The sequence below is a fragment of the Actinomadura napierensis genome (assembly GCF_039529375.1).
Lineage (GTDB): Bacteria > Actinomycetota > Actinomycetes > Streptosporangiales > Streptosporangiaceae > Spirillospora > Spirillospora napierensis.
Window position 1 is genome coordinate 1 of record NZ_BAAAMR010000041.1, and the last position, 54,277, is coordinate 54,277.

Annotated in this window: 58 protein-coding genes and 1 tRNA gene (1 of these 59 cut by a window edge); 32 read left to right on the top strand and 27 right to left on the bottom strand. The window is 72.6% G+C overall.

What is annotated here, in order from left to right; translation table 11 throughout:
- Positions 1–513: 513 nt before the first annotated feature.
- The 7 genes from ABD296_RS22780 (at position 514) to htpX (ending at position 7,807) form a co-directional block, all read left to right on the top strand.
- Complete coding sequence (locus ABD296_RS22780) at positions 514–984, top strand: 4Fe-4S binding protein (RefSeq protein ID WP_344270435.1); 471 nt, start codon at positions 514–516, stop codon at positions 982–984.
- Positions 981–1,514, top strand: a complete 534-nt coding sequence (locus ABD296_RS22785; RefSeq protein ID WP_344270438.1) for an NADH-quinone oxidoreductase subunit J family protein — start codon at positions 981–983, stop codon at positions 1,512–1,514. Before ABD296_RS22780 ends, ABD296_RS22785 begins: the two co-directional genes overlap by 4 nt.
- Positions 1,514–1,897, top strand: a complete 384-nt coding sequence (nuoK, locus tag ABD296_RS22790; RefSeq protein ID WP_344270441.1) for an NADH-quinone oxidoreductase subunit NuoK — start codon at positions 1,514–1,516, stop codon at positions 1,895–1,897. Before ABD296_RS22785 ends, nuoK begins: the two co-directional genes overlap by 1 nt.
- Positions 1,894–3,855, top strand: a complete 1,962-nt coding sequence (locus ABD296_RS22795; protein ID WP_344270443.1) for an NADH-quinone oxidoreductase subunit 5 family protein — start codon at positions 1,894–1,896, stop codon at positions 3,853–3,855. Before nuoK ends, ABD296_RS22795 begins: the two co-directional genes overlap by 4 nt.
- Positions 3,852–5,375, top strand: coding sequence for a complex I subunit 4 family protein (locus ABD296_RS22800; RefSeq protein WP_344270445.1), 1,524 nt, complete (start codon positions 3,852–3,854; stop codon positions 5,373–5,375). Before ABD296_RS22795 ends, ABD296_RS22800 begins: the two co-directional genes overlap by 4 nt.
- Positions 5,375–6,865 carry an NADH-quinone oxidoreductase subunit N gene (locus ABD296_RS22805; RefSeq protein WP_344270447.1) on the top strand — a complete coding sequence of 497 codons (1,491 nt, stop codon included), beginning with the start codon at positions 5,375–5,377 and terminating at the stop codon, positions 6,863–6,865. The genes ABD296_RS22800 and ABD296_RS22805 overlap by 1 nt, the downstream gene beginning before the upstream one ends.
- Positions 6,866–6,952: 87 nt before the next feature.
- Complete coding sequence (gene htpX, locus ABD296_RS22810; RefSeq protein WP_344270654.1) at positions 6,953–7,807, top strand: zinc metalloprotease HtpX; 855 nt, start codon at positions 6,953–6,955, stop codon at positions 7,805–7,807.
- Here htpX and map read toward each other — a convergent pair.
- Both map and ABD296_RS22820 read right to left on the bottom strand, forming a co-directional pair.
- Complete coding sequence (gene map, locus ABD296_RS22815) at positions 7,804–8,571, bottom strand: type I methionyl aminopeptidase (protein WP_344270449.1); 768 nt, start codon at positions 8,569–8,571, stop codon at positions 7,804–7,806. The two genes, htpX and map, sit on opposite strands and share 4 nt — an antisense overlap.
- A 134-nt stretch (positions 8,572–8,705) precedes the next feature.
- Positions 8,706–9,194, bottom strand: coding sequence for a YajQ family cyclic di-GMP-binding protein (locus ABD296_RS22820; protein WP_344270452.1), 489 nt, complete (start codon positions 9,192–9,194; stop codon positions 8,706–8,708).
- Positions 9,195–9,345: 151 nt separating this feature from the next.
- On the opposite strand from ABD296_RS22820, the gene ABD296_RS22825 reads away from it, so the two are divergent.
- Positions 9,346–9,427, top strand: a tRNA-Tyr gene (locus ABD296_RS22825).
- Between the two features lie 331 nt (positions 9,428–9,758).
- Here ABD296_RS22825 and ABD296_RS22830 read toward each other — a convergent pair.
- Positions 9,759–9,983, bottom strand: a complete 225-nt coding sequence (locus tag ABD296_RS22830; protein ID WP_344270455.1) for a hypothetical protein — start codon at positions 9,981–9,983, stop codon at positions 9,759–9,761.
- Positions 9,984–11,604: 1,621 nt separating this feature from the next.
- On the opposite strand from ABD296_RS22830, the gene ABD296_RS22835 reads away from it, so the two are divergent.
- The 5 genes from ABD296_RS22835 (at position 11,605) to ABD296_RS22855 (ending at position 16,290) form a co-directional block, all read left to right on the top strand.
- Positions 11,605–11,958 carry an HflX-like GTP-binding protein gene (locus ABD296_RS22835; protein WP_344270458.1) on the top strand — a complete coding sequence of 118 codons (354 nt, stop codon included), beginning with the start codon at positions 11,605–11,607 and terminating at the stop codon, positions 11,956–11,958.
- An 896-nt stretch (positions 11,959–12,854) separates the two neighbouring features.
- Entirely contained in the window at positions 12,855–13,256 is a 402-nt protein-coding gene (locus ABD296_RS22840; RefSeq protein WP_344270460.1) for a D-alanyl-D-alanine carboxypeptidase family protein, read from the top strand.
- Positions 13,253–14,359, top strand: a complete 1,107-nt coding sequence (alr, locus tag ABD296_RS22845) for an alanine racemase (RefSeq protein WP_344270462.1) — start codon at positions 13,253–13,255, stop codon at positions 14,357–14,359. Before ABD296_RS22840 ends, alr begins: the two co-directional genes overlap by 4 nt.
- Before the next feature lie 85 nt (positions 14,360–14,444).
- Positions 14,445–15,128: a response regulator transcription factor gene (locus ABD296_RS22850; protein WP_344270465.1), complete on the top strand. Its 684-nt coding sequence runs from the start codon at positions 14,445–14,447 to the stop codon at positions 15,126–15,128.
- Positions 15,121–16,290 (top strand): sensor histidine kinase, encoded by a 1,170-nt coding sequence (locus tag ABD296_RS22855; protein WP_344270468.1) that lies wholly within the window; start codon positions 15,121–15,123, stop codon positions 16,288–16,290. Before ABD296_RS22850 ends, ABD296_RS22855 begins: the two co-directional genes overlap by 8 nt.
- A gap of 55 nt (positions 16,291–16,345) precedes the next feature.
- Here the strand turns inward: ABD296_RS22855 and ABD296_RS22860 are convergent, their stop codons facing one another.
- From ABD296_RS22860 to ABD296_RS22875, 4 genes are all read right to left on the bottom strand, one after another.
- Positions 16,346–17,227 (bottom strand): crotonase/enoyl-CoA hydratase family protein, encoded by an 882-nt coding sequence (locus tag ABD296_RS22860; RefSeq protein WP_344270471.1) that lies wholly within the window; start codon positions 17,225–17,227, stop codon positions 16,346–16,348.
- A gap of 267 nt (positions 17,228–17,494) precedes the next feature.
- Positions 17,495–17,920, bottom strand: a complete 426-nt coding sequence (locus tag ABD296_RS22865) for a TIGR03667 family PPOX class F420-dependent oxidoreductase (protein WP_344270475.1) — start codon at positions 17,918–17,920, stop codon at positions 17,495–17,497.
- A gap of 86 nt (positions 17,921–18,006) precedes the next feature.
- Positions 18,007–18,372, bottom strand: a complete 366-nt coding sequence (locus ABD296_RS22870; protein WP_344270478.1) for a hypothetical protein — start codon at positions 18,370–18,372, stop codon at positions 18,007–18,009.
- A 50-nt stretch (positions 18,373–18,422) separates the two neighbouring features.
- Positions 18,423–18,737 carry a hypothetical protein gene (locus ABD296_RS22875; RefSeq protein WP_344270481.1) on the bottom strand — a complete coding sequence of 105 codons (315 nt, stop codon included), beginning with the start codon at positions 18,735–18,737 and terminating at the stop codon, positions 18,423–18,425.
- A gap of 86 nt (positions 18,738–18,823) precedes the next feature.
- Here ABD296_RS22875 and ABD296_RS22880 point away from each other — a divergent pair, with 86 nt between their 5' ends.
- The gene (locus ABD296_RS22880; RefSeq protein ID WP_344270484.1) at positions 18,824–19,939 is read left to right on the top strand and encodes a WD40/YVTN/BNR-like repeat-containing protein; all 1,116 of its coding nucleotides are present in this window, start codon (positions 18,824–18,826) and stop codon (positions 19,937–19,939) included.
- Positions 19,936–20,229, top strand: coding sequence for a ubiquitin family protein (locus ABD296_RS22885; RefSeq protein ID WP_344270487.1), 294 nt, complete (start codon positions 19,936–19,938; stop codon positions 20,227–20,229). The genes ABD296_RS22880 and ABD296_RS22885 overlap by 4 nt, the downstream gene beginning before the upstream one ends.
- On the opposite strand, the gene ABD296_RS22890 is transcribed toward ABD296_RS22885, so the two are convergent.
- The gene (locus ABD296_RS22890; RefSeq protein WP_344270490.1) at positions 20,226–20,879 is read right to left on the bottom strand and encodes a hypothetical protein; all 654 of its coding nucleotides are present in this window, start codon (positions 20,877–20,879) and stop codon (positions 20,226–20,228) included. The two genes, ABD296_RS22885 and ABD296_RS22890, sit on opposite strands and share 4 nt — an antisense overlap.
- Before the next feature lie 196 nt (positions 20,880–21,075).
- Between ABD296_RS22890 and ABD296_RS22895 the strand changes: the two genes are divergently transcribed.
- Positions 21,076–21,456: a BlaI/MecI/CopY family transcriptional regulator gene (locus tag ABD296_RS22895; RefSeq protein ID WP_344270493.1), complete on the top strand. Its 381-nt coding sequence runs from the start codon at positions 21,076–21,078 to the stop codon at positions 21,454–21,456.
- A complete protein-coding gene (locus ABD296_RS22900; protein WP_344270495.1) occupies positions 21,453–22,361 on the top strand; it encodes a M56 family metallopeptidase in 909 nt (302 codons plus the stop codon). Before ABD296_RS22895 ends, ABD296_RS22900 begins: the two co-directional genes overlap by 4 nt.
- Before the next feature lie 28 nt (positions 22,362–22,389).
- On the opposite strand, the gene ABD296_RS22905 is transcribed toward ABD296_RS22900, so the two are convergent.
- From ABD296_RS22905 to ABD296_RS22915, 3 genes are all read right to left on the bottom strand, one after another.
- Entirely contained in the window at positions 22,390–22,857 is a 468-nt protein-coding gene (locus tag ABD296_RS22905; RefSeq protein ID WP_344270497.1) for a pyridoxamine 5'-phosphate oxidase family protein, read from the bottom strand.
- Between the two features lie 36 nt (positions 22,858–22,893).
- Complete coding sequence (locus ABD296_RS22910; protein WP_344270500.1) at positions 22,894–24,339, bottom strand: MFS transporter; 1,446 nt, start codon at positions 24,337–24,339, stop codon at positions 22,894–22,896.
- A 72-nt stretch (positions 24,340–24,411) separates the two neighbouring features.
- Positions 24,412–24,900, bottom strand: a complete 489-nt coding sequence (locus ABD296_RS22915) for a MarR family winged helix-turn-helix transcriptional regulator (RefSeq protein ID WP_344270503.1) — start codon at positions 24,898–24,900, stop codon at positions 24,412–24,414.
- A 221-nt stretch (positions 24,901–25,121) separates the two neighbouring features.
- On the opposite strand from ABD296_RS22915, the gene trpS reads away from it, so the two are divergent.
- Positions 25,122–26,162: a tryptophan--tRNA ligase gene (gene trpS, locus ABD296_RS22920; protein ID WP_344270506.1), complete on the top strand. Its 1,041-nt coding sequence runs from the start codon at positions 25,122–25,124 to the stop codon at positions 26,160–26,162.
- A gap of 37 nt (positions 26,163–26,199) precedes the next feature.
- Here trpS and ABD296_RS22925 read toward each other — a convergent pair whose 3' ends face one another.
- The 3 genes from ABD296_RS22925 to ABD296_RS22935 form a co-directional block, all read right to left on the bottom strand.
- Positions 26,200–26,841 carry a TetR/AcrR family transcriptional regulator gene (locus ABD296_RS22925; RefSeq protein WP_344270509.1) on the bottom strand — a complete coding sequence of 214 codons (642 nt, stop codon included), beginning with the start codon at positions 26,839–26,841 and terminating at the stop codon, positions 26,200–26,202.
- A 73-nt stretch (positions 26,842–26,914) separates the two neighbouring features.
- The gene (locus ABD296_RS22930; RefSeq protein WP_344270512.1) at positions 26,915–27,724 is read right to left on the bottom strand and encodes a class I SAM-dependent methyltransferase; all 810 of its coding nucleotides are present in this window, start codon (positions 27,722–27,724) and stop codon (positions 26,915–26,917) included.
- Positions 27,725–27,814: 90 nt separating this feature from the next.
- Positions 27,815–28,690 (bottom strand): LysR family transcriptional regulator, encoded by an 876-nt coding sequence (locus tag ABD296_RS22935; RefSeq protein WP_344270515.1) that lies wholly within the window; start codon positions 28,688–28,690, stop codon positions 27,815–27,817.
- A gap of 75 nt (positions 28,691–28,765) precedes the next feature.
- Here ABD296_RS22935 and ABD296_RS22940 point away from each other — a divergent pair, with 75 nt between their 5' ends.
- Positions 28,766–29,482, top strand: a complete 717-nt coding sequence (locus tag ABD296_RS22940) for a CTP synthase C-terminal region-related (seleno)protein (RefSeq protein ID WP_344270518.1) — start codon at positions 28,766–28,768, stop codon at positions 29,480–29,482.
- 34 nt (positions 29,483–29,516) lie between these two features.
- Here the strand turns inward: ABD296_RS22940 and ABD296_RS22945 are convergent, their stop codons facing one another.
- Positions 29,517–30,977: an MFS transporter gene (locus ABD296_RS22945; protein ID WP_344270521.1), complete on the bottom strand. Its 1,461-nt coding sequence runs from the start codon at positions 30,975–30,977 to the stop codon at positions 29,517–29,519.
- A gap of 104 nt (positions 30,978–31,081) precedes the next feature.
- Between ABD296_RS22945 and ABD296_RS22950 the strand changes: the two genes are divergently transcribed.
- Positions 31,082–33,994, top strand: coding sequence for a helix-turn-helix transcriptional regulator (locus tag ABD296_RS22950; RefSeq protein ID WP_344270524.1), 2,913 nt, complete (start codon positions 31,082–31,084; stop codon positions 33,992–33,994).
- Between the two features lie 17 nt (positions 33,995–34,011).
- Here the strand turns inward: ABD296_RS22950 and ABD296_RS22955 are convergent, their stop codons facing one another.
- A complete protein-coding gene (locus tag ABD296_RS22955; RefSeq protein ID WP_344270527.1) occupies positions 34,012–35,205 on the bottom strand; it encodes an FAD-dependent monooxygenase in 1,194 nt (397 codons plus the stop codon).
- Between the two features lie 84 nt (positions 35,206–35,289).
- On the opposite strand from ABD296_RS22955, the gene ABD296_RS22960 reads away from it, so the two are divergent.
- From ABD296_RS22960 to ABD296_RS22970, 3 genes are read left to right on the top strand one after another with little or no spacing between them, the layout of a single operon-like run.
- On the top strand, positions 35,290–35,865 hold the full coding sequence (locus ABD296_RS22960) for a TetR/AcrR family transcriptional regulator (protein ID WP_344270530.1): 576 nt from the start codon (positions 35,290–35,292) through the stop codon (positions 35,863–35,865).
- A gap of 33 nt (positions 35,866–35,898) precedes the next feature.
- Positions 35,899–36,540 carry a TetR/AcrR family transcriptional regulator gene (locus tag ABD296_RS22965; protein ID WP_344270533.1) on the top strand — a complete coding sequence of 214 codons (642 nt, stop codon included), beginning with the start codon at positions 35,899–35,901 and terminating at the stop codon, positions 36,538–36,540.
- Positions 36,527–37,636, top strand: a complete 1,110-nt coding sequence (locus tag ABD296_RS22970) for a winged helix DNA-binding domain-containing protein (protein WP_344270536.1) — start codon at positions 36,527–36,529, stop codon at positions 37,634–37,636. The genes ABD296_RS22965 and ABD296_RS22970 overlap by 14 nt, the downstream gene beginning before the upstream one ends.
- A gap of 81 nt (positions 37,637–37,717) precedes the next feature.
- Here the strand turns inward: ABD296_RS22970 and ABD296_RS22975 are convergent, their stop codons facing one another.
- The gene (locus ABD296_RS22975; protein WP_344270538.1) at positions 37,718–38,206 is read right to left on the bottom strand and encodes a MarR family winged helix-turn-helix transcriptional regulator; all 489 of its coding nucleotides are present in this window, start codon (positions 38,204–38,206) and stop codon (positions 37,718–37,720) included.
- A 107-nt stretch (positions 38,207–38,313) separates the two neighbouring features.
- Between ABD296_RS22975 and ABD296_RS22980 the strand changes: the two genes are divergently transcribed.
- Complete coding sequence (locus tag ABD296_RS22980; protein WP_344270541.1) at positions 38,314–39,075, top strand: dioxygenase family protein; 762 nt, start codon at positions 38,314–38,316, stop codon at positions 39,073–39,075.
- A gap of 77 nt (positions 39,076–39,152) precedes the next feature.
- Here ABD296_RS22980 and ABD296_RS22985 read toward each other — a convergent pair whose 3' ends face one another.
- Positions 39,153–39,989, bottom strand: coding sequence for an NAD-dependent epimerase/dehydratase family protein (locus ABD296_RS22985; protein ID WP_344270544.1), 837 nt, complete (start codon positions 39,987–39,989; stop codon positions 39,153–39,155).
- A 222-nt stretch (positions 39,990–40,211) separates the two neighbouring features.
- On the opposite strand from ABD296_RS22985, the gene ABD296_RS22990 reads away from it, so the two are divergent.
- Positions 40,212–40,724 (top strand): O-acetyl-ADP-ribose deacetylase, encoded by a 513-nt coding sequence (locus tag ABD296_RS22990; RefSeq protein ID WP_344270547.1) that lies wholly within the window; start codon positions 40,212–40,214, stop codon positions 40,722–40,724.
- Here ABD296_RS22990 and ABD296_RS22995 read toward each other — a convergent pair.
- From ABD296_RS22995 to ABD296_RS23005, 3 genes are all read right to left on the bottom strand, one after another.
- Positions 40,721–41,188 carry a universal stress protein gene (locus ABD296_RS22995; RefSeq protein ID WP_344270550.1) on the bottom strand — a complete coding sequence of 156 codons (468 nt, stop codon included), beginning with the start codon at positions 41,186–41,188 and terminating at the stop codon, positions 40,721–40,723. The genes ABD296_RS22990 and ABD296_RS22995 overlap by 4 nt on opposite strands.
- A gap of 63 nt (positions 41,189–41,251) precedes the next feature.
- A complete protein-coding gene (locus ABD296_RS23000) occupies positions 41,252–42,040 on the bottom strand; it encodes a TIGR03084 family metal-binding protein (protein WP_344270553.1) in 789 nt (262 codons plus the stop codon).
- A gap of 55 nt (positions 42,041–42,095) precedes the next feature.
- A complete protein-coding gene (locus ABD296_RS23005) occupies positions 42,096–43,709 on the bottom strand; it encodes an AMP-binding protein (RefSeq protein WP_344270556.1) in 1,614 nt (537 codons plus the stop codon).
- 109 nt (positions 43,710–43,818) lie between these two features.
- On the opposite strand from ABD296_RS23005, the gene ABD296_RS23010 reads away from it, so the two are divergent.
- Positions 43,819–44,634: a class I SAM-dependent methyltransferase gene (locus tag ABD296_RS23010; RefSeq protein ID WP_344270559.1), complete on the top strand. Its 816-nt coding sequence runs from the start codon at positions 43,819–43,821 to the stop codon at positions 44,632–44,634.
- Between the two features lie 2 nt (positions 44,635–44,636).
- On the opposite strand, the gene ABD296_RS23015 is transcribed toward ABD296_RS23010, so the two are convergent.
- Positions 44,637–45,398 (bottom strand): SDR family NAD(P)-dependent oxidoreductase, encoded by a 762-nt coding sequence (locus tag ABD296_RS23015; RefSeq protein WP_344270561.1) that lies wholly within the window; start codon positions 45,396–45,398, stop codon positions 44,637–44,639.
- Positions 45,399–45,532: 134 nt separating this feature from the next.
- On the opposite strand from ABD296_RS23015, the gene mshA reads away from it, so the two are divergent.
- The 4 genes from mshA (at position 45,533) to ABD296_RS23035 (ending at position 48,681) form a co-directional block, all read left to right on the top strand.
- Positions 45,533–46,876, top strand: a complete 1,344-nt coding sequence (gene mshA / locus ABD296_RS23020; RefSeq protein WP_344270563.1) for a D-inositol-3-phosphate glycosyltransferase — start codon at positions 45,533–45,535, stop codon at positions 46,874–46,876.
- Entirely contained in the window at positions 46,873–47,364 is a 492-nt protein-coding gene (locus tag ABD296_RS23025; protein ID WP_344270566.1) for a type III secretion system chaperone family protein, read from the top strand. Before mshA ends, ABD296_RS23025 begins: the two co-directional genes overlap by 4 nt.
- A 28-nt stretch (positions 47,365–47,392) precedes the next feature.
- On the top strand, positions 47,393–48,217 hold the full coding sequence (locus ABD296_RS23030; RefSeq protein WP_344270569.1) for a phosphoglyceromutase: 825 nt from the start codon (positions 47,393–47,395) through the stop codon (positions 48,215–48,217).
- A gap of 74 nt (positions 48,218–48,291) precedes the next feature.
- The gene (locus ABD296_RS23035) at positions 48,292–48,681 is read left to right on the top strand and encodes a VOC family protein (protein WP_344270572.1); all 390 of its coding nucleotides are present in this window, start codon (positions 48,292–48,294) and stop codon (positions 48,679–48,681) included.
- A gap of 3 nt (positions 48,682–48,684) precedes the next feature.
- Here the strand turns inward: ABD296_RS23035 and ABD296_RS23040 are convergent, their stop codons facing one another.
- The 3 genes from ABD296_RS23040 to ABD296_RS23050 all read right to left on the bottom strand — a co-directional run bounded on the left by ABD296_RS23040 (position 48,685) and on the right by ABD296_RS23050 (position 51,421).
- Complete coding sequence (locus ABD296_RS23040; protein ID WP_344270576.1) at positions 48,685–49,911, bottom strand: MFS transporter; 1,227 nt, start codon at positions 49,909–49,911, stop codon at positions 48,685–48,687.
- 7 nt (positions 49,912–49,918) lie between these two features.
- Positions 49,919–50,371, bottom strand: coding sequence for a TetR/AcrR family transcriptional regulator (locus ABD296_RS23045; protein ID WP_344270579.1), 453 nt, complete (start codon positions 50,369–50,371; stop codon positions 49,919–49,921).
- Between the two features lie 171 nt (positions 50,372–50,542).
- The gene (locus ABD296_RS23050) at positions 50,543–51,421 is read right to left on the bottom strand and encodes a LysR family transcriptional regulator (RefSeq protein WP_344270582.1); all 879 of its coding nucleotides are present in this window, start codon (positions 51,419–51,421) and stop codon (positions 50,543–50,545) included.
- A gap of 111 nt (positions 51,422–51,532) precedes the next feature.
- Between ABD296_RS23050 and ABD296_RS23055 the strand changes: the two genes are divergently transcribed.
- Positions 51,533–51,934, top strand: coding sequence for a carboxymuconolactone decarboxylase family protein (locus ABD296_RS23055; protein ID WP_344270585.1), 402 nt, complete (start codon positions 51,533–51,535; stop codon positions 51,932–51,934).
- 24 nt (positions 51,935–51,958) lie between these two features.
- Here the strand turns inward: ABD296_RS23055 and ABD296_RS23060 are convergent, their stop codons facing one another.
- Positions 51,959–52,957 (bottom strand): hypothetical protein, encoded by a 999-nt coding sequence (locus tag ABD296_RS23060; RefSeq protein WP_344270588.1) that lies wholly within the window; start codon positions 52,955–52,957, stop codon positions 51,959–51,961.
- Positions 52,958–53,062: 105 nt separating this feature from the next.
- Here ABD296_RS23060 and ABD296_RS23065 point away from each other — a divergent pair, with 105 nt between their 5' ends.
- Positions 53,063–53,674: a TetR/AcrR family transcriptional regulator gene (locus ABD296_RS23065; RefSeq protein ID WP_344270591.1), complete on the top strand. Its 612-nt coding sequence runs from the start codon at positions 53,063–53,065 to the stop codon at positions 53,672–53,674.
- Positions 53,675–53,720: 46 nt separating this feature from the next.
- Here the strand turns inward: ABD296_RS23065 and phoU are convergent, their stop codons facing one another.
- Positions 53,721–54,277, bottom strand: the 3' portion of a protein-coding gene (gene phoU, locus ABD296_RS23070) for a phosphate signaling complex protein PhoU (protein WP_344270594.1). 106 nt of this gene lie beyond the right edge of the window; 557 of the gene's 663 nt are visible here — the last part of the coding sequence; the start codon falls outside the window, past its right edge; its stop codon occupies positions 53,721–53,723.

Here is a 54,277-nt window from a genome sequence, read left to right on the forward strand (position 1 = left end):
CGGCGGACGCGGTGCGGCGGTCGGACGGGGCGCGGCGGCCGGGCGGGGCGGAGCGGGCGGGCGCGGAGCAGCGGCCGGGCGCGGCGGGATCGAGGTACCGCGCGGCGGCGTGAAACCGTCCGGCACCGTGGTCTCGTGCAGGGGCGTGCCGCCCGGAGGCGTCGTTCCGCGCGAGGACGTCCCATGCGGCGGTGTGCCGTTCGGAGGCGTGTCGGCGGACGGCGGGCCCGCGGCAGGCGTGGCGCGCTGCGGGCGGGCATGGTCGGGGAGGGGGTCGTACTGTCCGTCCGCATAGTGGCTCACGTGTCCTCCTTGCCCGCAGGCGTACAGGAGCGTGGGCCGCGGGTGCCCACGTATCGTCCGACGAACGCGGAACCCGCCGCGTTCCACCGCGGCGTTTCGTACGCAATCATGTGTCGCGTGGGACGGCTACCAGGAGGCGGGCTGGCCAAGGGGCTGGCCGTCACGTTGCGGACTATGACGCGGCGCTCCATAACGCGTCAATACCCCGAGGTGCAGCCGGATCTGCCCCCGCGCAGCCGGGGGGTGATCGCGCTGTTCGAGGAGAACTGCACCGTCTGCATGCTCTGCGCGCGCGAATGCCCCGACTGGTGCATCTACATCGACTCGCACAAGGAGACCGTCGCCGCCGAGGGCGGCGGCCGGCCGCGGGTCCGCAACGTCCTCGACCGGTTCGCGATCGACTTCGCGCTGTGCATGTACTGCGGCATCTGCATCGAGGTCTGCCCGTTCGACGCGCTGTTCTGGTCGCCGGAGTTCGAGTACGCCGAGTACGACATCGCCGAGCTGACCCACGAGAAGGAGCGGCTGCGGGAGTGGATGTGGACGGTCCCGCCGCCGCAGGCGCACGACCCGGCCGCCGAGCCGCCGAAGGAGATCGGGGCGGCGGAGAAGGCGGCGGCGCGGGCGGCGCGGCGCCCGCCGCCCGGAGGCCCGCCCGGTCCGCCGGGGAGCCGCCGATGAGCGGGCAGGAGATCGTCTTCACGCTGCTCGGGGTGGTGACCGTCGGCTCCGGGATCATGGTCGTGACGACCCGGCGGCTCGTCCACGCGGCCCTGTGGCTGGTGCTGTCGTTCGGCGCGCTTGCGGGCGGCTACCTCGTGCTGACCGCCGAGTTCGTCGCGTGGGTGCAGGTGCTGATCTACGTCGGCGCGGTCGTCGTGCTGCTGCTGTTCGGGATCATGCTGACCCGCGCGCCGATCGGGGACTCCGCCGACCTCGACTCCGGCAACCGGTGGGCCGCCGCGGCCGTCGCCGCCGCCACCGCCGCGGTCCTGGTCACCGTCATGGTCATGGGCTTCCGGGACGAGAAGATGCCGCTGCGCGCGGGCGGCGGATCGGCGAGCGAGCTCGGCGCGAGCGTGTTCCGGACGTGGGTGCTGCCGTTCGAGGTGCTGTCGGTGCTGCTGCTGGCCTCGCTGGTCGGCGCGATCGTCCTGTCCCGCACCGACATCGGGCCCCGGCTCCCCGGCCGGCGGAAGGGTGACGGCTGATGCATCTGGCCTACCCGACCGTCGTCGCGGCGCTGCTGTTCTCCGTCGGCGTCTACGGGGTGCTGGCGCGGCGGAACGCGATCCTCGTCCTGATGTCGGTCGAGCTGATGCTGAACGCGGTGAACCTGAACCTCGTCGCGTTCGACATGTGGTTCCGCGACCGGCTGCACGGCGGGCAGGTGCTGACCCTGTTCACGATCGTGATCGCGGCGGCGGAGGTCGGCCTCGGCCTCGCGATCGTCCTGCTGGTGTACCGGAACCGGCAGATGGTCGACGTGGACCGGCTCCGCTCGCTGTCCGAATCCGACGCGGCGCCGGACGAATCAGATGAATCGGGCGAACCGGAACCTGAGCCGGAGCCGGTCGAGGAGGCGGCGCCGTGATCTGGCTCGCGTCCCTGGTGATCCTGCTGCCGTTCCTCGCCGCGTTCGGCGGAATGCTGTTCGGCCCGTCGCTCGGGCGGCTGCTGGGCGGACGGTCGGCGCTGCGCGACGGACCGGCGCTGATCGCCTGCGCACCCGTCGCGGTGTCGCTCGTGCTGTCGGCGATCGTCGCGTTCGTCGTCTGGCAGGACCCCGGCGAGCGGACGGGCACGCTGGCGGTGATCGACACCGGTTCGGTGCCCATCCGGGTCGGACTGCAGGTGGACGGCCTGTCCGCGGTGGTCGCGCTGATGGTCTGCTGCGTCGCGCTGGCCGTCCAAGTGTACTCGGTCGCCTACATGGACGGCGACCGGCGCTACTCGTCCTACGCCGCGTTCATTTCGCTGTTCACCGCCGCGATGCTGCTCGTGGTGTTCGCCGGCGACCTCCTCGTCCTGTACGCGGGTTGGGAGGTCATGGGCATCTGCTCGTACTTCCTGATCGGCCACCACTGGGAGGAGCGCGCCAACTCCCGCGCGGCCGTCAAGGCGTTCCTGGTGACGCGGCTGGGCGACGTCGGCTTCCTCATCGGGATCATCGTGCTCGGGGTCGGCGCGCGCACGTTCGAGATCCACGACGTCCTCACGCGGGCCTGGACGATGCCGGGCTCGACGCTCACCGTCGCTGCGCTGCTGCTCCTCGCCGGCGTCGCGGGCAAGAGCGCCCAGTTCCCGCTGCACACCTGGCTCCCGGACGCGATGGCGGGCCCCACGCCGATCAGCGCGCTGATCCACGCCGCCACGATGGTCGCGGCCGGCGTCTACGTCGTCGCGCGGCTGTACGGGGTGTTCGTCGCCGCGCCGGGCGCGCTGGCCGTCCTCGGCGTCATCGCGGTGATCTCGATGGTCGGCGCGGCGCTCGCGGCCCTCGCCCAGGACGACCTGAAACGCGTCCTCGCCTACTCGACGATCAGCCAGCTCGCCGTGATGGCGGCCGCGCTCGCGGTCGGCGCGAAGTCCGCCGCGATCTTCCACCTGCTGGCGCACGGCGCGTTCAAGGCGCTGCTGTTCCTGGCCGCCGGATGCGTCATCGTCACGGCGGGATCGAACCTGCTCGCGCACTACGGCGGGCTGCGGCGCGGCATGCCGATCACGTTCTGGTCGATGACGGCGGGGTTCGCGGCGCTGGCGGGCGTCCCGCCGTTCAGCGGCTGGTTCAGCAAGGACTCCGTCATCGAAGCCGCCCAGCACGCCGCCCTCCACGGCCACGACACCACCGAAGCGGGCTGGTTCGCCTACGCCCCGCTGAACTCACCAACGCTCGGCAAGGTCACCGCGATTCATTCTTTCGGGCCCTATGGGGAGCGTCCCCATTGGACGACACTGCCGTCCGGGGTGGCATGGCTGATCTACCTCGGGTTGCTGCTGACGGTCGCGCTGACGGCGGCGTACGCGATGCGGGCCTGGCTGATGGTGTTCTTCGGGGAGCAGCGCGGGACGTACGAGGTCCGCGAGCCGTCGAAGTTCATGTCGTGGACGGTGGCGGCGCTGGCCGTCCCGGCGGCGATCCTCGGGTTCTTCGGGCTCGGGGCGGACGAGCTGCGCCCGCACATCGGCCCGGCGCTGCTCGGCATCGGGCTGCTGATCATCGGCGCGGGCGCGGTGTTCCTGCTCTGGAACCGCGATCCGGCGGCCGATCCGGCGGCGGCCCTCGGGCCGGTGCGGACGATGTTCGCACGCGCGTTCTATGTGGACGAGCTGTACGCGATGGCCGTCGTCAGGCCCGTCCGGGCCCTCGCCCGGTACGTCGTGACGTTCGACCGGCGCGGCGTCGACGCCGCCGTCGTCGGGACGGGACGGGGCGCGCGGCGGCTCGGCGGGCTGCTGCGGATCCCGCAGAACGGCAACCCGCAGACGTACCTGACGGGGCTGCTGGCCGGCGTCGTCGTCATCACGGCCCTGGTGGTGATCTTCCGGTGATCTTCCTGTGGATGATGGCGATCCCGCTGTTCGGGGCGCTGGCGATGCTCGTCCCGGCGGACCGGTTCCTGCGCACCGGGTTCGCCGTACGGGCGTTCGGGACGGGCGTGTCCGCCGCGACACTGCTCGTCGCGGTCTCCGCGATGACCGCGTTCGACTTCGGCGACACCTCGCGCATGCAGCTCCAGGCGAACTGGGCGTGGGCACCGGCGATCGGGCTGCGGTTCCACCTCGGCGCCGACGGGATCTCGCTGCCGCTGGTCGCGCTGACCGCGCTGCTGACGTTCCTGTGCTTCCTGTACACGCTGCGGCACCCGCCGGAGGGCGGGCGGATCCGGCTGCTGACCGCGCTGCTGCTCGTCCTGGAGGTCGGGCTGATCGGCACGTTCGTCGCCCTGGACCTCGTGCTGTTCTTCGTGTTCTTCGAGACCGTGCTGATCCCGATGTACGTGGTGATCATGCTGTGGGGCGGGGCCGGGCGCCGCGCCGCCGCGGCCAAGTTCATCCTGTACACCCTGCTCGGGTCGGGCCTGCTGCTCGCCGGCATGCTGCTGGTCGCCGTCAACGCGGGCACGCTCGACATGATCCAGCTGGCCGCGCGGCACGGCTCCGGCGTCTCCCACGGCGTCCAGATCACCGCGTTCGCGCTTATGGCCCTCGGTTTCGCGGTGAAGGCGCCGATGTGGCCGCTGCACACCTGGCTGCCGGACGCGCACACCGAGGCGCCGACCGTCGGGTCCGTGCTGCTGGCCGGGGTGCTGCTGAAGATGGGCACCTACGGGCTCGTCCGCGTCGCCCTCCCGCTGGCACCGGACGGCGCGCACGTGTGGGCGCCATGGCTCGGCTTGCTCGCCGTGATCGGGATCGTCTACGGCGCGCTCGCCTGCCTCGCCCAGCGCGACCTCAAACGGATGATCGCCTACTCGTCCGTCGGGCACATGGGGTTCGTCCTGCTCGGCATCGCCACCCTCACCCCCGTCGGGATCAACGCGGCGCTGTTCGGCAACGTCGCCCACGGACTGATCACCGGCCTGCTGTTCTTCCTGGCCGGAGCCGTCAAGGACCGCTGGGGCACCACCGACATGGACGCGGTCGGCGGCGGCATGCTCGGCACCGCGCCGCGGCTGGCGTCCGTGCTGACCTTCGCGTCCGTCGCCTCGCTCGGGCTGCCCGGCCTCGCCGGGTTCTGGGGCGAGATGCTGGCGATGCTCGGCGCGTACCGTCCGCACGCCGACCTGCCGCGCGGCGCGTTCGTCACGTTCATGGCGGTCGCCGGGATCGGCGCGCTGCTCACCGCCGGCTACTTCCTGCGCATGCTCGCCAAGATCACCCACGGGCCCGCGCCCGCGCCTGCGGCCACCTCGGGGCCGGCCGCCGCCCCGGGCCCGGCCGCGGTCTCCGCCCAGGAGTACGCCGCCTGGGTCCCGCTGATCGCGCTCACGCTGCTGGTCGGGCTGTGGCCGAAGACCCTGCTGGACGTGACCGCCGCGCCGGTCCGCGCGCTGTTCGGAGGCGGCTGATGATCCAGGGCATCGACTACGCGGCGATCGCGCCGCCGCTGATCCTCGCCGTCGCCGCGCTCGGGCTGCTGCTCGCCGACGCCTTCGACGCGCCGCGCCGCGTCCTCGGCCTCGTCAGCGGCGGGTCCCTCGGCGCCGCGCTGATCGCGGTGATCGTGCTGTCGGCCGGCGACCGGCGCTCCACGTTCTGCCTGCCGTCCTCGTTGCGCGGCGGCGGGCCGCGTTCCTGCTCCTACGTCGCCGACGACTTCACGCTGCTGTTCCAGGGCATCGTGCTCGCCGCCGCCGTGGTCGTCGTGCTGCTGTCCCTCCGGGAGATCGCCGACTCGAAGATCCCGGCGGGGGAGTACCACTTCCTGCTGCTCTGCGCGGTGATCGGCGCTCTGTCGCTGGTCGCCGCCCGCGACCTGATCCTGCTGCTGGTCGCGCTGGAGACGCTGTCGCTGCCGGTATTCGCCCTCGTCGGCCTGCGCCGCTACGACGGCCGGGCGTCCGAGGCCGCGCTCAAGCTCTTCCTCGTCTCCGTCGTCTCCACCGCGGTCATGCTGTTCGGCATCTCGCTGGTGTACGGGGCGACCGGGGCCATGCACCTCGACCGGATCGCGCCCGCGCTCGCCCGCGTCCCGCCCGACCTGGACCCGGTCGCCGCCGTCGGCGTCGTCCTCGTCCTCGCCGGGTTCGCGTTCAAGGTCGCCGCCGTCCCCTTCCACTTCTGGGCGCCGGACGTGTACCAGGGCGCGCCGCTGCCCGTCGCCGCGTTCCTGTCCGTCGTGTCGAAGGCCGCCGGATTCGCCGGCCTCGCGATCGTCCTCGCCCTCGGGCTGCCCGCGTACGGGCACGTCTGGGGTCCGGTGATCGCGGTCCTCGCCGCGATCACCATGACGCTCGGCAACCTCGTCGCGCTCCGCCAGCGGACCGCGATCCGGCTGCTGGCCTGGTCGTCCGTCGCCCAGTCCGGCTACATGCTCGCGCCCCTGTCGGTCGGGTCGCACCGCCTGCCCGAGGCCGTCGCCGCCACGACCGCGTACGTCGCCCTCTACGCCGTCATGAACCTCGGCGCGTTCACCGTCGTCACCGGCTTCGCCCGCCGCGTCCTGGACGGCCCCCGCCCCACCTGGGACTCCCTGGACGACTACCGCGGCCTCGCGCACCGCAGCCCCGCCACCGCGACCGCCCTCGCGTTCTTCCTCATCTGCCTCGCCGGCCTCCCGCCGGGCGTGATGGGGCTGTTCGCGAAGGTCGTCGTGTTCCGCGCCGCCGTCGCCGGCGGCGTCACCTGGCTCGCCGTGATCATGGCGATCAACACCGTCATCGGCCTGTACTACTACCTGGCCTGGGCCGTCCGGCTGTTCACCCCGCCGGCCCGCCCGTTCGCCGACCCCGTGCCCGGATGGCCCGTCCGCGCCGCCCTCGCCGCCACCGCCGCCGGCGCGGTCGTGCTGTCCATCGCGCCCCAGATCGTCCTCCAGACCGTCTCCGCCGCGACCTAACCTGGAATGGTCGCGCCGGTCCCGGGAACGTCGGGGCTGGTCACACCGTTGTCGTTCATGGGCGGACCGGACGGGAGGCGGCGCAGAGTGCGGTTCAACGGCGTCAAGACGGCGGCACTGATCGCCGCGCTGTCGGCGTTGATGCTCGCGATCGGCTGGGCGTTCGGCGGCACCGCCGGGCTCACGATCGCGCTGGTCATCGCCCTCGGCACCAACGGCGTCGCCTACGCCTTCTCCGACCGGATCGCGCTGCGCTCCATGCGCGCCCACCCCGTCGGCGAGATCGACACGCCGGTGCTCCACCGGCTCGTCCGCGAACTGTCGACCACCGCCCGCCAGCCCATGCCGCGGCTGTACGTCTCCGAGACCCGCCAGCCCAACGCGTTCGCCACCGGCCGCAACCCGCGCAACGCCGCCGTCTGCTGCACCCGCGGCATCCTGCGCATGCTGGACGAACGGGAACTGCGCGCCGTCCTCGGCCACGAGCTGTCGCACGTCTACAACCGCGACATCCTGATCTCCTCCGTCGCCGCGGCCATCGCCACCGTGATCACCTACCTGTCGCACCTGGCGATCTTCCTGCCGATCGGCCGCGAGGACGACGACGACGGACCCGGCCTCGTCGGCGCCCTGCTCATGCTGGTGCTCGGCCCCGTCGCCGCCGCCGTCGTGCAGATGGCGATCAGCCGCACCCGCGAGTTCGCCGCCGACTCCGCCGGCGCCCGCCTCACCGGCGACCCGCTCGCCCTCGCGTCCGCGCTCCGCAAGATCGAGGCGGGCACCCAGGCGATGCCGCTGCCGCAGGACCCCGAGCTCGCCACCACCAGCGCCCTGATGATCGCCAACCCGTTCCGCGGCGCCGGCATCGGCAAGCTGTTCTCCACCCACCCGCCGACCGCCGAGCGCATCGCCCGCCTCGAACGCATGGCGGGCCCCCGCTAGAGGGCCGTCAGGACCACCGGCCCGTCCCCGGTGATCGCGATCGTGTGCTCGAAATGGGCGGCCCGGCTCCCGTCCGCCGTCGCGATCGACCACCCGTCGCTCAGCTGCCGCGAACCGTCCGAGCCGCCCTCGTGGAACATCGGCTCGATCGCGATCGTCAGCCCCTCCCGCAGCGGCATCCCCTTGCCCGCCTTGCCCACGTTCGGCACTGGCGGGTCCTCGTGCATCTCCGTCCCGATCCCGTGCCCGCCGCAGCCCCGCGTGATCCCGTAACCCGCCTTGCGCGCCGTCCGCTCCACCGCGTTCGCGATGTCACCCATCCGATTCCCCGGCACGGCCGCCGCAATAGCCCTCTCCAGAGCCCGCTCGGTCACCTCCAACAACCGCCGGCCGGCCTCATCGCCCGCCCCCACAAAGAACGACACCGCCGCATCCCCGCAGTACCCATCGACCCGTGCCCCGCAGTCGACCGACACGAGATCCCCACCCATCAGCACCCGCCCATCAGGTATGCCGTGAACCACCACGTCATTGACCGACACGCAGATGTTCGCCGGATACGGCACGGGCGCCCAACTCGGCTTGTAATGCAGGAACGGCGACGTCGCGCCGTTCTCCCTCAGGATCCGCCCGGCCACCGCGTCCAGCTCCGCCAGCGGCATGCCCGGCTCAGCCGCGTCCCGCGTCCCCGCCAGGATCCGGGCCACGACCCGTCCCGCGTCCCGCATGCGCTCCCACTCCCGTGGGCTTCGGTACGTCACCATGGCAAGTAATTCCACCACCACAGCAAGGCGCCGACCCATCTGGAACCCGATCGAACCGTCGGGGCCCCCGCCGCGTCATAACCCACGAGAGCGCGCCGGCCGCTTCTGCGGGGGAAGCGGCCGGCGCGCTCTTCTCAGCGGTAGTTCACAAACTGCAGGGCGACGTCGAGGTCCTTGCCCTTGAGCAGCGAGATGACCTGCTGCAGGTCGTCCTTCTTCTTCGAGCTCACCCGCAGCTCGTCCCCCTGGACCTGGGCCTTGATCCCCTTCGGCCCCTCGTCCCGGACGATCTTGCCGATCTTCTTGGCGTCCTCCTGGGAGATGCCCTCCTTCAGCCCGACGCCCAGCTTGTAGAGCTTCCCCGACAACCGCGGCTCGCCCGGATCGATCGCCTTCAGCGAGATCCCCCGCTTCACCAGCTTGTCCTTCAGCACGTCGAGCACGGCGTTCGCCCGCTCCTCGGTGTTCGCCTGGATCTCGATGCTCTCCCCGGACCACTTGATCCCCGCGTCCACGTTCCGGAAGTCGAACCGGTTGGCCACCTCCTTGGCGGCCTGGTTGAGAGCGTTGTCGACCTCCTGCCGGTCGAGCTTCGAGACGATGTCAAACGAGCTGTCGGCCATCAGGCACACTTCCCCTCAGCAGCACCTTCGCGGTCCAGAGAGCGTATCGACTCGCGCCGCGCCCCCGCCGCCCCACGCCGCCCGCCTCCGATGTCACGACCACGCCCCGCGTCCGCTATTCTTTCCAGTGCCGTCGCGAGAGCGACGCCACGGCGGGTTGCCCGAGTGGCCAATGGGAGCGGACTGTAAATCCGTCGGCTTAGCCTACGCAGGTTCGAACCCTGCACCCGCCACACCACGTGAAGCGGCCTCTGACCAGCGCAAACAGTCAGAGGCCGTTCGCATATCCAAGATCCCCCAGGTGCAGCGAGACGCCCCCGGATGTCACCGCTCCCGGAATATACGCGGAATGACTCCGGCCGCGTTCCCGCAAGTCGCGCGGGAATGCCGAAGGTCTCCGGCGCGAACCAGAGCCCCACAGCGTAGGTGCGATCAGTCATCGAGCGCATCGCCGATCCGCTGGTTCGCCCGATCACGCTGACCCAGGATGCACTTGGCGTAGACCTGCAACAGCACCTTGACGCTGTGCCCCGCCCGCTCAGCGACCTCGGTAGCCGGCACCCCTCAGCGAGGCCAGGGCCAGCCTTGCGCCTGGACGATCGCGTTCCGCAACTCGTGAGGGTTGAGTGCCTCCACGAGGCGAGCGGCATTGCCGAGCCGGACCATCGCCCACCATGAACCGGTCGCCTTGCCGTACCAGGCCCAGACGCCGGGAAACTCTCGTTCGATCTGCGCGGCGACCGGCCGTCCGCTCAGCCCGTCCGGCAGCACTACCGGAACCGTGCCCATCACGAACCGCCGCCGTCCGGTGATCCGACGAACGGCACCGCCAGCACCCGCGCGATCCGGTCCGCCGCCGTCTCGGTCTCCAGCAGCGGACACAACGGCTCCAACTCCGGCGGAGACTTGCGGGTCGGCCCTAGCCCACACCCACAGCCACCACAAGTCGCCATCGTGGCGGCGGCACAGCACCTCTTGCCGCATTCCCGGATGCATCAACGCCCCACGCGGGTCGTCGGGGTCGGGTTCACCGGCCGGGTTGCTCACCCGCACCGCACCATGCCATCGGCCCATGGTGTCCCACGTCCACTAGACCACGAGATGCCCCAGAGACGCTCATGGCCCCGAGCGTGTGGGGAGCCGCAAGCTGGCTGGAAGGGTGCGGGGCTCCCGCCGGTCCCCGATCTGTCGAGGATGGCGGCGGACGGGTTCTGTCAGGGGCGCCCTTCGGGCGTCACTTCGTGATGGCTTCGCCACCCTTGACAGAACCCGTCCGGCCTAAGTGCAGGTCTCGTCGGGGCAGGGGGGAGGAAGGTGGGGGAAGAACAGCGGCTACGCCGCTGCCAACCCGGACATTGCCGAACTGGCGGCTCGGGAAGCTTGGGCGGAGGCGGGTGCGGCGTGCTGGCGACGCCCTCGGATTGTTAGAGAGATCGGAGGGCTTCTTGCAGGTCAGCGCCGTAGGAGGCCCAGCAGGCGATGGAGCCGTCCGGTTGAAGGGTGCCCATGTACCATTCGCCTTCGATGCTGACGAGACACAGGCCGCGGAACTGAATGATCGTTCCGACCTGGTCGGCTGGCACGGGTTCGTGAGCTGACTGGTCCTCTGCCCACTCCTCGACCAACACGAGTCTTTCCGTAGACGACACTGCGGCACTGTCGTCACCTGACACTGTGCGTACTCGCTCGATCGTCCAGCCTGCGGGAAGCGAGGAGGTCATTCGCACAGCATCGCAGGCGAGGCGGTGCCACGGTCGTAGCGTGCGGACGTCCGGGGGAGCGCACAGCGGTCGGTACAAGATCCGGAGAACACGCGGAATGACGAGTGCCGTCGACGGGCACAAGGAGCGCTTTGCTGCAGGCCAGGTGACATAAGCCGCGTGAATCCATGACGCACTATGAATCCGTCGGCTTAGCCTACGCAGGTTCGGACTCTGCGCCCGCCACATCCAGTTAAACTGCCTCTGACCAGCGCAAACAGTCAGGGGTCGTTCGCATATCCAGGATCCACGCATGCACGCGACGCCCTGGCGGCACTGGGCCTAAGGAGGGGTGCGCGTTGGGCACCGTTTGACCTCGGTCGGTGGGGTGGCCGCAGGCTGTTTGCCGCTGCTGTAAACGGACGGTCGCCGGTTAGTCGACCTCTTGGGTGCAAGCGTGCAGGTCACCTGGAAGTGGTAGCGGCACGCTTGCGGGCTGCCGGCAAGGCGTTCGGCGCGCGCGGTGATCATGTCTACTCTGTCGGTTCATGAGGTATGCGCGGCGGCGCGGGCCGCAGGACGGCCGGTCGTCCCCTTGGCCTGGTGGCTCTCAGCATCAGGCGCCGAGAGCACCGAGGGCTGTCATCGACGGAAGCGGTGTTCTTATCGCTGGCCTCTTCTCGGCAAAACAGAGGGACTACGCCGAAGTCATGAGCGTTCTGGCGAAGGAGGTCGAGCGGTTGGGCGGCCGTGTTGTGGAGCAGTTCGTACAGCGTCGAGGGGTATCGGGCAACAAGAAAGGCCGTGCGCCTGGGGGCAAGGCGAACATGGACCGGCCTTACTCGTCGCGGACACTGATGAGCACAGGAAAGGTGGATGAGATAGCAGCCGTGCGGGTCGAGACGGATGCTAAGGCGGTGGTGTTCGCCAACGAGTTGACCACCAGACAGCGGGCGGTCCTAGCAGAGCTGCTCGGCTGCCCGGTCTTCAGCCACGGTGACCTCTGTACGCCGAAGACAACAGACCTACCTAACGGCGCGGGGACGCACGAATCCTCTGTTTGAATCAGATTGGTCATTGACCTCTGCGAGTCCGGCTACTTGCCGGCTGGGAAGCGGTTGCTTGACTACGAGAAGGAAGCGGTCTTCTACGACAGGATTCGTGGGGGTGAGCCTCGGGCGGCGGCTGTGTTGGGGCTTGTTTCGGGTGATGCGGGGATCGTGGTTGACGTTGGGTGTGGGACGGGGATTGTCAGGGCTCGGCGTCGAGGGGACGGACGGCGGGTGGTGGGGTGCGGGGGATGTCGTTCTTTCGGATGCCGGTTGTCTGCCGTTTGCGGGCGGCTCCTGTGACGCGGTGTTCACCATGTGGAACGGATCGTCGGCGTCGTCGCCGAGTTGGACATGATGCCGGTGGGAGAAGGGTCGTTCAAGGGCGTGGGGCAGGGGCGCAGCCCCGGGGCCTGGCGTGACGAAATCGTGTGTCTGCCCGGGTGTACTGATGTGGGTGCGGTCCGGGCGGAGTTGGTTGACTTGCCTGGTCAGGACGTTCCCCGTGCCGATCTGGTCTATCGGGTCGTGGCCTTCGCCAGCGGCGTTGAGGGGTCTCTTTTTGGTGCGGCAAGCGCTGAGGTAGCCGTGTATTGCGGGCGTATGGAAAACCGGATACGCCACCGCAACAGGTGTCCGTCTTCAGTGAAGGCATGGACTGCATCGCATCGCTGTCGGCCCGTTGTAGGTGCGGGATCGCGCTCGCCGGTTTATGTCGGGGAGTGGACGGTCGTTCTTCCCGCCGGGCGCGGGGTCCTGCGTATGGGCTGACCCTTCGGCGGTGAGTCGTGGCGTTCAAAGTGAAGTTTCTTGCGTTCGTCACTCGGGTCGTAGCGGTGCTGCTGGTGCCGGTCGGGTTCTGCCGGGCTCCGGGGCGTGGCCGTTTTCTGGCGTGTCAGTGGGCGTTGGGCTTGCGCTTTCCCGCTGAGGATCTTCGGGGGCTGGCGCCGGAGACGCTGGCGGCGTTCACGCATGCGCGGGCCGAGGCGTTCTGGCGCGACGGGCAACTGATCGGCCTCACCTCGGGATACCGGGACGCGAAGGAGCAGTACCGGATCTTCGCTGAGGAGGTGTGGCGGACCGGCTCGGTGCCGGCGGCGCGGCGCCGGGTGCTCCCGCCGGAGGAGTCCAGCCATGTGCGGGGGTTCGGGCTCGACGTCCGGCCGACCGAGGGCGCGCGGTGGCTCGAACGGAACGGTTGGCGGTACGGGCTCTACCGGATCTACGACAACGAGTGGTGGCACTTCGAGTACCGGACGGCCGCGCCGATCCGGTTGCCGCATCCGGACGCCGCGCCGTGGAGGCGGCCGTGAACGGGCCGACTCTGCGGACGCTGCCCGAGGCGGTGGCCGCGAACGTGGCCGAGATCCGGGCGCGGACGCGGAGCATGATCATGGCCGTGGTCAAGGCCGACGGTTACGGCCACGGCGCGGTCACGGTCGCCGAGGCCGCCGTCGCCGCCGGTGCCGGATGGCTCGGGACGACGAGCGTCGCGGAGGCGTGTGCGCTGCGCGCGGCAGGGTTGGCGGTGCCGATCCTCGCCTGGCTGCATCCGTCAGGAGTCGACGCGGAGGCGGCTGCAGCGGGCGGGGTCGATGTCGCGGTCGGGTCGGTGGACGAGCTCGGCGCCGTTATCGCGCAGGCCGCGTCGACGGTGCGGATTCATCTCCATGTGGACACCGGGATGTCCCGTGGTGGTTGCCCCCGCGGGCGGTGGGACGAACTGATCGGTATCGCTCAGCGTGGTCAGAGGGCTCGGAGGGTTCGCGTCGTGGGTGTCATGGGGCATCTTCCGCTGGCCGACCGGGCCGAGCCCGCGGCGAACGCGCCGGCGGTCGCCGGCATGCATGAGGCGCTGAAGGCGGTCCGGGCGGCGGGGCTCGGTTCGCTGCTTGCTCATCTTGCGGCCACGTCGGGGACGCTGACCGACCCGGCGACACATTTCGGGATGGTCCGGGTCGGGGCGGGGCTGGTCGGCATCGATCCGTCCGGGACCGTGGAGATGCACGGCGCGTCGCGTCTGACCACGCCGATCGTGCACACGACGGCGGTCCCGGCCGGCACGCCGGTCGGTTACGGCGGCACATACGTCACCTATCGCGCCACTCATCTGAGCGTCCTCCCGGTCGGGTACGCCGACGGGATTCCCCGGGAGCTGTCGCCCCGGGCGGGCGTCGAGATCCGCGGGCGCCGTTTCCCGGTCGTCGGACGGGTTTCGATGGACCAGATCGTGATCGACACCGGCGCCCGCTACTTCCCGGCCGGCACGTCCGCGACCGTGTTCGGGCCGGACGGGGGCGCGACCCCGACCGTCCACGCCTGGGCTCGCTGGGCCGGGACCATCCCGCACACCATCGTCACCGGCATAGGGCCGCGTGTGAGAAGGAGCATCGGAGGACACGGCGAATCGTGGTGATCGGTGATTCGCGTCACCCTCATCGCGCCGCGGGCGTGTCGGTTTGCATACGTCGGCGATATGCGAGGCCGCATAGCCTTGAAACGTGCGTGTGCTGATCGTGGAAGACGAGCCCTACCTGGCCGAGGCCGTCCGGGACGGTCTCCGGCTGGAGGCCATCGCCGCCGACATCGCCGGGGACGGCGACTCCGCCCTGGAGATGCTCAGCGTCAACTCTTACGACCTGGCGGTCCTGGACCGGGACATCCCCGGCCCGTCCGGCGACGAGATCGCCCGGCGCATCGTCGCGTCCGGCAGCGGCCTGTCCATCCTCATGCTCACCGCCGCCGACCGGATCGACGACAAGGCCTCGGGATTCGAGCTCGGCGCCGACGACTACCTCACCAAGCCGTTCGAGCTCCGGGAGCTGGTGATGCGGCTGCGGGCGCTGGACCGCAGGCGCGGCCGCGCACGCCCCCCGGTCAGCGAGATCGCGGGCCTGCGGGTGGACCCGTTCCGCCGGGAGGTCTTCCGCGACGGACGCTACGTCGCGCTCACCCGCAAGCAGTTCGCCGTGCTGGACGTCCTCGTCGCCGCCGAAGGCGGTGTCGTCAGCGCCGAAGAGCTGCTGGAGCGGGCCTGGGACGCCAACGCCGACCCCTTCACCAACGCCGTCCGGATCACCGTCTCCGCGCTGCGCAAACGGCTCGGCGAACCATGGCTGATCGCCACGGTGCCCGGCGTCGGCTACCGGATCGACACCACGCAGCCCGGCGGCCCCCATGCGTAGACGCCCGGGGCTCAGCGCGCGGTTGAAGCTCACCATCAGCTACGCCGGGGTGATCGTCGTCTCCGGCGCTCTCCTGCTCGCGGTGGTGTGGGTGTTCCTGCTGCGCTACGTACCCGACGACGTGATCAAGCCCGGGCCGGGATTCTTCCGGGACGGGGGGCCGGGGCCGCCGTTCATCCCCAACCGCGGCGACCTCTGGCGTGCGTTCGCGCCCCGCGCGGCGCAGGCACTGGCCTTCCTCCTGCTGTTCGGGCTTCTCGGCGGATGGCTCCTCGCCGGCCGGATGCTCGCGCCGCTCACCCGGATCGCGGACGCGGCGCGGCTGGCCGCGAACGGATCGCTGTCCCACCGGGTCCGCCTCGAAGGCCCCAGAGACGAGTTCCGCGAGCTCGCCGACGTGTTCGACACCATGCTCGAACGGCTCGAATCCCACATCACCGAACAGCAGCGGTTCGCCGCGAACGCCTCCCACGAGCTGCGCACCCCGTTGGCGATCTCGCAGACGCTCCTCGACGTCGCCCGCAACGATCCCACCCGGAACCGGGACGAGCTCATCGAGCGGCTCCAGACCGTCAACACGCGCGCGATCGATCTCATCGAGGCCCTCCTGCTGCTCAGCCGCAGCGATCGCAGGAGCTTCAACCGTGAGCCCGTCGACCTGTCCCTGGTCGCCGAAGAGGCCGCCGAGACGCTGCTTCCCTTCGCCGAGAAGCGGCAGATCACGCTGGTGGTCACTGGCGAGAGGGCGCAGACCGTCGGCTCGGCGGAGCTCATCCTGCGGATGGTGACGAACCTCGTCCAGAACGCGATCGTCCACAACCTCCCCGCCGGCGGCAGCGTGACGGTCCATACCGCATCGGAGGGCGACGCGAGCGTCCTGCGGGTCGAGAACACCGGTCCTCCGCTCCCCTGGGACCTGATTCCGACCCTCACCGAACCGTTCCAGCGCGGTACGCGGCGGATCCGCACCGACGAGCACGCCGGCGTCGGCCTCGGGCTGGCTATCGTCCACAGCATCGTCCGAGCCCACGACGGGATCCTCGACCTCACGCCCCGCCCCGCAGGCGGGCTCGTCGTCACGATCCGGCTTCCCGGCACGCGACGGGACCCGTCCCCGACCGGAGCCCACCAGCCCGTGGGAGAACCATCGCCGGTGGTGTAGCGGCGGACGATGCCCGGGGCAGCCGTCCTCGTGCGGCAGCTCTACCGCGACCCCGCTATGGGGTCTGGAGGTCGTCGGGGGTGGGGACGGGGCCGCCGCCTTCGGGGATCCAGCGGCCGGAGTCGCGCCACTTCACTGCTTCGTGGAAGCCGTGTGCGGCGGCGAACTCCTGGAACCAGCGGCCCTCGGGGGAGTGCCGGGTGATGCCGTCGAAGAGGGTCGCCAGGATCTGGGTGCCGTGCAGGCCCATGTTGTCGTAGGCCTGGTTGATCATCAGCTTCTGCATGGCGAGCTGGTTGACCGGGACGCCGGCGATGCGGTCGGCGAGTTCCTCGACGCGGGAATCCAGGTTGTCCTGTGGCACCGATTCCAGGACGAGGCCCCAGTCGGCGGCGGTGCGGCCGTCGATGGTGTCGCCGGTCAGCAGCATCCGTTTGGCGCGTTCGGCGCCGAGCCGGTACACCCACATTGCGGTGGTGGGGCAGCCCCAGACCCGTGCGGGCATGTAGCCGATCTTCGCGTCGTCGGCCATCACGACCAGGTCGCACGACAGTGCGATGTCGCTGCCGCCGGCGACCGCGAAGCCGTGCACCTTGGCGATGGTCGGCTTGAGGGAGCGCCAGAGCGAGAAGTAGTCGTCGGTGAACTCCTTCATGGCGGCGTAGTCCTTGATCGGGTCCCAGGCCTTGTCGCCCTGGGTCCCCTGGCCGTCTTCGGCGGAGATCTTCAGGTCGTAGCCGGAGCAGAACGCCCGGCCCGCGCCCTGCAGCACGATGACGTGGACGCGGGGATCGGTGTTGGCGCGTTTGACCGTCGCCGCGAGCTCGCCGGGCATGTGGAAGTCGATCGCGTTGAGCCGGTCGGGGCGGTTCAGCGTCAGGTACGCCTTGCGGTCGCGGACCTCGTACAGGACGGTCGGCTCGCGGTCATCGCTCACGGGTTCTCCTCGGGTCATCGGAAGGCTCGCAGAGGGAGGTGGCGGCCTGGCGCCCTTCAGGCCGCGGGGTGAGGTGCTGCGGCCCGCACCGGACGCCCTGGGCGCATTAGGCGTCCGGCGGCGGGCCGCAGCGGTCGGGAGCCCGCCTGGTCAGGCGGGCTGGGCCGGTCACGTCCACAGGTTATTGGATGCTCGGTCTAATATGGGAGGGGTTCGCATTCGAGTCAAGCCCGCGACTCGGCGACGTGCTGGCGGCCAGGCGTTGTGTCAGAAGCCGCGGACGTGGGTGAGGTGGACGCGGACCGGGACCGAGAACCTCTCCGCGAACTGCGCGGCGCTGCCGAAGCGGGCATTGATGGCCTCGCTGTACTTCTCCAGCCACGCGGGATTGTCGGTGACCGCCGGGTAGTCGTCCAGGATCTCGGCGGTGCCGGTGAGGACGACGATGCCGCCGTCGCTGTCGAAGTTGAGCGAGACCGGCGGGTGCCGGCGGATGTTCGCGAGCCGCTTGGCGTTCGTCTGGCTGTAGATCAGAAGGCTGTCGCCACCGTCCCAGAGGAACCCGACCGGGTTCGGCTGCGGGGTGCCGTCACGCCCGACGGTCGTCAGCCAGATCGACATCTCGTCGGTGAGCCGCCGGCGGACGCGCGCGCCGTAGGCGGTCGCTGGATCGGGGAGCAATCCGCTCGTCACATGAGCCGATGCTACTCAGATGGCCGCAACAGATCAGCCGCCGTGCTCGTAAGGGCTGTGAGCGCGGCGGTCGATGTGTTGGAGGGTCACGCGGTCGCGGTCTTGCGGGTGGCAAGGAGCCACAGGGACGTCAGGGTGAGGACGATGCCGACCCCGACGGCCGCCTGCAATCCGGCGGGTGCTCCAGCGAAGAAGGCCGGGACCGAGGTGAGCGCCGACACCGCGCGGGTGATGATGACCGTCCAGAACCAGCCGCGGCTCCGGGTCGTCCGCCACAGGCGGAAGACACCCGCGAGGGTGATCAGCCCGAGTACCGCGCCGACCGCGGCCGCCGCCGCGGCCGGCTCCGCGCTCACGGGCGCGGCCTTCGCGGTGGCCGTCGGGATGAGCTTCGGTGAGGCGCTGGACTCCTTCGTCGTCACGAACGCGCTGATCGGCGTCTCCTTCGCCACCTGCTCGTGGCCGTGGGCGATCGGCCTGTGCCTGCAGCTCTTCCCGGGTCTTAAGTCGGAGGGTGCTGAGCGAGGGTGGCGATTTCGTCCGCGGTTGTGAGGGGGATCGTCAGGGCGATGTCCCAGGTCTCGTCGTCCTGGCCGATGAGTAGGACGGCCTGGTCGTCCGCCATGGCCCAGAACACCGGCGCGCCTGCGCAGACGCCTATTCGCAGGGACCGGCGTTCGTCCCAATCGGCGTCGCGGATTCCACTCAGGCGGGAGAAGTCCGCGAGGGGTGCGCGGATGTGCAGTTCCCACGTCTCGGCCCGCAACGTCAGGACCGGGAGCGGGTCGGTGTCCACGTCCAGCATCGCTTCGACCATCCGGGGATGGTCGCACAAAGCGGCGGCGATGAGTTCCGGGGCGCGGCGCGGTCTCTTCTCGGTGAGTCGTCGAGAGGAGTGTGGACATGAGCGGTGTTCGGGTCCTGGTCGGGACGCGTAAGGGCGCGTTCGTGCTGACGGCGGACGGGAAGCGCGAGAAGTGGGAGGTCAGCGGGCCGCACTTTGGCGGGTGGGAGATCTACCACGTCGCCGGGTCGCCGGCCGACCCGTCGCGGCTGTACGCCTCGCAGTCCACCGGGTGGTTCGGGCAGGTGATCCAGCGGTCGGACGACGGGGGAGCGTCGTGGCGGCCGATGGGCAACGAGTTCCGGTACGAGGGGGAGCCGGGGACGCACCAGTGGTACGACGGGACGCCGCGTCCGTGGGAGTTCAACCGCGTCTGGCACTTCGAGCCGTCGCCGGTGGACCCGGACGTCGTGTACGCCGGGGTCGAGGACGCCGCGCTGTTCCGGACGGGGGACGGCGGGGGGACCTGGGAGGAGTTGCCGGGCCTGCGCGGCCACGGGTCGGGGCCCGACTGGCAGCCGGGCGCGGGCGGGATGTGCCTGCACACGGTCGTGCTGGACCCGGTCGACGCCGGACGGATGTACGTGGCCATCTCGGCGGCGGGCGTGTTCAAGACGGACGACGCCGGCAAGACGTGGCGGCCGGCGAACCAGGGCCTGCGGACGGAGGGCATCCCGGACCCGCAGGCGGAGGTGGGCCACTGCGTGCACCGCATCACCATGCATCCGTCGCGTCCGGACGTGCTGTTCATGCAGAAGCACTGGGACGTGATGCGCAGCGACGACGCGGGGGAGAGTTGGCACGAGATCAGCGGCGACCTGCCGAGCGACTTCGGGTTCCCGATCGCCGTCCACGCCCATGAGCCGGACACCGTCTACGTGGTGCCGATCAAGAGCGACTCGGAGCACTACCCGCCGGAGGGGAAGCTGCGCGTCTACCGGAGCCGGAGCGGGGGGAACGAGTGGGAGCCGCTCACCAAGGGGCTCCCGCAGAGCCACTGCTACGTGAACGTGCTGCGGGACGCGATGGCCGTCGACTCGCTGGATCCGTGCGGGATCTACTTCGGGACGACCGGGGGCCAGGTGTACGTGTCGTCCGACGAGGGGGACGGCTGGACGCCGATCGTCCGCGACCTGCCGGCGGTGCTGTCGGTGGAAGTGCAGGCGTTGCCGTGATCCGGGTGGTGCTGCCCGCGCATCTGCGGGTGCTCGCGCAGGTGGACGGGGAGGTGCGGCTGGACGTCGAGGAGCCCACGATCGGTGCGGTCCTGGACGCGCTGGAGGCGCGCTGCCCGGTGCTGCGCGGCACCATCCGCGATCGTCGGACCGGGCGGCGCCGGGCGTTCGTGCGGTTCTACGCGTGCGCCGAGGACCTGTCGCACGAGCCGGCGGACACCGCGCTCCCGGGGCCGGTCGCCGCGGGCGCCGAGCCGTTCCTCGTGATCGGCGCCATGGCGGGCGGCTAGCGCGGGATGTCGGCGATCATGCCCTCGGTGTCGATGCGGTGGCCCTGGTCCCGCAGCAGGCGCAGGACGAGGTCGCGGACGGCCTTCAGGTCGTCGACGCGGGCGGCGGTCGCCCGGCCCTCCAGGTAGTCGATCGCCGCCGCGCCGACCTCGCCGGCCGCGCGCGACCAGGCCTCCTGGGCGTCCTCGGCGCTGAGCCGCCGGGTGGCGCGGAAGCGCCGCAGGTCCTCCTGGGCCTTGACGACGCGGGACTGCGCTTCGGCGACCTCGATGTGGGCCTCGGCGACCGCCGTGCGCAGGTGCTCCTCGACGCGGCGGCGGCCCGCCTCCTCGTCGGCGGCGGACGGGGGTTCGGTGGGCAGTTCGTCGTCGTCGGCGAGCCCGCTGCCGCGGAGCCAGCGGCCCGTGGCGTCCTGCGCGGCCTTGGCCTCGTCGAAGGCGAGGCGGTCGGCGCCGTCGTAGACGACCTCGCAGCCGGCCGCGGTGGCGTCGTCGGAGAGCCGGATCCAGACGCGGCGGGCGGCGTCGGGCGGGACGGTGCCCTCGTCGGTGAAGGCGGTCAGGGCGCTTTCGGCCCGGGCGAGGTCGTCCGCGGTCCGGTCGAGGTGCCCGAGCCGCACCTCCAGGGTCTGTTCGAGGCTTTTCTCCATGGATGTCACTGCCCGTGCCTCGAGCTCCGCCGATGGCCGGTCGGCCATGCCCACCCCCCAATGTCTCGCCGCGTCTGCGGCCACCCTAGGGCGGCCGCCCCGCCCCGGTGGCCGGATCGCCGGACCGGAGCGGAACCACGGGCCGTAGTACTACCTCCCGTGGTGACCTGCGCGCCGGTCGGATAATCTGGACACCGTGAAGGGTCTTGGAGAGCTTGAACGCACGGTCATGGAGGTTCTGTGGGCGCGGGAGGACGCCGGCACCGGGGCGGCCACCGCCCGCGATGTCAGCCGCGCCCTCGCCCATGACCGCGACCTCGCCCACACCACGGTGATGACGGTGCTGGACAGGCTCGCCAAGAAGGACTTCCTCGCCCGCGAGCGGGACGGCCGCGCCTGGCGGTACCGGCCGGTCGCCAGCCGGGAGAGCTACGTCACCGAGCTGATGCTGGGCGCCCTGGACGAGACGGGCGACCGGGACGCGGCGCTCGCGCACTTCGTCCGGACGATCTCCAGCGACGAGATCGACGTGATCCGCCAGGCTCTGGCCGGCCTCACAACGGAACCACCGGCATGACCGGCACCGCCCTGCTCGCTTTGATCTCTCTGGGGACCGTCGGCGGGGCGCACCTGCTGTCCCGGGCCAGGTGGACGTGGCGCACCCCGCGCCTCGGCATCGCCCTCTGGCAGTCGCTCGGCCTGTGCTGGGGCGTCGCCACGATCGGGGCGATGCTCGGCGTCGCGCTCGCGCCGTACCGCAAGGGCGTGCTGGGCGGTATTCCCGGCCTCTACGACGACCAGGCCGCCCGGCTCGACGCCGTGCACATGGCCGCGCTGCTGTCGGCCGTGAGCCTCGCCGCCGTGCTGCTGGTGATGCTGATGTACGCGGTCGTCCGCGTGGTCCGCGCCAGGCACCGGCACCGCGTACTCCTCGCCCTCGTCTCCCGCCGCGATTCGGCCGTGCCCGGCACGCTGGTCCTCGACCATCCGGGCGCGGCCGCTTACTGCGTTCCGGGGGTCCGCTCGTCCAAGGTCGTGGTGAGCGCCGGGACCCTCGAGCTGCTGGACCGCGCCGAGCTGGCCGCGGTCCTCGCGCACGAACGCGCGCACGCGCGCGAGCGCCACGACCTGGTGCTGCTGCCGTTCGCCTCGCTGCGCCAGGTGTTCCCGCAGTTCCGGCTGGTCGGACGGTGCCTGGACGCGGTGGAGCTGCTGATCGAGATGGCCGCCGACGACCGGGCCCGGGCGGGGCGCCCGCCGCGCGAGCTGGCGACCGCGCTGCTGCGCTTCGCCGCCGCCCGCCCGGCCGCCGCGCCGTCCGGAACCCTCGGCGTCGCGTCCGCCGACGGCATCCCGGTGATGGCGCGGGTCAACCGGCTGCTGGAGCCGAAGCCGCTGCCGCGCCGGGCCCGCCTCGCCGCGACGGCCGCCGTCCCGCTCCTCGCCGGTCTTCCACTGATCCTCATGGTGCTGCCCACCTGAGCCGCGGCCCGTCCGCATCGTCCGCGTCTCAGTCGGCGAGGACGGTGCCGTACAGGCGGTCGACGTGCAGGCGGATCACCAGCCGCTCGTCCTTGACCATCTGCTCCAGGAACGTCCGCTCGTCGGCGGGGTCGGCGAAGCCGGGCGTCATCGCGAGGAGCTCCAGCCCGGTGGCGTCACCGGGCTTTTCGCTGATCTCGGACAGTTCCGCGGTCCCCTCGGCGACCGCGAACGACAGGTGGTCGGGAGTGGACGCGTGGAGCGCGGCGCGCGGGTCGTTGCCGATCTGCTTGACCTTGGCGCGCCCGGCGGTGGTGGAGATCCGCACGACGCGCTCCGCCGGGTCCCAGGCGTAGACGACGGTGGACAGGTGCGGATGGCCGCTCCTCCGGTTGGTGGCCAGGACGGCGAACTGCTGCTCGCCGAGGATGCGGGCCAGGTCGTCCTCGCTGATCGGCTTGGGGCCGGGTCCCTGTCCGGGGCCGTACTCGGTCATGGTGATCTCCCTCGGTGGTCGCGGTCTCAGGCGTTTTCAGGCGTTGGCGGGAGCGGCTTCGACGGGCGCGGGCGCGTCCGCGGCGGGCTCCGGACGGCGCAGGACGAACACGCCGACCAGGAACGCGGCGACCAGCAGGCCCGCCGAGACCGTGAAGGCCAGGTGGTATCCACCGGTCAGCGCAGCGGCCTCGGACCGCCCGTCCGCGCGCAGATGCTCGGTGCGGGACGCGGCGAGCGTCGACAGCACGGCCACGCCGAGCGCCATCCCGACCTGCTGGACGGTGTTGAACAGGCCGGACACCAGGCCCGCGTCGTCCGGGCGGGCGTCGGACATGCCGAGCCCGGTCAGCGCCGGCAGGACGAGCCCGCCGCCGGCGATCAGCACCATGACGGGAAGCAGGTCGGTGACGTAGTCCGCGTCCGCCGGGATGCGGGTCAGCCACCCCATGGCGGCCATCAGCAGGACGAGCCCGCCGAGCAGCACGGCCCGCTCGCCGAAGCGGCGGCTCAGCCGCGCCGAGACGAACAGCGAGATCCCGCCGATGGCGACGGCGGCGGGCAGCATCGCGAGCCCGGTCTCCAGCGCGTCGTAGCCGAGGACCTTCTGCATGTAGAGCGCGACGAGGATCTGGAAGGAGAACATCGCCGACAGCGACAGCATCTGCGCCAGGTAGGAGCCGGACGCGTTGCGGGAGCGGAGCAGGCGCAGCGGCATCAGCGGGGTGGCGGCCTTCGCCTGCCGGACGAAGAACCCGGCGAGCAGGACCAGCGAGACCGCGCCGAGGCCGAGGGTGCGGGCCGACGTCCAGCCGGCGGTCTCGGCCTGGACGACGGTGTAGATGCCGAGCATGAGCCCGGACGTGGCCAGCAGCGCGCCCGCGACGTCCGCGCCGGCGCGCAGCCCGATGCCGCGGTCGCGGGGCAGGACGCGGACGGCGAGGGCGATGGTGGCCAGCCCGATCGGCAGGTTGATCAGGAAGATCCAGTGCCAGCTCAGCGCGTCGGTGAGGACGCCGCCGAGCACCTGGCCGATGGACGCGCCGGCCGCGCCGGTGAAGCTGAAGACGCCGATGGCCTTGGCGCGCTCGGCGGGCCCGCTGAACAGCGTCACCAGGATGCCGAGGACGACCGCGGAGGCCATCGCGCTGCCGACGCCCTGCAGGAACCGGGCGGCGACCAGCAGGCCGGGGGTGGTCGCGGCGCCGGCCAGCAGGGACGCGCCGGTGAACACCGCGTTCCCGGCGAGGAACATCGTCTTGCGGCCGATGAGGTCGCCGAGCCGGCCGGCGAGCAGCAGGAGGCCGCCGAAGGCGATCAGGTAGGCGTTGACGATCCAGCTGAGCCCGGCGGCCGAGAAGCCCAGGTCGTGCTGGATGGACGGCATCGCGACGGTGACGATGCTGCCGTCCAGGATCGTCATCAGGGCGGCGGCGGACAGGACGCCGAGTGCGGTCCCGCGGGACCGTGCGGACACGTTCATGGTCATCTCCCGTTCGAGGCGAACGAGAGAGACAGTAGCAGATAGTTTTGTTAGAGACGATCTACTGTCGACCTACTTGTTGCGCTCCCGCTTGCGGCGCACCGGCTGGGCCTGCTCCACCGGGGTGCTCAGGTGCCCTTCGGTCAGCCGCCGCAGCGCCCGCACGAGGACGTCGCGCTCGTCGCCCGGCAGCGAGTCCAGCGCCGCCGCGTGCACGCGGTCGACGATCTCCTGGCCCCGGCGGGCCGTCTCGGCGCCCTTCCCGGTGACGGCGATGATCCGCGCGCGGCGGTCCGTCGAGGACGGCCTGCGCTCGGCGAGGGCGGCCTTCTCCAGGGCGTCCACGGTCACGACCATCGTGGTCTTGTCCATGTCGCCGATCTCGGCGAGCTGGATCTGGGTGCGCTCCTCCTCCAGCGCGTGCACCAGGACGCAGTGCATGCGCGGCGTCAGCCCGATCTCGGCGAGCGCCGCCGTCATCTGCGACTTCAGCACGTGCCCGGTGTGGTCGAGCAGGTAGGACAGGTCCGTCACGGCATTGGCTGGAGCGAGCGCGGTCATGCTTCCAGCGTACCCAAGTAGTTCCGTTTCGGATTATCTACTGCCATTCGCATGCCGGTTGGGATACCGTGGACGCATGAACCGCACCGCGTGCCTCGGTTGGTGGCCGTCCTAGGACGGCCGACACTCACGCACGCATGGGGCCGTCCGCCGGACGGCCCTTTCCTCTTCTCCGCACCCGGGCCGGTCCGGCGGGGCCCGCGACCAGGAGGAGAGAGACGATGCAGACCACCCAGGCGCCCGACCCGTACCGCGACCTCGAAGAGCGCGTCGCCGCCGAGCCCGGCGCGTTCCGGATCCTGACCGGCGACCGGCCGACCGGCGCCCTGCACCTCGGGCACTACTTCGGCACCCTCGCCAACCGCGTCCGCCTGCAGCGCGCCGGCGTCGAGCTGTTCGTGCTGGTCGCCGACTACCAGGTGCTCACCGACCGGGACGTCGCCGAGCGGATGAGCGAGCACGTCGAGGGCCTCGTCGCCGACTACCTCGCCATCGGGATCGACCCGTCCACCGCGACGATCTTCCGGCACAGCGCCGTTCCCGCGCTGAACCAGCTGATGCTGCCGTTCCTGTCCCTCGTCACGGTCGGCGAGCTGAGCCGCAACCCGACGGTGAAGGACGAGATCGCCGCGTCCCGGCAGGCGTCGGTCAGCGGGCTGATGTTCACCTACCCCGTCCACCAGGCCGCCGACATCCTGTTCTGCAAGTCCAACCTCGTCCCCGTCGGCGCCGACCAGCTCCCGCACCTGGAGGTCACCCGGACGATCGCGCGCCGCTTCAACGAGCGCTACGCCCCGGTCTTCCCGGTGCCGGACGCCCTGCTGTCGGCCGCGCCGACGCTCCTCGGCACCGACGGCCGCAAGATGAGCAAGAGCCGCGGCAACGCGATCGCGCTGTCGGCGTCCCCGGACGAGACGGCCCGGCTGATCAGGCGCGCCGTCACCGACGCCGACCGGCACATCGAGTACGCGCCCGACACCCGTCCCGAGGTGTCCAACCTGGTGCTGCTCGCGGCGCTCTGCCAGGGCCGCGACCCGCGCGAGGTCGCCGCGGAGATCGGCGACGGCGGCGCCGCCGCGCTGAAGAGGGCCGTGACCGAGTCGGTGAACGAGTTCCTGCGCCCGATCCGCGCCCGCCGCGCCGAGGTCATGGCCGACCGCGGCCACCTGCGCCGCGTCCTCGCCGAGGGCAACGAACGCGCCACCGCCATCGCCGGCCGCACCCTGGACGAGGTCCGCGAGGCGATGGCGATGGCCATGTGAGGCCGTTCCCGGTCGCGGTGTGCGCCCGCCGCCGGACTCAGGCCGGGTCCGGCGCGGCGGGCTCCCGCGGCCCGATGCCCCTGAGCACGGCGGCCACCAGGTCGTCCTCGTAGTACCGGGCGGCCGGCTCGGCGATGCCCCGCCCCTGGAACAGGGTCGAGAGCACCGGCTCGTGGCAGGCGCCGACGATCATGGAGGTGACGGCGTCGACGGGGGCGCCCGGGTCGATGCGGCCGAGCCCGCGCTCCGCGTCCAGGTAGTCGCGCAGGCGGTGCCGCCAGTCCCGGCCCGGATCGCTCAGCTCCGCGAACCGGGCGAGGACCTCGGGAGTCGCGATCAGGCCGGTCAGCGCCGGGACCATCCGGCCGTGCAGGGCCATGCCGTGGACGACGTAGGCGCGCAGGTTGGCCTCGACCGTCCCGGTGCCCGGCTCGGGCAGCGCGCCCAGCCCGCGCATGATCGCCGTGGCGTGGGCGCGCAGCGCGAGGGCGATCAGCTCTTCCTTGTCGGCGAAGTGGTTGTAGAGGACGCCGCCCGCGACGCCCGCCTCCTGGGCGATGGCCCGGACGGTGAGGCCCGCCGTCCCGCGCTCGGCGATCATCCGCTGCGCGGTGGCGATCAGGTGCTCGCGCAGGGACAGGTCGCCGCCGTCCAGCGCGGCCGCTTTCCGAGGTGACATCACCCCGCATCGTAGTGATCCGCCCGCCGCGGACCCTGACCCATCTCATCGGACCCGTCTCATCGGACCTGTCTCACCGGCGGGCCCGCACCAGCAGCCCGGTGGTGCGCAGCCGGACGGCGCCGTCCCGCTCGAACGGCCGCATCGCCTCGGTGATCGCGGCGCGCAGGCCGGCGCCGTCGCCGAGGTTGTGGCGGACGGGTCCCCAGCCGGCGAGGAAGTCCGCGGCGTCGGCGGCGTCGCGTCCCCAGACCTGGTCGGCGTGCACGGTGCCGCAGGACACGTCGCGGAACCCGGCGGCGTCGAGGATCTCGTGGACGCGGGCCGGGTCGGAGAGCGAGAGCGGCCCGCCGTGCCCGGTCACGGCCTCGGCCTGCGGCGCGATGGCGGCGAACACGGTGCCGAGGTCGGTCTCCGCGAGCGAGGTCATGGCCAGGAAGGCCAGCCGCCCGCCGTCGCGCAGCGCGCGCCGGACGTTGCCGAAGGCGGCGACGGGGTCGGCGAAGAACATGATCCCGGCCCGGCTGACCGCGGCGTCGAACGCGGCGTCCGGGAACGGGTGCACCTGGGCGTCGCCCTGCTCGAACGTCACGTTCGGGACGCCCTCCCGCTCGGTGAGGGAGCGGGCGCGGGCGAGCATCGGCGCGGACAGGTCGACGCCGAGCGCCTCGCCGAGGGGGGCCCGGCGCGCGGCGCGCCGGGTGGTGTAGCCGTTCCCGCAGCCGAGGTCGAGAACGCGGTCGCGCGCGCCGATCGCGGCGGCCTCCAGCAGCGCGCCGTCGAAGCCGTTGTTGACGGCGTCGTACCGGTCGTGGTGGTCGGCCCAGTGCTCGCCCTCATAGCCGTTCCAGGCCTCGGCCTGGCCTGTGTTGACGACGTCCATCGGAGCCTCCCGTGATGTGAACGTATGTTCATGAACGCATGTTCATAATGAGCGCAGGGCGGCGGAAAGGTCAAGCGGGGATGCGTTCGCTCAGCTCAGCGCGCTGACGAAGGCCGCTGTCGCGGGGTCGGTTGCACGGGAATGCAGCAGCTCCGTCCGGTGCAGGACCCGAGGCGCGCGAACGGGCACCTCCGCGAGCCCCTCGCCGCGCGCCAGGCCCGCAGGGAGGACGGCCAGGCCGTGGCCTGCGGCGATGAGCGCGAGAAGGAGCGGAAGGTCGCCGCCCTCGCAGGTCAGGGACGCGGTGAACCCGTCACGGGACCCGACGGCCCGGCGCAGCGCGGGGAGCGGGACGGCTACGTCCGGGACGTCCAGCCACAGCGCGTCGACCAGATCGCCCAGGTCAACACCGGGACGGGACGCCAGCGGATGCGCGGACGGCAGCGCCAGCGCGAGCGGCCGTTCCGCGACGGCGACGGCCGCCAGCGGGACGGTGTCGGTCAGCCGGAGCGGGTCGTTCGGCGCGGCGATCCCGTCGACCAGGCCGATGTCGAGGTCGCCCGCCGCGACCGCCACGTCGATCTCCGTGCGGGCCATCACCCGCACGGCGGCCTCGACGCGCGGGTTGGCGCGGCGCGCGCCGGCGAGCGGCATCGCGATGTGCGCGGCGGCCAGCGGCGACGCGCCGATGCGCAGCCGCGACCGCGGCGCGCCGGACATCCGCACGATCTCCGAGCGTGCCGCCTGGAGCCGCAGCAGGATCGGACCGGCGTGCTCCAGCAGCCGCGCCCCCGCCTCGGTCGTGCCGACGGGGCGGCGGTGCAGCAGCGTGACTTTGAGGTCGTTCTCTAGGGCCGCAATCTGCTGCGACACGGCGGCCTGCGTGTAGCCGAGCTCGGCCGCCGCTGCGGAGAACGAGCCCGTTCGCACGACGGTGACGAAGGTCCGGAGCAGGTGCGGGTCCACGAGATAAGTGTCGCTTATGGTGGCATCGGAAATCATCGTTGGTGCTTAAGCGGGGTGCGGCGCCAGGATCGAGGCATGACCTTCACAGCACGCATCGCCCTGGTGGGAGAGCGGTCCCCGAACGTCCAGTCGCACGTCAGGATCCCCCGGTTGCTGGAGGCCGTCCGGGAGCGCGACGGCCTTCTCGCGGAGGCGTACTGGATCCCGACCGACGAGGCCGGCGGCGGGCTGGACGGCTTCGACGGCGTCTGGCTGCTGCCCGGCAGCCCGTACCGCAGCGAGGCGGGCGCCCTCGCCGCGATCCGCTCGGCGCGGGAGGGCGGGATCCCGCTGCTCGGGACGTGCGGCGGCTTCCAGCACATGGTCCTGGAGTACGCGCGGAACGTCTGCGGGATCGCCGGCGCCCGGCACGCCGAGAACGAGGCGGCCGGCGACGACGCGGTGATCATGCCGCTGGCCTGCTCGCTCGCGGGCCACGAGGGCGAGGTGAACGTGGCGCCCGGCTCGTCCGCCGAGCGGATCATGGGGACCGCGCGCAGCATCGAGCGCTTCAACTGCATGTTCGGGCCGAACCCCGAGTACGTCGGGGCGCTGGAGGCGAACGGCCTGCGCTTCACCGGCCACGACGACGAGGGGCAGGTGCGCATCGCGGAACTGCCCGGCCACCCGTTCTACTTCGCGACGCTGTTCCAGCCGGAGCTGGCCGGGGACGGGAGCCGCCCGCACCCCGTGGTCACCGCGTTCGTCGCCGCCGCCTGCACGGCGGTGAGCGAGAGGGCAGCCGCCGGCTGACCGGCGCCCCGGGCGGCGCCGGTCGTGCGGTGCGTCAGACGCGCTTGTCGAGGATCGGCTCCCGGGCCGGGGCGGAGGGCGCCGGGTCGGCGGCGGGGGCGGCCGGGCGCAGGAACAGCAGGGCGAGGACGACGGTCACCAGCGTCAGGCCGAAGTCCGCCCAGATCGCGGTCTCGGCGGCGGACGCGAACGCGGCCCGGCCGGGGTGCGCGCCCAGCGCGCCGAAGAAGATCGCGCCGAGCACCGCGACGCCGGTCGCGCCGGAGAACTGCTGGGCGGTGCTCAGCACGCCGGACGCGGCACCGGCCTCGGCGGGCCGGATCCCGGACATGACCGCGCCGATCACCGACGGCAGCGTCAGCCCGCCGCCGAGGCCGACCAGGCCGAGCGGTACGAGCAGCCCGGCGGCGGTGACGTCGCCGCCGAGGACGTGCAGCTGGGCGGCGAGGGCCAGCACGCCGAGCGCGGTGACGACCGTCCCGCAGACCAGGACCCCGGCCCCGAACCGGGCGACGAGCGGGCGGCCGAACAGCGAGGCGACCATGGTCAGCAGGGCCATCGGCCCGAACTCCAGGCCCGCCTCCAGCGGCGTCAAGCGCAGGCCGCCCTGCAGCAGCATGGTCAGCACCACGTTCATGCTGCCGAACGAGGCGAGGAACGCCACGTTGATCGCGAGCCCGAGGTCGAACGAGCGGGCCCGGAACAGGCCGAGGTCGAGCAGCGGTTCGCCGCCGGTGCGGGCGAGGCGGCGCTCCCACAGCAGTGTCGCGGCCATGACCGGGACGGACGCGGCGAGCGAGATCCACGTCCAGGCGGGCCAGCCCTGCTCGCGCCCCAGCGCCAGCGGGACGAGCGCGAGCGCGAGGGCCCCGGAGATCCCGGCGGCGCCGGCCGGGTCGAGGCGGGGACGCCGGCCGGAGCGGGTGCCGGGCAGCGAGCGGGCGGCGAGGACGAGCGCGGCGGCGCCGACCGGGACGTTCACCAGGAAGATCGTCCGCCAGCCGAGTCCGAAGAGGTCGGCCTGGAGCAGCAGCCCGCCGCCGACCTGCCCGGCGATGCCGCCGCCGCCGAGGACGACCCCGTACCAGGCCATCGCGCGCGGCCGTTCCTCCGCCGGGAACGCGGACGTGATCAGCGCGAGCACCTGCGGGACCATCGCCGCGCCCGTCAGCCCCTGCAGCAGCCGCGCCGCGACGAGCTGGCCCGGCGACTGCGCGAGCCCGCACAGCAGCGACGCGGCGGTGAAGGCGGCCATGCCGAACAGGAACAGGCGCCGGTGGCCGAACAGGTCGCCGAGCCGCCCGCCGGTCACCATGCCGCTCGCGTAGGTGAAGGCGTAACCGGCGATGACCAGTTCGAGCGCGATCGGCCCGGCGTGCAGGTCGCGCTGGAGGGAAGGCGTCGCGACATTGACCACCATGTAGTCGAACGACACCATGAACGTCGCTGAGAGGATGACCGGCAGGACCAGCCGGCCGTGCTTTGCGGATGCCATGCGGTCCACGGTCGTGGCGCGGCGCCCGTGCCACATGGAGAGGAATACGTAGTCCGGCGGGCCGGGTTCTTCAGATTTCCGGGCCGGGTTGCTTAGGGGGTGTGGTGGCGTCCGTCTTCGTCGCCCGCACGGCCGAGCTGGCCGCGCTGTCGGACGCCTTCGCGCGCGCGTGCGAGGCCGGTCCCGTGGCGACGCTGATCGGCGGGGACGCGGGGATCGGCAAGAGCCGGCTGGTCGCCGAGTTCGCGGCACGGCTGCCGTCCCGGACGCGCGTGGTGCGCGGCGACTGCCTGGAGTCCGGCGGCGGGTTCGCCTACGCACCGTTCATCGCGGCGATGCGCGCCCTGGTCCGCGACCTCGGCCCCGAGCACGGCCCCGAGCACGCCGCCGGCCTGCTCCCCGGCGGCGGACGCCTTGGCCTTGCGCACTGGCTGCCCGTGCTCGGCGCCGCACCGGACGAACCGGACCCGGTGTACGGGAAGGCCCGGCTGTTCGAAGACGTCCTGACGCTGATCGAGGGCGCGGCGCGGGAACGGCCGCTCGTCCTGGTGCTGGAGGACCTGCACTGGGCCGATCCGTCGAGCCGCGAGCTGCTGGTGTTCCTCGTCCACAACCTGGCCGGGCCCGGTGTGCTGCTGGTCGGCACGTACCGTTCGGCGGACCTGGACGAGCGGCATCCGCTGCGTCCGGTGCTGACCGGGCTGGCGCGGTCGCCGCGCGTCCGGCGGATGGAACCCGCGCCGCTGACGTGCGCCGAGGTGCGCGGGCTGGTCGCCGACCGGTTCGGCTACGAGCCGGACCGCGACGTGGTGGAGGAGATAGCGCGGCGTAGCGAGGGCAATCCGCTGTTCGTGGAGGCATTGGCGGACGCCGGCGCACAGGGCGGAACACCGCGTCGCCTGCGGGACCTGCTGTTGGCGGGCTTCCGTTCCCTGCCGGACGGGTCCCGAAGCGTGCTGCACGCCGCGTCCGTGGCGTCGGCATGGGGTGGTGGGCTGGCGCATCGGTTCCTGGCGTCCGTGACAGGGCTGGACGACCTGGCCCTAGAGGACGCAATACGTCCGGCGGTCGAACACGGACTGCTGCTGACGGAAGGTGACGGATACACGTTCCGGCATGCGCTGCTACGCCAGGCCGTCTACGAGGACGTGCTTCCAAGCGCGCGCGCACGTCTGCACAAGCGGTCCGGCGCCGCCTTGCAGGCCGACCCCGGCCTGGTGCCGGACGGCCGCGCCGCAGCGGAGGAGGCGGCGCATTGGTGCGCGGCGGACGAGAAGGAACGGGCGTTCGACGCCCTGTGGCGCGCCGCCGCCGCGGCGCGCGCCGTCCACGCCCATCCGGAACGGCTGCGGATCCTGGAACGCGTGCTGAGGCAGTGGGACGACGTCGCCGAACCCGAACGCGTCCTCGGCGTGGACCGGGCGGAGGTGCTGCACCGCGCGGCGGAGGCGTGCCTGTCGGCGGGCGAGGCGGCGCGCGGCGTCGCCCTCGCGACCGAGGCGCTGGCGGCGCTCGACCGGGAGACCGATCCCGGACGCGCCGCGCTGCTCCTCGAACTGCGCAGCATGCTCCGCCACCGGCTCGGCGACGCCGCGCTCGACGACCTGCGCGCGGCCGTGGCGCTGCTCCCGGCGGAGGCGCCCGCGGCGGTCCGGGGCCGTCCGCTGTCCACGCTGGCGAACCGGTTGTTCCTGCTGTCGAGCCCGGACGAGTCGCGCGCGCTGGCGACCGAGGCGCTCGCGGCGGGCCGCGAGTCGGGGGACGCGCGGGTGCGGGCGTGGGCGCTGCTGACGCTCGGCTCCCTCGACGGCGCCGCCGGCGACCTGGACGCCGCGCTCGCACGGATCGCGGAGGCGGCGCAGGTCACCAGGGCGGCCGGGGAATCGGCGGTCCCGCTCGTCATCGCGGCGATGGCGGAGGCGGACGCGCTGCACGGCATGGGCCTGGACGAGCGGTCCCTGGACGCGGTCACCGCCGGCATGGAGACCGCGCGCCGCGCCGGCCTGGACCGGGACCAGGGCGCGGGCCTCGCCGCGAAGGGCGCCGAGCCGCTGTGGGCGCTCGGCCGCTGGGACGAGGCGGCCGCGCTGCTGCGGGACGTCCTCGCGCTCGACCCGCCGCCGCTTTTCGCCGCGCTGGCCCAGGTCAACCTGGGGACCGTCGTGCTCGCTCAGGGCGACGTCGCGGCGGCCGGGCAGGCGGCGGAGGCCGCGTACGCGATCATGGGGGACACCTACCAGGGCAAGGCGTTCCGGCTGCCGCTGCACGACCTGCGCTGCCAGATCGCGATCGCCCGCGACGACCTCGCCGGCGCCGACGCGATCCTCGGCCGCGCCCTCGACGGCCCCGGACTGTTCGCCACGTCACGCTTCGCGTGGCCGCTGCTGCTGACCGGCGCCCGGCTGTGCGCGGAGCGGCTCGCCCGCCGGGTCGGTGAGCGCGAACGGCCGGCTCAGCTGCGTGACCTGGCCGGGCGCCTGCCGGTGATCGGTCCCGTCCAGCACGCGTACTGGGCCGAGTTCCACGCCGAGGCGGGTGACGGAACCTGGGACGAGGCGGTGCGCGCCTGGCGTGAGGTCGGCCGGCCCTATCCGCTCGCGCAAGCCCTGTTCCGCGCGGCTGAGGCGTCCGGCGTCCCGTCCGCGCAGGCGGCCGAGCGGTGCCGCGAAGCCGCCGCGATCGCCGCGCGCCTCGGCGCGAAACCGCTGCTCAAAGACATCGAACGGCTCGCCGCTCGCGCGCGCCTCTCCCTGGCCGAACCACAACCAGAACCGGAGCCGACGCCCGTCGCGCCCGATCCGGCTCGCCGCCTCGGCCTGACGCGCCGCGAGACCGAGGTGCTGCGGCTCGTCGCGGACGGGTGTAGCAACCGGCAGATCGCTGAGGCGCTGTTCATCTCCGCCCGGACGGCGGGCGTGCACGTGTCCAACATCCTGGCGAAGCTCCAGGTCGCGTCGCGGACGGAGGCGGCGGCGCACGCCCACCGCCTGCGCCTGTTCGACCCGCCCGCCGACTGAAACCCGACGTTCCAGGCCTAGTAGTCCTTGAGCGCGATGGCGGTGGCGGCGGCGTGGATGGGCGCGATGACCTTCGCCATCATCCGCTCCCGTCCCGGCATCCGACCCATCACCCCGAGCATCGCCATCGAGATGCGGACGCCCCGCGCAGTCCGCATCACCATGCGCTTGAGGTTCGCCGGCCCGAGCTTCTGGTTCCGCGCCACGAACGGCCGCATCTCCCGCTCGTACGCGGCGAAGGCCGCCTCGTGGTCGCCCTGCGCCGCCGCCAGCTCTCCGGCCAGCACGTAGGCGCCGACCAGCGCCAGGCTCGTGCCCTGGCCGGACGCCGGGGATGCGCAGTACGCCGCGTCGCCGAGCAGCACGACCCGTCCGTCCGACCAGCGGTCCATGTGGACCTGGGCGACCGAGTCGAAGTAGAAGTCCGGTGCCGCGCCCATCCCGTCCAGCAGCCGCGGGACCTCCCAGCCCTCGCCCGCATACGCGGCGGCCAGCGCCCGCTCCTGCGCGGCCCGCCCGCGCGGGACGCCCGGGTCGTCGGAGCGGAACAGGAACATCGCCTTCGCGTCGGCGTCCCCGGCGACGCTGTAGACGAGGGTCGTCCGGCCGGGGCCGATGTAGGTGACCTCTTCGCGGTCCAGGCCCAGATGGTCGGGGACGCCGAAGATCGAGATGCGGTGGCCGAGGTCGCGGACGAAGCGGTCCTCCGGACCGAACGCCAGCGACCGGGTGGCCGAGTGCAGCCCGTCCGCCCCCACGACCAGGTCGAACGTGCGCGAGGCGCCGCTCTCGAAGGTGACCTCGACCCCGCCGGCCGTCTGTTTCAGCTCGGCGATCGAGTCGCCGAAGAGGTACTCGGCGTCGGTGTGCTCGAACAGCAGCCGGTGCAGGTCGCCGCGCAGGACCTCGGCGTCGCCGTGGACCCGGCCGCCGAACGTGTCGCCGTCCATGCTCGCGACCCGCCGGCCCGCCGCGTCCACGACCGTCCCGCTCCGCACGCCGGTGCGCATGCCGCGGATCTCGTCCAGCAGGCCCATGCGCTCGGCGGCGGTCAGCGCCGCGCCCCGGACGTCGACCTTGTAGCCGCCCGCGCGGATCGCGGGCGCCCGCTCGACCACCGTCGGCGCGAAGCCGTGGCGGCGCAGCCAGAAGGCGAGGGCGAGGCCCGCGATGCCGGCGCCGGAGACCAGGACGTTCGTGTTCTCGTTCATGCCGCGAACGGTACAACCGTTTCAGACAGATGTGCAAGACGTTCGTCTAAGACAAACGTGCCAGAGATCGGCTAGGGTCCTCCCATGGGCAACCGCGAGGACCTCCTGGCCGGCGCGAGGCGCTGCCTGCTGAGCAAGGGCTACGCGCGCACGACGGCGCGCGACGTCGCCACCGAGTCGGGCGTCAGCCTGGCCGCGATCGGCTACCACTTCGGGTCGAAGGACGAGCTGCTGCGTGCGGCGCTGCGCCAGGCGATCGAGGAGTGGGGCGGGGAGATCGCCGCGATCCTGGCCGCCGAGACCGGCCGCGCGCTGTCCGGTGCCGAGCGGTTCGAGGCGACCTGGGCGCGGGTGCTGGAGTCGTTCGCGCGGACGCGCCCGCTGTGGGCGATCCAGTTCGAGGTGATCGCGCAGATCGAGCGGACGCCGGAGCTGCGCGACGCCTTCCCGGAGGCGAACCGGGAGGCGCGGCTCGGGCTGGCCGAGCTGTTCGGCGCCGGCGCGGCGGAGCTGGGGGAGCGGCGCGCCGAGCTGGTCGGCGCCTGCTACCAGGCGCTGCTGGCCGGCCTGGCGGCGCAGGCGCTCGTCGACCCGGACGGCGTGCCCGCCGCGTCCGACCTGCTGGAGGCGGTGCGGGCGATCGGCGCCGGGATAATGTAGAACGGAATTCTTCGTTCCCCTAATATGGACGGCATGGAGACCACGACGCCGGCGCCCATGAGCGGTCGCAAGGCCCAGGCGGCGCGCAACGACGAACTCATCCGGGAGGCGGCCCGGGCGGTTTTCACCGCCGACCCGGGCGCCCCCATCGCGGCCGTCGCCGAGCACGCGGGGGTGGGCATCAGCGCCCTCTACCGCCGCTACAAGAGCAAGGAGGACCTGCTCCAGAAGCTCGCCGACGACGGCATGGACCGCTACCTCGCCGAGGTCGAGGCGGCGCTCGCCGACGCCGGCGACCCGTGGGAGGCGTTCGCCGCGTTCATGCGCCGCTGCCTGGACATCGGCGCCGGATCCCTGACGATGCGGCTCGCGGGCGGCTTCCCGGTCACCGAGGCGATGGGCGACAAGGGCCGCGAGATCCACCTCGCCACGACGCGGCTGCTGGAGCGCACGAAGCAGGCCGGGGCGCTCCGCCGCGAGGTCGAGGTCGGCGACATCTCGGTGATCCTGGAGTACCTGCACGGCATCCGGATCGGCGACGACGAGCGGATGAACCGGCTGCAGCACCGCTACCTGTCACTGATGCTCGACTCGCTGCGCCTGGTCGAGGCCGGGGAACTCCCCGGACCGGCCCCCACCTGGCAGGAACTCCGAGGACGCTATGACGGCCGATAGGCTCGACGGCCGCGCGCTGAACCGGGCGCTGCTGGACCGGCAGCTCCTGCTGCGGCGGCACGAGATGACCGCCGTCGAGGCGGTCGAGCACCTCGTCGGGATGCAGTCGCAGGCCCCGAACCCGCCGCACGTCGGCCTGTGGAGCAGGCTCCAAGGGTTCGGCTTCGACGACCTCGCGGCGCCGATGACCGACCGGCGCGTCCTGCGGATCGTGCTGATGCGCGGGACGCTGCACCTGGTCAGCGCCCGCGACGCGCTGATGCTGCGCCCGCTGACCGAGGTGGTCCTCGGCGGCCACCTCAGGAGCCCGCGCGCCGCCGCCGGCCTCGCCGCCCTCGACCTCCCCGCCGCCGTCGCCTACGCGCGGAAGATCCTGGAGGAGGAGCCGCGCTCGGACAAGGAACTGCGCGCCGCGCTCGGCGAACGCTGGCCGGACGCGGACGCCGCACTGCTCGTCTGGGCCGTCCGCCTCTCGCTGCCGCTGGTGCAGGTCCCGCCGCGCGGGATCTGGGGCGCGTCCGGAGCCGCCCGGCACACGACACTGGAGACCTGGCTGCACGGCCACGACGTCCCGGAGCCGTCCGTGGAGGAGATGGTGCTGCGCTATCTCGGCGCGTTCGGGCCGGCGACCGTCCAGGACGTCCAGCAATGGTCGGGCCTGACCCGGCTGGGCGAGGTGGTCGAGCGGCTCCTGCCCCGCCTGCGGGTCTTCCGGGACGAGGACGGCCGCGCGCTGTACGACCTGCCGGACGCGCCGCGTCCCGGCCCGGACGCGCCCGCGCCCGTCCGGTTCGTCCCCGACTTCGACAACCTGCTGCTCTCGCACGCCGACCGCTCCCGGATCATCAGCAGGGAGCACCGCGCACGGGTCTTCACCGCCAACGGCATCATCCGCGCGACGTACCTGGTGGACGGGTTCGTGCACGGGATGTGGAAGATCGAGAAGGCGCGCGGCGAGGTGACGCTGCGGATCTCCCCGTTCGCCCCCGTCCCGGACGGCGAGCGGGACGCGCTGGCCGAGGAGGGCGAACGCCTGCTCGCCGCCGCGCACCCGGACGCGAAGGCGCACCGCATCGAATTCGAGAGACCGGGCTGAGGGCGGCGCCCCGGGTCGGCCGCGCGCCTTCGCGCAGGGCATCCGGGTCGGCCGCGCGCCTTCGCGCAGGGGGCACGCGGGTCAGCCGCGACCCTTCGCGCAGGGGGCCTCGCGGTTCGGGTCGAGCGACTCCAGCAGCGTGCGCAGGGCCTGCTGGAACTGCAGCATCTGCTCGCGGGTCAGCGGGTCGAACAGGTTCCGGCGGACCTCGGCGACATGGCCCGGGGCGGCCTTCTCCAGCGCGGTGAACCCCTCGTCGGTCAGCTCGGCGATCGTCGTCCGGCGGTCCGCGTCGTCCTTGGACCGGCGCACCCAGCCGGCCTCCTCCAGCCGGTTGACGGCGTGGGAGAGCCGGCTCGGGGACGAGTGGACGATCGTGGCCAGCTCCGTCATCGTCAGGGCGCGGCCGGGCGACTCCGACAGCATCGCCAGGATCATGTAGTAGGCGTGCGGCATGCCGGAGTCGTGCTGGAGCTGGCGGTCCAGGGCCTCGCTCAGCAGCCGCGAGGTCCACAGGAACGCGCGCCAGGTCTCCTGTTCCTCGTCGTCCAGCCACCGCGTATCCGTCATGTCTTTATTTTACGTGATACTTGAAGCCTCAAGGCTTGAACGTTCAATCAATCTGGAGGTATGGTTCAAATCTGAACTTTTTGTGGTCTTGATCCGTTGGGGGCGACATGACCCGGATGCCGGTGCTCTACCTCAGCCACGGCGCGCCGCCGCTGGCCGACGACGCGGTCTGGACCGCCGAGCTCGCCCGCTGGTCGGCCGGGCTGCCGAAGCCCGAGGCGATCCTGATGGTGTCCGCGCACTGGGAGGAGGCGCCGCTGTCGATCGGCGCGACCCGTCCCGTGCCGCTCGTCTACGACTTCTGGGGCTTCCCCGAGCACTACTACCAGGTGCGCTACGCCGCGCCAGGCGCCCCCGAACTGGCCGACGACGTGCGCAAACTCATCCCGGGTGTGCACCAGGACGAGCAGCGCGGCCTCGACCACGGCGCCTACGTCCCGCTCGTGGAGATGTACCCGGACGCGGACGTTCCGGTGCTGCAGATGTCCATGCCGACGCTGGACCCCGAGCGGCTCTTCGAGATCGGCCGGACCCTCGCGCCGCTGCGGGACAAGGGCGTCCTGATCGTCGGCAGCGGCTTCACCACGCACAACCTGCGCGAGATGAGCCCCGCCCCGGACGCGCCGGCGCTCGCCTGGTCGGCCGAGTTCGCCGAGTGGACGGGCCGCGCCGTCGAGGCCGGCGACATCGACGCCCTCCTCGACTTCCGCGCCAAGGCGCCCGCCGCGCGCATCGCCCACCCGCGCACCGAGCACTTCGCACCGCTGTTCGTGGCCCTCGGCGCCGACGCCGACGCCCCGTCCGGGCGCCGCTCCGTCATCGACGGCTACTGGTTCGGCATGGCGAAGCGCTCGTTCCAGTTCGGCTGAGCGCGCAGGAGTAAAGCCCCGGCGGCGGTGTCACGTTCCCGCCGGGGCCCTGCCCTGCCAGCTCACTTCATGCCAGCTCACTTCATGTCGGCGAAACCGGCGCGCCACGACGGCGTCCTCGGCTTCCAGCCGAGGCCGAGCGCCTTGGCGTTCGACACCGGACGGCCCGTCATCGCGGCGTGCTTGCCCGCGTTGCCCGGCGTCGGGGCGCCCAGGGCCGCGCTGTAGACCGGCAGCCACTCCGCCGTCGTCGCCGGCTCGTCGTCGACGACGTTGACGGGCCCGGCCGGCCAGTCCAGCGCGGCGAGCGCCGCCGCGGCGGCGTCGTCGGCGTGCACGAACGACGTCCACGCCGGCGCCAGCCGCAGGCTGCCCGCCTTCACCCGCTGCGCGATCGCGCCGTCCGGCGCGTACCAGGTGCCGGGGCCGTACAGCGCCCCGTACCGCAGCACCACGCCGCGCGTCATCTCGGCCACCGCGTTCTCCAGCGCGGCGATCCCCGCGTAGGGAGGAAGCGAGGGGTCCAGCGGGTCGATCTCGGTCGCGGGCGTGTCGCCCGGCAGGTACAGCCAGGCGATGCTCTGCGCGACCATGGTCCCGACCCCGGCCGCCTTCGCGGCGTCGACCAGGTTGCGGGTGCCCTCGACGCGCAGCCGCGAGTTGGCCTCGAAGTCCTCACCGGTCAGATCGGTGAGCTGGTGAACGACCGCGTCGGGCCGCGCGTCGACGACGGCCGCGCGGACGGCCGCGGCGTCCATGACGTCCACGACGACCGGCGCGGCGCCGAGCTCGGCGATGGAGCCGGTGCGCTCCGGGCGGCGTGTCGTCCCGGCGACCTCGTGGCCCGCCTGGACGAGCAGCGGGATCAGCCGGCGGCCGATGACTCCGGTCGCTCCGGCGAGGAAGATCTTCAAGGGGGTAACCTCCACGACTGTCACGCCTTTGTGGTCGTTCGACGGCAGGATAGGCAGGAGTCCTGATCCAGGTCACGCGCGGCCCCGGCGCGGGCCGCCCCCCGTGGCCGCCGGACGACGGGCGGACGAGCCGCACCGCCCCGTGGAGGCCCGTCCGCCACGAGCGTACCGCCGGAGACCGCCCGTGTGCGTTTCGTGCCCGGCCTGGGGACAATTCTGTGCATGAACATCACTCTCGTCCGGGGCGATATCACCGAGCAGGACGTCGACGCCGTGGTGAACGCGGCGAACTCCTCGCTCCTCGGGGGCGGCGGGGTCGACGGGGCCATCCATCGCAGGGGCGGCCCGGAGATCCTGGACGAGTGCCGCAAACTGCGCGCCTCGCACTACGGCGGCGGGCTGCCGACCGGGCAGGCGGTGGCGACGACGGCGGGCCGGCTGCCCGCCCGCTGGGTGATCCACACCGTCGGCCCGGTCTACTCCGCGTCCGAGGACCGCTCGGACCTGCTGGCCTCCTGCTACCGAGAGTCGCTGCGGGTCGCCGACGAGCTCGGCGCCGCCTCGGTCGCGTTCCCGGCCGTGTCGGCGGGGATCTACGGCTGGCCGATGGACGACGCCGCCCGGATCGCGGTGGGCACGGTGCGGGCGGCGCAGACCAAGGTGGCGGACGCGCGGTTCGTGCTGTTCGACGAGGACGCCTACGCCGCGTTCGAGCGCGCCGTCGGCCTGCCCTAGCCCTCTTCCTTCGGCGGCGGGACGACCAGCACGGGACGGCCGGCATGGTGCAGCACCCGGGTCGACACGCTGCCGAGGATCATCGACCGGGCGCCGGCCAGACCCCGCGAACCCGTCACGACCAGCGAGGCGTCCAGTTCCTCCGCGACGTCGACGATCGCCGCCCACACCGGGCCGCCGCCGCGTTCCGCGCGCGGCGTCACCTGCGTCGCACCGGCGGCCTCGGCCAGTTCGGCGCCCTTGCCGGCGAGCACCTCGGCCTGCTTCTCCTCCTCGAACTTGCCGTCGTCGCCCTGCTCGACGGCCACCGGGACGCCGGCGGCGAGCGGCATCCAGGTGATCTGGGTCAGCAGCGGCTCCCACACGCTCAGGATCACGATCGGTTCCGGGCGCAGGTGCTTGGCCGCGTATTCGATCGCCGTCCTGGCGTCATCAGAACCGTCGAATGCAATGAGAACTGTCATGCCGGAGATATGTCCAAGATCAGCTCGCGCCGAACCCGTGCCGCTCCGGCAGTGGCCAAGCTCTCACCCGGCCGCCGCCGGCCGGCCGGCGCCGGGCGGCCCCGCGAACGCCTGCGCCACGTCCAGCCAGCGGTCGGCGTCCGCGCCTGTGGCGACGACCGCGAGGTCGGCGCGGTTGCGCCGCTGCGTGGCCAGCAGGCAGAAGTCCAGTGCCGGCCCGGTGACGGACTGCGCCGCGCCGTCCGGCCCCCACGTCCACTTCTCGCCGTCCGGGCCGGTCAGCTCCACGCGGAACTCCCCGGCGGGCGGCTCCAGGCCCCGGGTGCGGAAGGCGAAGTCGCGGGCCCGGACGCCGATGTGCGCCACGTGCCGGAGCCGGGCCGTCGGCTCGCGCCGGACGCCGAGCGCGTCCGCGACGTCCTCGCCGTGCGCCCACGTCTCCATCAGCCGCGCCGTCGCCATGGACGGCACGCTCATCGGCGGCCCGAACCAGGGCAGCCGGGTGCCCGGCGGGACCTCGGCGAGCGCCTCGACCATGCCGCGGCGCGCGTCCCGCCACGTCTCCAGCAGGACGGCGGGCTCCCCGGCCGCGCCCTCGCGCGCGCCCCGCTCGACATAGCCGGCGGGATCCGCGACGGCCTCCTCGAGGTGGCGGGCGAACGCGTCGGCGTCGGTGGCCGCGTCGACCGCCTGCCCGTCCGTCCAGGCGAGGTGGGCGATCTGGTGCGCGATCGTCCAGCCCTCGGCGGGGGTCGGGCCGGCCCAGCGCGCGGCGGGCAGCGGCGCCACCAGGGCGTCGAGGGAGTCGCCTTCGGCGGCGAGGTCGGAGAGCAGGCTGTGCAGGTCGGGCATCCGACCAGGATTCCGTGCCGGGCGCCGTCCCGTACAGCCCCGAACCGAACCTGATTCAGTCCAGGAGGGCGCGGGCGGCGGCGTAGTCGGCCTTGCCGTTGGGCAGCCGCAGCGGCGCGTCCGTCCGGACGAACGCCTTGGGGATCTTGTAGCGGGCCAGGTGCGCGGCGCATCCCGCGCGCAGCGCGCCGTCGTCCGGCGCCGCCGCCGGGCGCACCACCGCGACGATCTCGCTGCCCCAGCGCTCGCTCGGCCAGCCCACGACCAGCGCGTCCTCGACCCCGGGCAGGCCGCGCAGCACGCCCTCGACCTCCTCGGCGAACACCTTCTCGCCGCCGGTGTTGATCGTGGTCGCCTCCCGCCCGTGCACCTCGACGGTGCCGTCGGCGAGGTGGCGGGCCCGGTCGCCCGGGATCACGAGCCGGTCGCCGCCGATCGTCAGGAACGTCGCGGCGGTCTTGTCCGGGTCGCCGAGGTAGCCGAGCGGGACCGCGTCGCCGCCCTTGGCCAGCCAGCCCATCTCGTCCTCGCCGGGCGCGAGCTTGCGGGTCCGGTCGGCGTTCAGCACCGCGCCGCCCGGAGCCATCGCGAACGCGCGGGCGTCCGCGCCCGCGCGGGTCACCGCGAAGCCGCTCTCCGACGAGCCGAGGACGTCGACGATCCGCGCGCCCGGGATCAGCTCCAGCAGCCGGCGCTTCACCTCCGGGCTCACCGCCGCCGCCGAGTTGACCAGCGAGCGGAGCGGGCCGAGGTCGTGCGGGCGGCGCTCCAGCGCCTCCGTGATCGGGCGGGCGAACGCGTCGCCGACGAGCGGCAGCCGGGTGGCCCGCTCGCGCTCGGCGGTCGCCATCAGGCCGGCGGCGTCCAGGCCGTCCACCCGGTCGGGGAAGATCACGCAGCCGCCGCCGCACCACGCGCCGAGCGCCGACCAGGTGCCGGCACCGTGCATCAGCGGCGGCCCGACGACGACCCGCTGGTCGCTGCGGACGGCCCGCGCGACCGCCTCGTCCAGGTCGTCGAGCGGCGAGCCGTCGCGGCGGCGCAGGCCGAGCGGCCCGATCATCAGGTCGCCGATCCGCCACAGCACGCCCTTGGGCAGCCCGGTCGTCCCGCCGGTGTAGAGGATGTGCAGGTCACCGGCCTGCGGGCGGACGCCGTCGAGGGGGTCGGCGGACGCCGCCGCGAGCGCCTCCTCGTAGTCGAGCGCCTCCGGCACCAGGTCGTTGCCGGACTCGTCCGCCACCTGGAGTAGCAGCGGCCGGGCGTCGAGCCGCTTGACGACCCGGGCGATCACGTCGGCGAACCGCGCGTGGTACATGATCGCGGCCGGACGCGCGTCGGCGAACAGCTGCGCCAGCTCGTCGTCCACGTACCGGTAGTTGACGTTGAACGGGGCGACGCGGGCCTTGTGCGCGCCGACCAGGCCCTCGACGTACTCGGGGCCGTTGTGCAGGTAGAGCGCGAGGTGGTCGTGCGGCGACTCCCACGGGCGGGCCGGGCGTTCGTCGCGGATCCCGAGCCCGTGCCCGTGCAGGACGCGCGCGAGCCGCCGGGTCCGCTCGGCCGTCTGGCTCCAGCTCAGCCGCCGGTCGCGCCAGACCATCGCCTCGCGGTCGGGGACGGCGGCGGCGACGGCCTCGTGCAGGGTCGCCAGGTCGAGCTGGGGCATGCGGGCTCTCCTCGGGGCCGGGGTCTTCTCGGGGAGACCAGCGTAAACGACTACTTACCGAATCCGGTTCGATTACCGGCTTGTCGCGTCAAAGCCCGACAATCTGGAAGTGGTCGCATCGCAAAAGCCCGTGGGGGAGGTGACCCGCGGCACCACGGCCCCCAACCGCCTGCGCCGGATCGACCGCTGGATCGCCGCCACGCAGGCCGCCGCGCTGCGCACGGGCGAGCGCCCGCTGGCCGTCGACCTCGGCTACGGCGCGTCCCCCGTCACCACCTACGAGCTGTACACGCGCCTGCGCGCCGTCTCGCCCCGGCTCGAGGTCGTCGGCGTCGAGATCGAGCCCGACCGCGTCGCCGCCGGCCACGCCCTCCTCGGCCGGACCGGCCCGCACGACGGGCTGTCGTTCCGGCGCGGCGGCTTCGAGGTGCCCGTGCCGCGCCGTCCCGTCCTGATCCGCGCCTTCAACGTGCTGCGGCAGTACGACGAGGACGCGGCCTGGCGCGCCTGGGACCAACTCTGCGGGCGGCTCGCGCCCGGAGGCGTGCTGGTCGAGGGCACCTGCGACGAGATCGGCCGCCGCGCCGTCTGGGTCGCGCTCGGCCCGGACGGCCCGCGGACGATCACCTTCGCCGCCCACCTGCCAGCCCTTGGGCGCCCCTCCGACCTGGCCGAACGCCTCCCGAAGACGCTGATCCACCGCAACGTGCCGGGCGAACCCGTGCACGACCTGCTCATGGCGTTCGACCGCTGCTGGGCGACGGCCGCCCCGCACTCGGCCTTCGGCCCGCGCGCCCGCTGGATCGAGGCGGTCCGCCTGCTGGCCCGCACCCGCCCCGTCCTCACCCGCCCGCCCTACGGCCCCCGCCGACGCTGGCGCCAAGGCGAGGTCACCCTGCCCTGGCCCGCCGTCTCCCCTCGTTGACTTCAGCTCTCGCGGTGGAGCCGGTGGGGGGCCGCCTGGACGCGGGGCTGGACGTCGATCCGGTCGATGTTGACGTGCGGCGGGCGCGTCACGGCCCAGGCGACGCAGTCCGCGACGTCCTCGGCCACCAGCGGCTCCGGCACGCCCTCGTACGGCTTGGCGGCCCGTTCCTCGTCGCCGCGGAACCGGACCAGCGAGAACTCCTCGGTCTTCACCAGACCCGGCGCGATCTCCGTGATCCGGACGGGCTTGGCGACCAGCTCCAGCCGCATGACCTCGTTCACCGCGTAGGCGGCGTGCTTGGCCGCGTTGTACCCGCCGCCGCCCTCGTACGGGACGTGCGCCGCGAGCGAGGTGATGTTCACCACGTGGCCCGCGCCGCTCTCGATCAGCTTCGGCAGCAGCGCCTTCGTCACCCGGACGAGCCCGAGCACGTTCGTGTCGTACATGGCGCGGTAGTCGTCGAGGTCGGCGGTCTCCACGGTGTCCAGGCCGAGCGCGCCGCCCGCGTTGTTGACGAGCACGTGGCAGCCGCCGACCGCCGCAGCGAGCGCGTCCACCGACTCCTGCGAGGTGACGTCCAGCGCGATCGGCACGATCTTGGCGGCGCCCGGCACCTCGCCGGAGATCTCCTTGGCGAGCGCGTCGAGGCGCTCGCGGCGCCGCGCCGCCAGCACGACGTTGAAGCCCTCCGCCGCCAGCCGCCTGGCCGTGGCGGCCCCGATTCCGCTGCTTGCTCCGGTCACTACCGCGGTCTTACGCATGCGTCCAGCCTTCCAGGTGGGCACCTCCGGCGGCCCGGTGAGGTCGATCACTGTGGCGAGAAGTGACGATTGCCCACCTTCCTGAGGGAACAGGTAACGCGGCCGATAGGTTGCACTACCGGAGGTGGTGTCCGGTGTCGCGTCGTATCAACCGAGTTGCGACCGTCAGTGTTCATACTTCCCCCCTGGACCAACCCGGTACCGGCGACGCGGGCGGCATGAACGTCTACATCGTCGAGGTGGCGAAACGGCTCGCCGCCCGCGGCGTCGAGGTGGACATCTTCACCCGCGCCACCTGCCGCGCCCTGCCGCCGGTCGCCGAACTGGCCCCCGGCGTCCTCGTCCGGCACGTCGTCGCCGGCCCGTTCGAGGAGCTCGACAAGGGCGAGCTGCCCCGCCAGCTGTGCGGCTTCACCTCCGGAGTCCTGCGCGCCGAGGCGTCCTACGAGCCCGGCCACTACGACCTCCTGCACACCCACTACTGGCTTTCCGGGCAGGCCGGATGGGCCGCCAAGCAGCGCTGGGGCGTCCCGCTCGTGCACTCGATGCACACGATGGCCAAGGTCAAGAACGCCGCGCTCGCCGACGGCGACAAGCCCGAGCCGGCGGAGCGCGTCCTCGGCGAGGAGCAGGTCGTCGCCTCCTCCGACCAGCTCGTCGCCAACACCCGCGAGGAGGCCGACGAGCTGATCGGCCTCTACGGCGCCGACCCCCGGCGCGTCGCCGTCGTCAGCCCCGGCGTCGACCTGTCGCTGTTCCGCCCCGAATCCCCGGTCCTCGCCCGCAGCACCGGGCTCCTCCCGCACCGCACCGGCCCCGCGCGCCGCCGCCTCGGCCTGCCCCGCGAGGCGTACGTCCTGCTCTTCGTCGGCCGGATCCAGCCCCTCAAGGCGCCCGATGTGCTGCTGCGCGCCGCCGCCCGCATGCTCGCCGACGACCCGTCGCTGCGCTCCAAGCTCGTCGTCGCCGTCGTCGGCGGCCCCAGCGGTTCCGGACGGTCCCGCCCCGAAGGCCTGCAGGCCCTCGCCGCCGAACTCGGCATCGCCGACGTCGTCCGGTTCGAGCCGCCGAGCCCGCAGGGCGACCTCGCCGACTGGTACCGCGCCGCCGACGTCACCGTCGTCCCGTCCCACAGCGAGTCGTTCGGCCTGGTCGCCGTCGAGTCGCAGGCCTGCGGGACGCCGGTCGTCGCGTCCCGCGTCGGCGGACTGTGCACCGCCGTAGCCGACGGCGAGTCCGGCGTGCTGATCTCCGGGCACGACCCGGCCGACTACGCCGCCGTCCTGAACCGCCTGCACGCCGAGCCGGGCAGGCACAACCGCCTCGCGCGCGGCGCCGTCCGACACGCGCAGGACTTCGGCTGGGACGCCACCGTCGACCGCCTCCTGGACGTGTATACCGGTGCCATGTCGCTACCCGCCGTCCGCCTTGCCCCGCCGACGCTCTCGCCGCAACTCACCGCGGAGGTGACGGCATGAGCGAGGTCGAGACGATCCGGGAGGCGTTGAAGGCCGCCGAGCTGGAGTTCGACGAGCCGCGCGAGAACGCGTTCTTCGTCAAACTGCCCGGCCAGCACAAGCTCGCCACCATGACCTGGCTGATCGTCGGCGACCACAGCCTGCACGTCGAGGCGTTCTTCTGCCGCCGGCCCGACGAGAACCACGCCGAGTTCTACCGGTTCCTGCTGGAGAAGAACGGCCGCATGTACGGCGTCGCGTTCGCGCTGGACGACGTCGGCGACGTCCACCTCGTCGGCAAGGTGCCCCTCGAGTCCGTCAGCGCCGACGAGATCGACCGGCTGCTCGGCTGCGTCCTCACCTACTCCGACGAGAACTTCGACAAGGCCCTCGAACGCGGCTTCAAGTCGTCCATCCAGCGCGAGTGGGACTGGCGCGTCAAGCGCGGCGAGAGCCTCGCCAACCTGCAGGCCTTCGCCTCCTTCGCCGACCCGGCCAATCGCGGGTAGATCCACCCGGGCCGATAGGCTCTGCACCATGGCGACCCTGGTATTGCTGCGGCACGGCGAAAGCGTCTGGAACGCGGAGGGACTGTTCACCGGCTGGGTGGACGTCGACCTGTCCACGAAGGGCGAGAGCGAGGCGACCCGCGGCGGCGACCTGCTGCTCGACGCCGACATCACCCCCGACGTGGTGCACACCTCGCTGCTGAAGCGGGCCATCCGCACCGCCAACATCGCCCTGGACGTCGCGGACCTGCTGTGGATCCCCGTCAAGCGCTCGTGGCGGCTCAACGAGCGCCACTACGGCGCCCTCCAGGGCAAGAACAAGGCGCAGACGCGCGAGGAGTTCGGCGAAGAGCAGTTCATGACCTGGCGCCGCTCCTACGACACCCCGCCGCCGCCCATCAAGGACGACGACCCGCTGTCCCAGGTGAACGACCTGCGCTACGCGGAGCTGCCGTCCGAGCTGATCCCCCGCACGGAGTGCCTCGCCGACGTCGTCGACCGGCTGCTGCCGTACTGGTACGACTCGATCGTCCCCGACCTCGCCGTCGGCAAGACCGTGCTGGTCGCCGCGCACGGCAACTCGCTGCGCGCCCTGGTGAAGCACCTGGACGACATCTCCGACGAGCAGATCGTCGGCCTGAACATCCCCACCGGCATCCCGCTCGTCTACGAGCTGGACGACGACTTCGCCCCCCTCAAGCGCGGCGGCGAGTACCTCGACCCGGCCGCCGCCAAGGCCGCCATCGAGGCCGTCAAGAACCAGGGCGGCGGCGGGGGCAAGAAGCCCGCCGCCCCCAAGAAGGACGAGCCGAAGAAGGACGCCCCGAAGACCCGGCGGGGCCGCAAGAAGTGACTCGCCGCGACGGGACCGCCGGCGACGGCGGTCCCCTCGTCCGGCCATGATCCACAGCGGGGTACTGTGGCGCGATGGCATGCCGCATCACCGAGTTCGTCATCGACTGCCGCGATCCCGAGACCCTCGCCGACTTCTGGTGCCGGGTGCTCGGCTACGTCGTCCTGTTGCGCGATGACAACGGCGACGTCGAGATCGGGCCCGCCGGAACCGAGCCGGGCGATGCCGGGCTGAAGCTGGTCCTCAGCCGCAGCGACGAACCGAAGCGCGGCAAGCTGCCGCTGCATTTCGACGTGAACGCGACCGACCGCGACCAGGACGAGGAACTCCAGCGCCTGTTCGACCTCGGCGCGCGGACGGCCGACGTGGGGCAGACGGGCGAGGAGTCCTGGCACGTCCTCGCCGACCCCGAGGGCAACGAGTTCTGCCTGCTCCGCCGGACGGTGGCACCAAAGGCAGGTTGACCCCTACGCCGGGGACACGGCCGGACAGCGGAGGGCCGGGGTCGTGGCCGCCACGGCGGCGACGGCGCCGAGGCACAGCAGGCCGCCGCTGACGGCGGCCGCGGCGCCGGAGGTGGCGTCCGCGACGAGGCCGGCGCGCAGGTTGCCGAGGTCGGGACCGGCCTGGCCGACGATCTGCTCGGCCGCGCCGACCCGGCCGAGGAGTTCGCTCGGGGTGTGCGTCTGGACGACGGTGCCCCGCGCCACCACGGAGACGGTGTCGGCGGCGCCCGCCAGGACGAGGCAGGCCAGGCCCGTCCACGGGCCGGGGGACAGGCCGAACAAGGTGAGCGCCGCGCCCCACGCGGCGGATCCGGCGAGCATGACCAGGCCGGGGCGGGGGAGCCGGGTGAAGGTCCCGGAGAACAGGGACGCCGCGACGCCGCCGACGGCGATGGCGGTGAGGAAGAACCCGAGCGTGCGCGGGTCGTCGCCGAACCGTTCGGCGTTGATCAGCGGGAACAGGCTGACCGGCATCGAGAGCACGGTGACGGCCAGGTCGGTGAGCAGGGCGCCGCGGATCACCGGGGTCCGGACGAGGAACGCCAGGCCGTCGAGCACCCCGCGCAGGCCGGGACGTGCGGGCTCGTCGCCCGGAAGCATCGGCGGTAGGCCGGACGCGCCGTAGAGCGCGGCGGCGAACGTGAGCGCGTCGACCAGGTAGCAGCCGCCGACGCCGATGCCGCCCACGATCAGCCCGCCCAGCGCGGGCCCGACCAGCATGGCGCCCTGGAAGGCGATCCGCCGCAGCGCGAGGCCGGCGGCCACCTGGTCCTTCGGCAGCAGCCGCGGAATGAAGGTCCGCGAGGCCGGCCCGCCACCCGCCGCGAAGCAGGACTGCGCCGTGACCACCCCGAGGAGCCCGGCGGGCGGGAGGTGCCCGAAGAGGCCCTGAAGTGCGAGGACGAGCGAGCACACCGTCTGCCCGCTGGTCGTGAGCAGGTAGAACCTCCGGCGGTCCACGCGGTCGACGAGCGATCCCGCGAAGAGCCCGAGCGCGACGAGCGGGACCGCCTGCGCGAGGCCGACCGCGCCGGTCCAGGCGGTGCTCCGCGTCGCCTGCCAGATCTGGAACATCACGGCGACGAGCGTCATCTGCCCGCCGAACCCGGAGAGCGTCTGGCCGATCCACAGCCGCCGGAACGGCGGCGACTCCCGCAGCGGGGCCACGTCGAGCAGGAGGCTCCTCATGCGGGGGTCAGAGGACGAGTCCGGGTTCGAGGCGGGCGGGCAGGTCGGCGTCCGGGTCGTCGGTGACGGCGGCGGACACCGCCATGGCGGCGCCGACGACGGCCCCGGCGACGGTGCGGACGGCCAGGCCGTCGGGACGGCGGCCGGCGCGTGCGGTGATGCCGGTGAAGGCGGCGGCGAACGAGGCGCGCAGGGCCGGGACGGGCGGCTGCTCCTGGAACGCCTCGATGAGCATCGGGTCGTAGTCGTCGTGGAGGACCAGGTCCTCCTTGGTGGGGAAGTAGCGGAAGAAGGTCGTCTCGGAGACGTCGGCGGCCTCGATGATCTGCGCGATGGTGGTGGCGTCGTAGCCCTGCTCGCGGAACAGGCGCATGGCGCAGGTCTGGATCGCGGCGCGCGTCCTGGCCTTCTTGCGCTCGCGCAGTCCCGGCCTGGCCGGGGCGTTGCTGGGGTCGGTCACGGTGATCCTCCGAGGCAAGAATGCCAGGGTCAGGAGCGCGCCGATGGCGGCGATCGCGGCGGGGGCGGGGACGCTGCCGGTGACGGCGGTGCCGAGCGGGCCGGCGGTCTTCTGGAACGCCTGGACGACTCCAGGCGCTGCTCGCCGAGCGCTAGGAGCCCGGGACCGCGATCAGGTGAGGGCGGCGAGGGTGTCCCTGAAGCGGTGGACGAGGGGGTTGGCGTCGTCCGCGCGCCAGACCAGGTAGAGGGTCGTGTTCGTGCCGGCGAGCGGGCGGGGCGTCACGCCGACGCGGCGCAGCGCGCGGTGCGAGTCGGCCATCACCGCGCCGCCGAAACCGGCCGCGACCAGCGCGAGGACCGTCTGCACGCTGCGCCCCTGCGCGCCGGTCCGGGGGACCACCCCCGCCTGGTCGCAGAGCGCGAGGATCTCGTCGTGGGAATGCGGTGACACCTCGCGCGGCCACACGACCAGCGGGATCTGGCCGAGCGCCGCCAGCGGCGCCGGGCCGGGCACGTGCGCGAGAGGGTGCGCGGACGGCAGGAACAGCGTGAGCGGCTGGTTCCACCACGGCCGGGTGGCGAGCCGCGCGTCGCGCGAGGGGAGCCGCTGCACGGCGATGTCGAACCGCCCGTCGAGCACGCCGTCCGACATCTCGGCGTCGTTGAAGCTCTCCTCCAGCCGCAGTTCGACGCGGGGAAGCTCGCGGCGGAGCCGGCCGAGCGCGCCACCGAGGGGCCCGTTGATCCCGGATCCGGCGAACGTCACCGTCACGCGTCCGGCCAGGCCCTGCGCGGCGAGCCGGACGTCCTCCAGCGCCGCCTCCGCCTCGGCCAGGACGACCGAAGCCCGCTTCACCAGCGCCTTTCCGGCCGCGGTCGGGGTGAGCCCGCGCCCCTCGCGGACGAACAGCTCCGTGCCGAGGCGGCGTTCCAGCTCCCGCAGCTGGCGGCTGAGGGTCGGCTGGGTCAGCCGGAGTCGGCGCGCCGCGCCGCTGACCGACCCCTCCTCGGCGATCGCGACGACGTAGCCGAGCATCCGCAGATCCATCCATGCCTCCCAAGCATGGGAAGCATATCTCCGCATGCCTGCAAGGCAGCCACGGCGCTCATCCGCGACACGATCGAGTCATCCGAACGGAACGAACCGAAGGAGAACGGGATGAACCGCGAAGAGCGCCACCAGTACGGGATGAAGGTCCTGGAGCAGGTCGACGGGGAGGCCGGGCAGCGGATCGTCGACTCGCTCGCCGACGTCTCGCCCGAGCTCGGGCACCAGGTCGTCGCCTGGGCCTTCGGCGACATGTACGACCGCCCCGAGCTGCCCGCCCGCGACCGGCAGCTCGTCACGCTCGGCGTGCTGACCGCCCTGGGCGGCTGCGAGATCGAGCTGGAGGTCCACATCAACGCCGCGCTGAACGTCGGCCTGACCGCCACGGAGATCGCCGAGGCGCTGCTGCACTCGGCCGTCTACGCCGGCATGCCGCGCTCCGTCAACGCGACCCTCGTCGCGAAGAGGGTCTTCGGCGAGCGCGGCCTGCTCCCCATCTCCAACCTGTCGTGAGCACGGCAGGGCGGGTGCGGACGGTCAGGTGAGCGCCGGTTCCGGGGCGCGGTCGGCGGCGGCCGCCTGTCCGGCGCGGGCGCGCCGGGCGCCGAGCACGATGAGGACGGCCCCGAGCACGGTCCAGCCGGCCAGCACCGCGAGCGGCCGGACGGCGCCGGCGCCGTCGAAGAACGCGACCGAGCGCAGCAGGGTCGCGCTCGCGCCGGGCGGGAGGTACTGGCCGATCTCGCCCCACGGCCGGGGCAGCAGCTCGGGGGCCGAGGTCGCGGCGGACAGCGGGTTGCCGACCAGCAGGAAGGCGATGGCGCCGACGCCGAGCCCGGCCCGTCCGAGGGCGGCGGCCAGGCCCGCGACGGTGCCGGTGACGGCGGCGATGGTGAACGCCATGACGCCGGCGATGGCGAGGTACGGGCCGGGCAGCAGCGACATCCAGCCCTGCGCGATGGCCGCCGAGCCGAGCCCGCCGAGCAGCGCGAACAGCAGCACGCCGGCGGCGCGCCAGGCCACCCGGCGGACCGTGAAGGTCAGGAAGGCCGCCCCGGCGATCGACGACATGATCAGCGGGAGCGCCATGCCGCCGAACCCGGTGCCGCGCGGGTCGTCAGGATCGGCGGCGACGACGTCCTGGACGGCGGGCATCGCGTTCACCGCCGCGTCCCGCTTCGGCGCGAACTGCTGGGCCAGGACGTCGAGCTGCTGCGCGACCGCCGGGGAGGCCGCGGAGGCGGTGAGCACCCGCGTCCCGGACGGCGAGGCGATGATCGCGCCGTAGGCGTCGCGGTCGGTGAGGGCCCGGCGCGCGGACGCCTCGTCCGGGCGGGTCGTGATGGCGAAGGCGCCGGGCCGGGCGTGCGTCAGGCGTTCGGCGACCGCGCCGGCCGCGGGCCCGGCGACGACGACGGGCAGGCGGCGCGGCGCGAGGTGGGCGGACGGCCACGCGAAAGCGGTGATCATGACGATCTGCAGCAGTGCCGCGCCGATGGCGACGCCCAGGGCGCGCACCGCGGGGGAGGACTTCATGGCCGCTCCTCAAGAAAAAGCGAATGTCCGTTCTTTTAGATGCCGCCAGCGTCGCACCGCGCCGGGCGGCTTGTCAAGAACGGACGTTCGTTTTATATTGGAACCATGCCACGGGTCAGCGAGGAGCACCTGGAACGCCGCCGCCGCCAGATCCTGGACGCCTCGCGCCGGTGCTTCGTCCGCAAGGGCGTCCACGAGACGTCCATGCAGGACATCTTCGCCGAGTCCGGGCTGTCGGCCGGGGCCGTCTACCGGTACTTCAAGAGCAAGAACGAGATCGTCGCCGCCAACCTGATGGCCGTGGTCGGCGACCTGCAGGCGTTCCTGACCGGCCTCACCACCGGTGACCGGCTGCTCCCGCTGGACGAGATCCTCGAGTCGCTCGCCGACGAGCTCACCGGCCTGTCGGGCGAGGACGGGCCGGTGCGGCTCGCCCCGCAGGCCTGGGCCCTCGCCATGCACGACCCCGACCTCGCCGACCACCTCACCGGTTCGTTCGCCGGGCTGCGCGAGATCTGGAGCGCCTACCTGCGGCGGCTCGTCGACGAGGGGCTGCTGCCGGCCGACACCGACGTGGGGGCCGCGAGCAAGACCCTCTTCGCGATCATGCCCGGATACCTGCTGCAGCGGCTCCTGATCGACGACGTCACGCCGCGGGACCTGAAGCTCGGCATCAGGGCGCTCGCCAACGTCGCCCTCGTCGCCCCGCCGGCCTGACCCCGCCGCGGCGGGGCCGGCGGCGGGCGGCCCGGCGGCGGGCGGGTCAGGAGAAGTCGGTGATCTCTTCGGGGCGCTGGCCGGTGACCAGGTACACGACGTTCTCTGCGACGTGGACGGCGTGGTCGGCGAAGCGCTCGAAGTAGCGGCCGGCGAGGGTGATGTCGACGGCCGGCTCGACGCCGTGCTTCCACTTGGGGGAGAGCAGGATGTCGAACAGCCGGCGGTGCAGGCGGTCCATCTGGTCGTCGTCGGCGTCGAGCTCGAGGCCCATCTCGACGTCCTGGGACGCGATCACGCTGCCGGTCTTGGCGATCATCCGCTCGGCGATCTGCCCCATCTCCAGGACGGTGGCCTGGAGCTCGGGCGGGACGGCCGGCTCGGGGTGGCGGCGGCGGGCGGTCTTGGCGATGTGCACCGCGAGGTCGCCCATCCGCTCCAGGTCGCCGCTCATCCGCAGCGCGGTGATCAGGGTGCGCAGGTCGCCGGCGACCGGCTGCTGCCGGGCCATCAGGTCGAAGACCGTCTCCTCGATCTCCGCGTCGATCTTGTTGACGTGCTCATCCCCGCTGATGACCTCCTCCGACAGGCGCAGGTCCGCGT

Bases quoted from the DNA above. Each gene is read 5' to 3' on its own strand.
- ABD296_RS22785 (WP_344270438.1), top strand. From the start codon at position 981: ATGAGCGGGCAGGAGATCGTCTTCACGCTGCTCGGGGTGGTGACCGTC.
- nuoK (WP_344270441.1), top strand. From the start codon at position 1,514: ATGCATCTGGCCTACCCGACCGTCGTCGCGGCGCTGCTGTTCTCCGTC.
- ABD296_RS22805 (WP_344270447.1), top strand. From the start codon at position 5,375: ATGATCCAGGGCATCGACTACGCGGCGATCGCGCCGCCGCTGATCCTC.
- map (WP_344270449.1), bottom strand. From the start codon at position 8,571: ATGGTGACGTACCGAAGCCCACGGGAGTGGGAGCGCATGCGGGACGCG.
- ABD296_RS22820 (WP_344270452.1), bottom strand. From the start codon at position 9,194: ATGGCCGACAGCTCGTTTGACATCGTCTCGAAGCTCGACCGGCAGGAG.
- ABD296_RS22830 (WP_344270455.1), bottom strand. From the start codon at position 9,983: ATGGGCACGGTTCCGGTAGTGCTGCCGGACGGGCTGAGCGGACGGCCG.
- ABD296_RS22835 (WP_344270458.1), top strand. From the start codon at position 11,605: ATGAGCGTTCTGGCGAAGGAGGTCGAGCGGTTGGGCGGCCGTGTTGTG.
- ABD296_RS22855 (WP_344270468.1), top strand. From the start codon at position 15,121: ATGCGTAGACGCCCGGGGCTCAGCGCGCGGTTGAAGCTCACCATCAGC.
- ABD296_RS22875 (WP_344270481.1), bottom strand. From the start codon at position 18,737: ATGGTCGAAGCGATGCTGGACGTGGACACCGACCCGCTCCCGGTCCTG.
- ABD296_RS22880 (WP_344270484.1), top strand. From the start codon at position 18,824: ATGAGCGGTGTTCGGGTCCTGGTCGGGACGCGTAAGGGCGCGTTCGTG.
- ABD296_RS22890 (WP_344270490.1), bottom strand. From the start codon at position 20,879: ATGGAGAAAAGCCTCGAACAGACCCTGGAGGTGCGGCTCGGGCACCTC.
- ABD296_RS22900 (WP_344270495.1), top strand. From the start codon at position 21,453: ATGACCGGCACCGCCCTGCTCGCTTTGATCTCTCTGGGGACCGTCGGC.
- ABD296_RS22905 (WP_344270497.1), bottom strand. From the start codon at position 22,857: ATGACCGAGTACGGCCCCGGACAGGGACCCGGCCCCAAGCCGATCAGC.
- ABD296_RS22910 (WP_344270500.1), bottom strand. From the start codon at position 24,339: ATGAACGTGTCCGCACGGTCCCGCGGGACCGCACTCGGCGTCCTGTCC.
- ABD296_RS22915 (WP_344270503.1), bottom strand. From the start codon at position 24,900: ATGACCGCGCTCGCTCCAGCCAATGCCGTGACGGACCTGTCCTACCTG.
- trpS (WP_344270506.1), top strand. From the start codon at position 25,122: ATGCAGACCACCCAGGCGCCCGACCCGTACCGCGACCTCGAAGAGCGC.
- ABD296_RS22925 (WP_344270509.1), bottom strand. From the start codon at position 26,841: ATGTCACCTCGGAAAGCGGCCGCGCTGGACGGCGGCGACCTGTCCCTG.
- ABD296_RS22930 (WP_344270512.1), bottom strand. From the start codon at position 27,724: ATGGACGTCGTCAACACAGGCCAGGCCGAGGCCTGGAACGGCTATGAG.
- ABD296_RS22940 (WP_344270518.1), top strand. From the start codon at position 28,766: ATGACCTTCACAGCACGCATCGCCCTGGTGGGAGAGCGGTCCCCGAAC.
- ABD296_RS22945 (WP_344270521.1), bottom strand. From the start codon at position 30,977: ATGGCATCCGCAAAGCACGGCCGGCTGGTCCTGCCGGTCATCCTCTCA.
- ABD296_RS22955 (WP_344270527.1), bottom strand. From the start codon at position 35,205: ATGAACGAGAACACGAACGTCCTGGTCTCCGGCGCCGGCATCGCGGGC.
- ABD296_RS22960 (WP_344270530.1), top strand. From the start codon at position 35,290: ATGGGCAACCGCGAGGACCTCCTGGCCGGCGCGAGGCGCTGCCTGCTG.
- ABD296_RS22965 (WP_344270533.1), top strand. From the start codon at position 35,899: ATGGAGACCACGACGCCGGCGCCCATGAGCGGTCGCAAGGCCCAGGCG.
- ABD296_RS22970 (WP_344270536.1), top strand. From the start codon at position 36,527: ATGACGGCCGATAGGCTCGACGGCCGCGCGCTGAACCGGGCGCTGCTG.
- ABD296_RS22975 (WP_344270538.1), bottom strand. From the start codon at position 38,206: ATGACGGATACGCGGTGGCTGGACGACGAGGAACAGGAGACCTGGCGC.
- ABD296_RS22980 (WP_344270541.1), top strand. From the start codon at position 38,314: ATGACCCGGATGCCGGTGCTCTACCTCAGCCACGGCGCGCCGCCGCTG.
- ABD296_RS22990 (WP_344270547.1), top strand. From the start codon at position 40,212: ATGAACATCACTCTCGTCCGGGGCGATATCACCGAGCAGGACGTCGAC.
- ABD296_RS22995 (WP_344270550.1), bottom strand. From the start codon at position 41,188: ATGACAGTTCTCATTGCATTCGACGGTTCTGATGACGCCAGGACGGCG.
- ABD296_RS23000 (WP_344270553.1), bottom strand. From the start codon at position 42,040: ATGCCCGACCTGCACAGCCTGCTCTCCGACCTCGCCGCCGAAGGCGAC.
- ABD296_RS23005 (WP_344270556.1), bottom strand. From the start codon at position 43,709: ATGCCCCAGCTCGACCTGGCGACCCTGCACGAGGCCGTCGCCGCCGCC.
- ABD296_RS23015 (WP_344270561.1), bottom strand. From the start codon at position 45,398: ATGCGTAAGACCGCGGTAGTGACCGGAGCAAGCAGCGGAATCGGGGCC.
- ABD296_RS23025 (WP_344270566.1), top strand. From the start codon at position 46,873: ATGAGCGAGGTCGAGACGATCCGGGAGGCGTTGAAGGCCGCCGAGCTG.
- ABD296_RS23030 (WP_344270569.1), top strand. From the start codon at position 47,393: ATGGCGACCCTGGTATTGCTGCGGCACGGCGAAAGCGTCTGGAACGCG.
- ABD296_RS23035 (WP_344270572.1), top strand. From the start codon at position 48,292: ATGGCATGCCGCATCACCGAGTTCGTCATCGACTGCCGCGATCCCGAG.
- ABD296_RS23040 (WP_344270576.1), bottom strand. From the start codon at position 49,911: ATGAGGAGCCTCCTGCTCGACGTGGCCCCGCTGCGGGAGTCGCCGCCG.
- ABD296_RS23050 (WP_344270582.1), bottom strand. From the start codon at position 51,421: ATGGATCTGCGGATGCTCGGCTACGTCGTCGCGATCGCCGAGGAGGGG.
- ABD296_RS23055 (WP_344270585.1), top strand. From the start codon at position 51,533: ATGAACCGCGAAGAGCGCCACCAGTACGGGATGAAGGTCCTGGAGCAG.
- ABD296_RS23060 (WP_344270588.1), bottom strand. From the start codon at position 52,957: ATGAAGTCCTCCCCCGCGGTGCGCGCCCTGGGCGTCGCCATCGGCGCG.
- ABD296_RS23065 (WP_344270591.1), top strand. From the start codon at position 53,063: ATGCCACGGGTCAGCGAGGAGCACCTGGAACGCCGCCGCCGCCAGATC.